Origin of the sequence: Acidipropionibacterium thoenii DSM 20276, assembly GCF_000423445.1 — a bacterium.
GTDB lineage: Bacteria > Actinomycetota > Actinomycetes > Propionibacteriales > Propionibacteriaceae > Acidipropionibacterium > Acidipropionibacterium thoenii.
On the sequence record NZ_KE384019.1, the window covers coordinates 318,586 to 374,532 of the forward strand.

A 55,947-nucleotide genomic window follows, 5' to 3' on the forward strand; every position below is an offset into this window, starting at 1 on the left:
GCCGCAGGCGGAGAGCACGCCAAGGGCTCCCAGCCCCAGTCCTGAGAGCAGCAGTGAGCGACGCGCGATGTCGGTCATGGGTAGTCAGTACCTTTCGCTGATGCGTTCGACGGCCATCGTCGAGCGCGTGGTGCGGAGGCTCCTCCACCACTGGATGTGGAAGCTCTTGCAACCGGGCCCAATTCTTGCAAAATCTTTCATGGTTGTCCACAGTGGCCTCACTTCGAGGGATGCCCGTCTCGAGGAAGGGTCGCCTTACTTGCATCGCGGCAACATTTGGAAACAATGGAGTTGTGAAAAATTCGAATGATCCCTCGCGTGAGCACGGCGAGGGCCGTCCCATGCCAGAAGATCGCTTCGAAGAGCCGGCCGATGGCACCACTCGCGACCGGGTGATGTCCTCGATCCTCCATCACGGACCCTCCACCGCTGCTCAGTTGGCCGACCGGCTGGGTCTCACCCCCGCTGCTGTGCGGCGCCACCTCTCAGCCCTGGGTGAAAGCGGACAGATCGCCAGCCGGGAGCAGCGGGTCTTCGGCAGCCGCGGCAGGGGACGGCCCTCGCGGGTGTTCTACCTCACCGACTCCGGTCGCGCCGACTACTACACCGCCTACGACGAGCTGGCCATCTCGGCCCTCACCCAGTTGGCGGCCGCCGCCGGCCCCGATGCGCTGGCCGCCGTGGCCCAGGCCAGGGTCGACGACATCGAGGCGAGGTACCGCCGACTGCGCGATGCCAAGCCCGACCAGGATCCGGCCGAGACGCTGGCCGAGTGTCTCTCGGCCGATGGCTACGTCGCCTCCCTGGAACCGGCGGTGGCAGGAGCTCAGATCTGTCAGCACAACTGCCCGGTGGCCGAGGTCGCCAAGGTCTTCCCGGAGCTGTGCGAGGTGGAGACCCGGCTGTTCGCGGAGCTGCTGGGCTCCAACGTCCAGCGACTGGCCACCATCGCCCACGGCGACGGGGTGTGCACCACCCACGTCCCGGTCGATGTGGAGATCACCCGAAAACGGATAGCCGGCGCGCCGGTGGCCGACTGATGGCTCATCCCGCGCGCACGGCGTCCGCCCCGGCCCGCACTCCTACCCGACAGCCCATCGGGGCTCTCAACTCCATTCAGGCTTCGACCAATCGAAAGGCCCAGATATGACTCAGGTCGACACAACCACCGCCCTGCCGGGCACCGGCGCGACCCAGGACGAGCACCTGGCCGCCCTCACCGGGTACAAGTACGGCTGGCATGACTCCGACGCCTACGCCGCCGCCTCCCAGCGCGGCCTCTCCGAGGAGGTCGTGCGCGGCATCTCGGCGATGAAGCACGAGCCCGAGTGGATGCTCAAGCTGCGTCTCAAGGCGCTGCGCCAGTTCCAGAAGAAGCCGATGCCGACCTGGGGTGTCAACCTCGACAGCATCGACTTCGACCAGATCAAGTACTTCGTGCGCGCCCAGGAGAAGCAGGCGAAGTCCTGGGAGGATCTGCCCGCCGACATCAAGAACACCTACGACCGGCTCGGTATCCCCGAGGCCGAGAAGGACCGCCTGGTGGCCGGTGTCGCCGCCCAGTACGAGTCCGAGGTGGTCTACCACAAGATCAACGAGGAGCTCGGCAAGCAGGGAGTGATCTTCCTCGACACCGACACCGCGCTGCGCGAGTGCCCCGAGCTGTTCAAGGAGTACTTCGCCTCCACCGTGCCGGTCGGCGACAACAAGTTCGCCGCCCTTAACACCGCGGTGTGGTCGGGTGGCTCCTTCATCTATGTGCCCAAGGGAGTCCACTGCACCATCCCGCTGCAGGCCTACTTCCGGATGAACACTGAGAACCTCGGCCAGTTCGAGCGGACCCTGATCATCGTCGACGAGGGTGCCTATGTGCACTACGTCGAGGGGTGCACCGCCCCGATCTACAAGTCCGACTCGCTGCATGCCGCGGTGGTGGAGATCATCGTCAAGAAGAACGCCCGCTGCCGTTACACGACCATCCAGAACTGGTCGAACAACGTCTACAACCTCGTCACCCAGCGCGCCTATGTGGAGGAGGGCGGGACGATGGAGTGGATCGATGGAAATATCGGCTCCAAGTCCAATATGAAGTACCCGGCCTGCTACCTGATGGGCGAGCACGCCAAGGGCGAGGCCCTGTCGGTGGCCTTCGCCGCCGAGGGTCAGCACCAGGACACCGGCGCCAAGATGGTCCACTACGCGCCCTACACCTCCTCGACGATCGTCTCGAAGTCGATCTCCCAGGGAGGCGGCCGGTCGGCCTACCGAGGCCTGGTCGAGGTGGGCAAGAACGCCCACCACTCGGCCTGCTCGGTGCGCTGCGATGCGCTGCTGGTCGACGACATCTCGCGTTCCGACACCTACCCCTACAACGACGTGCGCACCGACGAGGTGTCGATGGCCCACGAGGCCACCGTCTCCAAGGTGAGCGAGGACCAGCTCTTCTACCTCATGCAGCGAGGTCTCACCGAGGAGGAGGCGATGGGCATGATCGTTCGTGGATTCATCGAGCCGATCGCCAAGGAGCTCCCGATGGAGTACGCCCTGGAGCTCAACCGGCTCATCGAGATCCAGATGGAGGGTGCGGTCGGCTGATCGGCCGACCACCACATCACCGCCAATCCTCAAGAAAGAGAGCACACAGTTGACCGCACCGGTCCAGGCCCCCGTGAAGGGTCACAACGTCACGATCGAGGGGGACGTCGAGTCCCACCTGCACCCGCGCCCCTCCTGGCGGCTCGCCGACCATCCGATGCCCACCGGGCGTGAGGAGATCTGGCGGTTCACCCCGGTTCGGGAGTTCGCCCCGATCCTGGCCGAGAAGCCGACCCGGGCCAGCCTCGAGTGGGACATCCGGGCCCCCGAGGCGGTGGCGGTCCACGAGTTGACCCAGGCCGATCTGCGCGATCTGGCCGAGACCCCCCAGGACCGGATGTCGGCCGCTGCAGCGGCCAACTCCGCCAACCCGTCGGGGAGGATCACGATCCCGGCGAATGCGCAGCTCGACGACCCGATCGACATCGATCTCACCGGAACCGGTTCGGCGGAGCCGGTCTACCAGAATGTCGTCGTGGAGATCGGCTCCTGCGCCAAGGTCACCCTGGTGGTGCGGTACCGGGGTTCGGCGAATCTGGGGGAGAACTGGACCTTCCGGATCGCTGACGGCGCCGAGGCCACCATCGTCTTCGTCCACGAGTGGGACGACGACGCCGTGCACGGCGCCCAGATCGCCTTCGAGCTGGGACGCGACACCACGGTGCGCACCGCCCAGGCGAGTTTCGGGGGCAAGGCGCTGCGCATCTCGCAGACGGCCTCCTTCCAGGGGCCGGGAGCCGACCTGTCGCAGCTCGGCGTCTACTTCGCCGACGCCGACCAGCACATCGAGCACCGGCTGTTCGTCGATCACAACTCCCCGCGCACCAAGTCCCGGGTCGACTTCCGGGGTTGCCTGCAGGGAGCCGGTGCGCACACCGTGTGGGTCGGCGATGTGCTGATCCGCCCGGTCGCCGAGGGCATCGACACCTACGAGTCGAACAAGAACCTGGTCCTCACCGAGGGATGCCGGGCCGATGCGGTGCCGAACCTGGAGATCCAGACCGGAAACATCGTGGGAGCCGGGCACTCGGCCTCCACCGGCCGTTTCGACGCCGAGCAGTTGTTCTACCTGGAGTCCCGCGGCATCGACGAGGAGGAGGCGCGGCGCCTGGTGGTGCACGGATTCTTCACCGACATCGTCCGCCGGATCGGCGTCGAGGAGATCAGCACCGAGCTGATGAACCGCATCGAGAAGGAACTTCTCGAGACCCTCGGAGCCTCCACCCAGCCCGCCGTCGCCGACAAGCCCTCGGAGGGCTGAGATGGCGGCGGTGAAGGTGACGACCATCGACCAGCTGGAGGACGACACCCCGGCCGAGTTCGACGAGGTCGAGGGCACTGACATCGTCCTGGTGCGCACCCAGGGCCAGACCTTCGCGATCGGAGCCCTGTGCAGCCATGCCGAGGTGCCGATGGTCGAGGGCGAGGTCGAGGACTGCGCTCTGGAGTGCTACATGCACGGCTCGATGTTCGACCTGCGCACCGGCGCACCGCTCAGTCTGCCGGCCACCGAGCCGATCCCCGTTTATCCCGTGACCATCGACGGCGACGACGTCCTCGTCGACGTCGCCAATCCCATTCCCTACAAGGAGTCCTGAAACCCCATGGCAACTCTCAAGATCACCGACCTGCACGTCGATGTCCAGACCGAGACCGGCCCCAAGAACATCCTCAAGGGCGTCAACCTCACCATCAACTCCGGTGAGGTGCACGCCATCATGGGCCCCAACGGCTCGGGCAAGTCGACCCTGGCGTACACCCTGGCCGGACACCCCAAGTACACCGTCACCAGCGGTTCGGTCACCCTCGACGGTGAGGACCTGCTGGCGATGACCGTCGATCAGCGCGCCCGTGCCGGGCTCTTCCTGGCCATGCAGTACCCGGTGGAGATCCCCGGGGTCTCGGTGGCCAACTTCCTGCGCGCCGCCCGCACCGCCGTCGACGGTCAGGCCCCCAAGCTGCGCACCTGGATCAAGGAGGTCGACGCCGCCCTGGAGCGCCAGGACCTCGGCGACGACTTCGCCGACCGGTCGGTCAACGAGGGCTTCTCCGGTGGTGAGAAGAAGCGCCACGAGATGGCCCAGCTGGAGCTCCTGCACCCCAAGTTCGCGGTCCTCGACGAGACCGACTCCGGCCTGGACATCGACGCCCTCAAGGTGGTCTCCACCGGCGTCAACCACTACCTGGAGGACAGGTCGCGCGGTGTAATGCTCATCACCCACTACACCCGGATCCTGCGTTACATCCACGCCACCCAGGTGCACGTCTTCGTCGATGGCAGGGTGGCCGCCACCGGCGGCCCCGAGCTGGGCGAGCAGCTGGAGGCCGAGGGCTACGAGAAGTACGTCGAGGCAGCGAGGGCGAACGCCTGATGAGTGCGGCCACCGGTTACGACGTCGAGGCCATCCGGGCCGACTTCCCGATCCTGTCCACCAGGGTCGGGCAGTACCCGCTGGCATACCTCGACTCGGCCAACACCTCCCAGAAACCGCAGGTCGTCATCGACGCGGTGGCCGACCACTACGCCCATCACAATGCCAATGTGGCCCGGGCGATGCACAAGCTGGGGCTGGAGGCCACCCAGGCCTATGAGGGCGGGCGCGCTCGGATCGCCCGGTTCATCGGCGCGGCCCGGCCCGAGGAGGTCATCGCGCTGAGTAATGCCTCCGAGGGACTGAATCTGTGCGCCCACACCCTGGGTTCACGGCTGGGGCCCGGCGACGAAGTGGTCATCTCGGTGATGGAGCACCACTCCAACCTGGTGCCCTGGCAGCTGGCCTGCCAGCGCACCGGCGCCACCCTGAGGTGGTTCGACGTCACCGATGAGGGACGCCTGGACCTGGCCGGCGCCGAGCGCGAGGGGCTCATCAACGAGCACACCAAGGTGGTCTCGGTGACACTGGCCTCCAATGTGCTGGGCACTGTCAACCCGGTGGCCCGGATCGCTGCGATGGCCCATGCGGTCGGCGCTGTGATGGTGGTCGACGCCTCCCAGGCCGTTCCTCAGATGCCTGTCGACGTCTCGGCCCTGGGCGCTGATCTGGTGGCCTTCACCGGTCACAAGATGGTGGGTCCGACCGGGATCGGGATCCTGTGGGGCCGCTACGACCTGCTCGCCGAACTGCCACCATTCCTGGGTGGCGGGGAGATGATCGAGATCGTCAAGATGGACCACTCCACCTACGCGGAGCCGCCGCACCGCTTCGAGGCCGGCACCCCGCCGATCGCCCAGATGGTGGGACTGGCAGCTGCCGCCGACTACCTGGACGGGATCGGGATGGCGGCGATCGCGGCCCATGAGCGCGACATCGCCGACTACGCCCTGGAGGGGCTGTCGGGGCTGAAGGGGCTGCGCATCCTGGGGCCCACCGAGGCCGTCGACCGTACCGGGACGATCTCCTTCACCATTGACGGCGTCCACCCCCACGACGCGATGAGTCTGATGGACTCCCGCGGAGTGGCGGTGCGCGGTGGACATCACTGCGCCAGGCCGCTGCACGAGAGGTTCGGGATCCAGTCCTCGCTGCGTGCCTCGGCCTACCTCTACACCACCCGCGAGGAGATCGACGCCCTCATCGACGCGGTGGAGTACGCTCGGGACTTCTTCACCGGACGCACCATGACCGCTGGCGCCGGAGCGGGGAGGCATCACTGATGAACGTCGAGGACATGTACCAGCAGATCATCCTCGATCACTACCGTGAGAAGCATCACTCGGGACTGCGCGAGGACTACGACGCCGAGGTGACCCAGGTCAATCCGTCGTGCGGGGACGAGCTGATGCTGCGGCTGCACCTGGACGGCGATGTCATCACCGACGTCTCGTACGACGCGGTGGGATGCTCCATCTCGCAGGCCTCCACCTCGGTGATGACCGACCTGGTGATCGGCAAGACCGTCGAGCAGGCCCAGCAGTTGTACCGCGGTTTCCAGGAGATGATGCGCTCTCACGGCGAGGTCAAGCTCGACGAGGAGACCTATGACGACGCGGTGGCCTTCGAGGGAGTGGCCCAGCTGATGGCTCGCGTCAAGTGCGCGATGCTCGGCTGGTCGGCTCTGGAGGAGTCGATGATGGAGGCCGAACAGAACAGCGACACGCCTGTGTCGACGCAGAACAGCGAGACGCCGACAGCGCCGGCATCGGTCGGCGCAGCGGGGAAGGGAGACAAGGCATGAGCGAGGACACCACGCAGGAGGTGCGCCCCTCGGACCTGGTGCGCGACACCCTCCCCGATTCCGAGCAGGACGCGGTCACCCCCGAGACCGGCGCCGAGCAGGCTCCGGGAACCGAGGCCGCGGTGACCGAGTCGCTGCCGACCGTCGACGACGTCATCGAGGCGATGAAGGACGTCATCGATCCCGAGCTGATGGTCAACGTGGTCGATCTGGGCCTGGTCTACGGGGTTCAGATCGATGAGCACGCCGATGTCACCATCGACATGACGCTGACCAGCCCGACCTGCCCGCTCACCGACCGCCTGGAGTACGACACCCAGACGGTGCTGGAGGGCATCGTCAACTCCGTGGCGATCAACTGGGTGTGGTTGCCGCCGTGGGGTCTGGAGCGGATCACCGAGGATGGCAGGGCCCAGCTCCAGGCGATCGGATTCAACGTCTGATACTTGCCGGTACCTGACCAGCAGTCGAAGACGGCTCAGCCGTCCAGGTCGTCGGTGGAGAAGGTGTCGCACTGCTCCACGCCGGTGTGGAAACCGCGCTGGGTCCAGTAGACGCGCATCTTCGAGGAGCCGTGGGTCCAGGCGTCCTGGTCCACCTGGCCCTGTGCCTGCTGCTGGATGTGGTCGTCACCGACTGCCTTCGCGGCATCCACCACCTTGGCGATGTCATCGGCGGTGACGTTCTCGATGAGGTCGTCGGGATTGTCGGAGGCCCACTTGAGGTAGGCCCCGGCATAGCAGTCGGCCTGCAGCTCCAGGCGTACCGAGTTGGAGTGGGCCCCGGTCTGGTTGCCCGATGCATGGGCCTTCGCCAGGGTGCCGAGCAGGTCCTGTGCGTGGTGGCCGTACTCATGGGCGATGACATAGGCCTCGGCCGCAGTGCTGGACCGGGTGCCGAGCTCCTGGAACAGCTGGGACAGGAAGCTGGTGTCCAGATACACCAACTTGTCGGCCGAGCAGTAGAAGGGGCCCGTCTCGGAGCTGGCCGTCCCGCAACCAGTGCTGATCTGACCGCTGAAGGGCTTGATCCTCGCCTTGGTGTAGCCGTTGATCTGAGTTCCCCAGAACTGGTTGACGCTGGTGGCGTAGGCCGCCCACCGGCAGTTCGGATCCCGGTTGGCGTCGGCCCCGGTCTGGCAGCTGGAGCTGGCAGTCGAGGTGGCGGTCTGTTGGCTGCTCGTCCCGTCGTCAGTGCCCAGGATGTCGGCAGGATTGATGCCGAGGACCAGGGCCAGGATGATCACCACGACTCCGGCGCCACCGCCGAGAGCGATCCTGCCGCCGCCGCCCCGTCCGGGGCCGCCGCCACTGGAGTCGATCGAGTCGGAGTCGATTCGTGCGTCGTTCTTGAAGTCCATGACTCTCCTGGATGAGCCGACGAGGTCCTGAGCTCGTCGACGGGTGAAAAGCGCCAGTCGGAGGACTGCCCGGCGATCGCAGGATAGTCGAGCCGGTGCCCCCCGCGGCAAGGGTCAGACGGCGAACCAGAAGACGACCGACGCCACCGCGACCAGGCCAGGCAGTGCGATGGTGATGATGGTGCTCCATCGACGCGGCACCCAGGTCTGGCTGAGGATGCCGATGATCGCCCCGAGCGCAGCGGCGGCGACCGCTGACCCCCAGTAGGTGGCGGGTTCCCCGGGCCGGCAGCCTGCCAGCGAGGAGTCGCACAGGCTCCACCAGCCCAGGTAGCCGAAGATGGCGATGCCGATCACGGCGACGACCACCCCGATGGTGACCCAGATGGAGTACCGCCGCCATGCCCGTATGTCGGCGGCCAGCTCCTCGTCGTCCTCGGGTGCTGCTCGCCGTGGTGCTGCCATGGCCCCCATTCTGCCCACCAGCTGATCCACTGGCCAGTGGGGGCACGCCGGGGGATACTCCCTCCATGGCCCTCGTACAGCCCGAATCGACGCCGCAGGTCTTCTGCGAACCCCTCGACCGGATGGATCCGGAGGTGTTGTACCGGCTGCTGTGGTTGCGCAGCGAGGTCTTCAACGGCGAGCAGCACTGCACCGATGACGACCTGGACGGCAGGGAGCTGGAGCCGGCGTCCCGAATGGTGTGGGCCGAGGTCGACGGTCGACCGGTCTCGACCCTGCGGATTCTCGAGGACCCCGGGGTCGTCGTGCTCGGTCGACTGGCCACCGACGCCGGCCACCGCGGCCGGGGAATCGCCGCGGCCCTGGTCCTCCGGGCCCTCCAGGAGTGCGCCGGCCGATCGGTGGCGATCCACGCCCAGGCCCACCTCAAGGACTGGTACGCCGGCTTCGGCTTCGTCGTGGACGGGGAACCCTTCGAGGAGGCCGGGATCGCGCACGTGCCGATGAGACTCACGCGCTGAGCTGACAAGACGTGCACGCATTTGGCCGCTGGAGCGGCTGAGGGCAGGATGGTCCGGTGCTGCAGGTCAAGGATGTGGAGGTCCGTATCGGGGCCCGGTTGTTGCTCAACCCGGTGAGTTTCCAGGTCGCCCCGGGCGACAAGATCGGGCTGGTGGGCCGCAATGGCGCCGGAAAGACGACGCTGACCCGCATGCTGGCGGGCGAACACCTGCCCACCGCCGGCACCATCACCCGAACCGGGCAACTGGGATATCTTCCCCAGGACCCGCGTGATCCCGATCTGTCGCAGCTGGCCAGTGACCGCATCCTGTCGGCCCGCGGGCTGGCCCACATCCTCGAGAAGATGCAGAGCCTCGAGGAGCAGATGTCCTCGAGCGACGAGGCCCTCCGTGAGAAGGCGATGGACAACTACTCCAAGGCCGAGGCCCGCCTGATGGCCGCCGGCGGCTACGGGGCCGAGGCCGAGGCCGCCCGGATCTCGGCGAACCTGGCGCTGCCCGACCGGGTTCTCGGTCAGCCCCTGGGCAACCTGTCCGGTGGCCAGCGGCGTCGCGTCGAGCTGGCCCGGATCCTGTTCTCGGGGGCGGACACCCTGCTGCTCGACGAGCCGACCAACCACCTGGACGCCGACTCCATCAACTGGCTGCGCAGCTTCCTGCAGACCTACCAGGGTGGGGTCCTGATGATCTCCCACAACACCGAACTGGTCGGCGAGACTGTCAACAAGGTCTTCCACCTGGATGCCAACCGGGCCACTCTCGACATCTACTCGATGAACTGGAGGCGCTACCTCATCCAGCGTGCCGCCGATGAGAAGCGCCGCCACAAGGAGCGGCTCAACGCCGAACGGAAGGCCTCGGCGCTGATGGCCCAGGCCGACAAGCTGCACGCCAAGGCCACCAAGGCGGTCGCCGCCCAGAACATGGCCAAGCGGGCTCAACGGCTGCTGTCCGGGGTCGAGGGGGAGCGGGCTGACGACAAGGTCGCCGCGATCCGTTTCCCCAGCCCGGCCCCCTGCGGCAAGACCCCGTTGACCGCCCACAATCTCACCAAGACCTACGGATCCCTGGAGGTCTTCACCGGGGTGGACCTGGCCATCGACCGCGGCTCCCAGGTGGTGGTGCTGGGTCTCAACGGCGCCGGCAAGACCACCCTGCTGCGCATCCTGGCAGGGGTGGAGACTCCCGACACCGGTGAGGTGATCCCCGGCCATGGGCTGAAGATCGGTTACTTCGCCCAGGAGCACGATCTCATTGAGATGGACCGCACGGTACTGGACAACATGGCCCGCAGCGCCGGGGACATGACAGATACCGATATCCGCAAGATCCTCGGCTCCTTCCTGTTCACCGGTGATGACGTCGACAAGCCCGCCGGAGTGCTCTCGGGTGGCGAGAAGACCCGGTTGGCGCTGGCCATGCTGGTGGTCTCCTCGGCCAACGTGTTGCTGCTCGACGAGCCCACCAACAACCTGGACCCGGCCAGCCGCGAGCAGGTGCTGGATGCCATCGCCCACTTCGGTGGGGCGATCGTCCTGGTGACCCACGACGAGGGCGCGGTCCAGGCTCTGGAGCCCGACCGGGTGCTGGTGCTACCGGAGGGCACCGAGGACCTGTGGGGGCCCGACTACCAGGACCTCATCGAACTGGCCTGAGCGGGCTCTCCCATTCCATTGCTGGTCTGCCCTAGCATGATCGCGAGACCGGCCGGCCGGTCCCGCCGGCAGTCGATGAACGCAGTCCCGAGGCGAGTCAGTGGAGGTCCAGATGCCCGAACGCCAGGCCAGAGTTGTCGGAGACGAGCGTCAGGTGCTGGCCACTGAGCTGGCCCGGCGGTACACCGAGGGCGCGTCGATCCGGTCGCTGGCGCAGCAGTCCGGTAGGTCATACGGTCTGACCCGGCGTCTGCTGGCCGAGGCCGGGGTCGAGTTCAGGGCTCGTGGCGGCATCGATCCGAGTTCTCCCGAGACTGCGGCGGAGCGCCGGAGCAGCCGATCCGATGACGCGGCCGATCAGGATGCAGGGGCCGATCAGGATGCAGGGGCCGCGCAGGAGCTGGCCGACGCCGAGGCCAAGGCGCAGGCCATGTCCCGCAAGGCGGACAAGCGGCTCTCCAAGGCACTGCGCAAGCGTGCAGAACTCACCAAGGCCAACAGCTCCAGGAAACAGCGCAAGTCGGCCAAGAAGAAGGTCTCGAAGCGCCGGCGCAAGGCCGACCGTGCTGCCGAGCGGCTGCAGAGGATCCGCGAGCAGATGGCCGCCCGCGTCAGCAGCTGAGTCGCGGCTCTGCCGGGGTCGCCGGAGATGTCCGGTGCCTGCGCTGCTGGTGGCTTCAGCAGGGCTCCGGGGACCTCATCCGGGGGAGTGGTGGGACCGTCCTGTGTCAGCCCGGTTCCCTGCGGGTGAAGGTGGTGACCTCCACCGCGAAGGTGACCTCGATGGGTCCGGTGAGGTCGAGATGGGTGGTGTGATGAGCGCTGGGACCCATCTGGACGACATCGGCGGCCAGTTCGGGGCTCAGCGTCATGGTGTGCTGGACGGCCTCGACGGTACATGGGTCGAAGGAGCCGGCCAGGGACCTGACCATCTGCTCGCGCTTGTCGGGTTGGATGCCGATCATCCCGGTCGCCTCTCGCAGCGCGGCCAGATGGTGGGGCATCGGCGTGACGACCGAGAGCAGCCCGCCCGGGGCCAGCACGCGGTGGAACTCGCCACCATTGCGCGGAGCGAAGACGCACACCAGGGCGTCCACCGCGCCGCTGCGGACCGGCAGCCCCTGCCAGGTGTCGGCGACGATGGCGGCCATCCGGGGATGGGCCTTGGCGGCCCGCCGGATGGCGGCCACCGAGATGTCGGAGGCCAGGCCGTGGGCGTCCCCCACAGCGTCGAGAACCCGAGCCAGATGGTGTCCGGTTCCTGCTCCGGCCTCCAGGATCCGTCGGGAACCGGCCAGGCGGCGTGCGATCACCCGGTCGAGCGGATCGAAGATCCCGGCCTCCAGCGCCCTGGTCCGTGAGGCCACCATCTCGGGGGTGTCGGCATTGACGCCAGGAGGTGCCGGGATCATCGTCAGATGACCCTGTCTGGCGACGTCCAGGCTGTGACCCGAGGAGCAGCGAAGTGTCCGGCCCGTCAGCCTCAGCGGCTCCTCGCCGCCATGCTGGCGCCGGCAGACCGGGCAGATCAGCCAGTCGGCGACCTGGGCCAGGCCCCCGTTCACCGCTGAGCCCATCTCGGACGGTCCATCAGCGGGATCGCCCCTGGTCGCCGGAGGAACCGTGCTGTCCGGTGGCCGGGGAGCCCCCGGTCGCCGGGGAGGGTGAACTCCCGGCCTGGATCGGGACGCCGTTGCGGGTGGCCGGCTTGCCGATCGGTGCAGCCTTCCGGGCCCTGGCCCGTGCCGCCAGGGTGCCGCGCTTCCTGCGATCCCTGATGTCTCCGCGGACCAGGATGAACAGCCCTCCGACAGCGATCACTGTGAAGCAGAACCACTGGATGGCGTAGGACAGGTGAGGTCCCTCGTCGAGCTCGGGCAGCGGTACCGGGGTGATCCGGGCGGACTGGACCGGATCGGAGCCGGCCAGCATGATGTAGCCGTTGACGTAGGACCGGTCCTGGGACCTGCCGATCGCATCGGAGTTGATGAGCCGTGCCCGGCCCTCGACGGGGACCACCGCAGTGGCCTTGCCGTTCTCATTGCCGCGCACATAGCCGGTCACCGTCACCCGGCCCGAAGGGGGCGCCGGGATGTCGCTGACGTCGGGGTCGGTGCCGTTGTCATCGCGGGGGATGAAGCCCCGGTCGATCAGCACCGTGCGGCCGTCGTCGGTCAGCAGCGGGGTGACGATCTCGCTGCCCTGCTGGTCGCCGACCTTGCGGTAGCGGATCTGCAGCTGGTCCGAGGCCTGGTAGTGGCCGGTCACCCGGACCCTGGTCCATTGGTCATCCCCGTTGATGACCTTGCCTGCGGTGAACACCGTGGCCCAGTCGACGACCGGCTCGTTCTCGTGGGCGTGGATGATCGCATTGGCCTCGCGGCGCCCCGACAGCCGGTGCAGCTGCCACTCTCCCAGGCGCACCATCACTGCTGCCAGGATCGCGACGAACAGCGCCATCACGATCCATCGCAGCCACAACTTCCTCACGGGTGCGAGCCTAGTCGCTGGTCTGGTCGGTGCCCTGCCCGTCGGCGTCATCCCCCTCCTCGGCGAGCTGTCCGGGGATGGTCACCGCCGAACCGAGCTCCGGCACCGCCCCGGGCTGCCCGGCTCTGCCCACGGTGGCGGAGCGACGGTCGTCGACATTTCCCAGCAGCACCGCGATCGCCGGCAGGAAGGCCGCCCCGGGAACGAAGAACCAGCGCCACGGGCTGGGGGCCAGTACCAGCCCGATGAAGCATGCCGTCCGGATCGCCATCGAGATGAGGTAGCGCTTCTGGCGGGTCTCCAGATCCTGGGAGGCCGATGGCCGGGCCGCGGTGATGAGGTGGCCTGCGTGACGCCGTGACCGGCCACGCCCACCGGTGCGACCGGCGTCGCTGGGGTGTGGCGTCCTCGACGGAACGGAAGCGGGCACCATTTCAGGGTAGATCGCATTGCGGGCTGTGGGGACTGCACAGACAGCTGCGCCGGAGGTTGTGCTGCCAGCGCACCGGTCGCCGCAGGGCCGGGCGGCCGTGGCTGTGGAGTGCCGGTGGGCGATAGATTCGGTGTCATGACTGTTGAGGACCCAGGCCAGGGGCGCGTCGCGCTCGTCACCGGCGGCTCGCGCGGCATCGGCGCTGCGATTGCCCGGGCACTGGCGGCCGACGGCTACCGGGTGGCGGCCACCAGCCGCAGCGGAACCGCTCCCGAAGGCGTCCTGCCGGTGGTCTGCGACGTCACCGATGCCGCCTCGGTGGACGCGGCCTTCGCCACCGTGGAGGCCGAACTCGGCCCCGTCGAGGTGCTCATCGCCAATGCCGGGATCACCAAGGACACCCTGCTGGCCCGGATGAGCGAGGAGGACTTCACCTCCGTCCTGGACACCAACCTCACCGGGGCCTACCGGGTGATCCGGCGCGCGGCTCGAGCCATGACCCGGGCCCGGTTCGGCCGCATTGTCGTGATGTCGTCGGTGGTGGGGCTGCTGGGCTCACCGGGTCAGGTGAACTACGCCGCCTCCAAGGCCGGCCTGATCGGCATCGCCCGCAGCGTCTCCAGGGAGCTCGGCGCCCGCGGGATCACCTGCAATGTGGTCGCCCCCGGATTCATCGCCACCGACATGACGGCCTCGCTGCCCGACAAGACCGTCGAGGACTACACAATGCGGATCCCGGCCCGTCGGCTGGGGGAGGTCGACGACGTCGTCAACGCCGTACGCTTCCTGGCCAGCGATGCCACCTCCTACATCACCGGCGCCGTCATCCCGGTCGACGGCGGCCTGGGGATGGGGCACTGAGACCGGCCCACCCCAACCGCCACTCACGCAGTCGGACACCTTCACGGCTGCCCACTCAACAATTGAAGATCTACCGAAAGGCTTGAAGCAATGGGAATTCTCGAAGGAAAGACCATTCTGGTCACGGGTGTGACGATGCACACCTCGATCGCCTACAAGGTGACCGAGATCGCCCAGCACGAGGGCGCACGAGTCATCGTCTCCAACATTCCGCGGGCCATCCGGGTCACCCAGCGTGCGGTCCGCAGACTCGACGAGGTGCCTGAGGTCATCGAACTGGACGCCACCGACGACGAGCAGCTGGCCGCCCTGCCCGAGACGCTGCGTGAACTGGGCGTCGACCGGCTCGACGGAGTCGTCCACGCGATCGCCTACGCCAATCCGAAGACCGCCCTGGGAGGGGAGTTCCTTAACACCCCCTGGTCCGATGTCGACGTCGCCCTGCACACCTCCACCTACTCCTACGTCTCCCTGGCCAAGGCGGTCCAGCCGCTGTTCGGTGAGACCGCATCGGTAGTCGGCCTGACCTTCGATGCCACCGTCGCCTGGCCCTTCTACGACTGGATGGGAGTCGCCAAGGCGGGCCTCGAGTCGGCCAACCGCTACCTGGCCCGCTACCTGGGCAAGGACAAGGTGCGCTGCAACCTGGTCTCCGCCGGCCCGCTGGACACCATGGCCAAGACGGCGATCCCCGGAGCCGACGCCTTCAATGACCTGTGGTCCCAGCGCGCTCCGCTCGGCTGGGACACCAAGGACGCCACCGCGGCCGCCAGGGCCGTCGTCGCCCTGCTGTCGGACTGGTTCCCGGCCACCACCGGCGAGATGGTTCACGCCGACGGGGGACTTCACTCCTCCGGCGCCTGAGCGGGGCCCCGACGGAGTACCGTTGGGTCATGTCCGGCGAACCGTTGGGCGGTTACCAGGGAGCGCCCCGAAGGCTCGGGGGGACGGTGCATCGAGGCCCGATCCCCGATTTCTCGGTGCTCGTGCTCAAGGAACTGCGCCGCCGGGGATGGCGCAAGGCCCCGGTGGTGATCGCCAGCAATGCCGACAGCTGCGTCCTCAGTTACATCGACGGGATGGCGGCCACCACCAGGATGCTGCGCAACGAGGCGGTCCAGCTCGAGTGCCTCACCGAGGTCACCAGGATCGTGCGCGAGTTCCACGACCTGCTGGCCGGCGCCGACCTGGCAGGGGACCGCGAGGTGGTCTGCCACAACGACCTCCAGCCGCCGAACACGATCTATCGCAGGACCAGCGGCCGACTGCTGCCGGTCGCCCTCATTGACTGGGATCAGGCCGCGCCCGGGGACCGGCTCGACGATCTCGCCCAGCTCTGCTGGCGGTTCACCGGGCTGGGCCGCTCGGCCAGCTGTGAGACGGTGCGCGAGAGGATCGCGGTGATCCTGCGGACCTACGGCTGGCGGGCCGGGACGCAGCCGGTGACCAAGGCGATGCTGAGATGCCAGCAGAAGGCACGCGATCAGATCCAGGTCGGCGCCGGGGACGGAGACGACATGTTCCAGCGCCTGCGCGATGCCGGAGCACTCGAATCCATTCAGCGTGACCGGGACTGGACCAAGGCGTACCTGGTGGACTGAGGCCGGTTCCTGCTGAGGTGGCTCCCGGGCAGGCCGGGAGCTGATCGCCGGGGACCTGCCCGAAGGCAGGCAGTGCGCACCCGGGTCCGGGGCCTCTAGTCGAGTCCTGAGGTGGTGATCCCCTGCACCAGGTAGCGCTGCAGGAACAGGAAGACGATGACCACCGGAGCGATCGCGACGAGAGCCCCAGCGAACAGCTGGGCGTAGTCGATTCCCTGGCTGGTCATGAACCGGCTCAGCGCGAGCTGAATGGTCATGGTGTTGTCGCGGGCCACCAGCAGTGGCCACAGGAAGGCATTCCAGGCGCCGATGAAGGTGATCGTGGAGACCGCCGCGACGATCCCCATCGAGTTGGGCAGGGCAACCCGCCACATCACGGTCCACGGGTTGGCCCCATCCAGCTCGGCGGCCTCCTCCAGCTCCTTGGGGAAGCTGAGCAGGGACTGACGGAACAGGTAGGTGGCGAAGGCCGAGAACATCACCGGGATGATGAGCCCCCGATAGGAGTCGATCCAGCCGAACTGGCTGGTCATGATGAAGCTGGGCACGAAGGTCACCGCGGCAGGCACCATCAAGGTGAGCACGGTCAGCTTCAGGATGACCCCTGCGGCCCGGTTGGGGAACCGGGCCAGTCCGTAGCCGGCCATGAAACTCACCACCACGGTGAGCACCGTCTGGCCGACCGACTGCACCGCGGAGTGCAGCATCGAGCTGCCCAGGTCCAGGTCGGAGTCGGTGAACAGCCCGCTGATCACCGATGGCCTCAGATTGTCGGGCAGCCAACTCCAGTCCGGGGAGACGAAGGCCTGGTCGGAGGTGAAGGCGTTGCGGAAGATGACGTAGAAGGGCAGCAGGAAGAGCACCGCCAGCACCATCAGGATGATGATCTTGATGGCGTGCGAGACCCGTCCCGAGCGGCCGAGCACCATCCGACTCCCCGAGCTCGCAGAACTCATGGCTGCCTCCTGTCGGGGCGGGTGACCCACCAGTTCTGGGCGAGTCCGAAGACCACGATGATCACGGTGAGAATCACCGTGCCGGCGCCGCCGAGTCCCAGATCCTGCTGGGAGCCGCCGAGGCTGATGAGGTACAGGTGTACCAGCGGTGGCCGTGCGTAGGGCGGGTAGGAACCGGCCGTCGACAACATGTTGTAGAACTCGTCGAAGGCCTGGAAGGCACCGATGAGCAGCAGCATCAGCACCGCGGCAGTGGTGGCGCGCAGTTGCGGCATGGTGATGTAGCGCAACCTTCGCCAGCCGGCTGCGCCGTCGATGGCGGCCGCCTCGTAGGTATCGGTGGGGATCTGGTTGAGCCCGGCGATCAGCAGGATCATGTAGTAGCCGATCTGCAACCACAGTCGCAGGCTCACCAGGGCCACCCAGTAGAAGCTGTTGGAGCCGCCCAGCCAGTCGACGCCGTCATGGCCGAAATGGATCAGTATCGAGTTGATCAGTCCGAAGCGGGCGCCGTTGAAGAACGACAGCCGCCACACCATCGCTGCCACCACATAGGAGCAGGCGGTGGGGATGAAGAACACCGAGCGGAAGAAGGCCCGAAGCCTGCCGACATTGTCCAGCGCCAGCGCCAGGGCCAGCGAGCAGGCATAGGTCAGCGGCACGATGACCACCGCGAAGACGATGAAGGTGAGCATCGAGTTGCGGAACTGGCTGTCGGTCAGCAGGTACCTGTAGTTGGCCAGCCCCACGAAGTTCGTGGGGCGGATGGTGGCCCGGGCGTCGAAGAAGGACAGATAGGCGCTCCAGACGATCGGGACGTAGACGAAGACCAGCAGCCCCACCAGGAAGGGCGCCACGAACAGCGCGAACCACAGGTTGCGTCCCTGGCGCCCGCGGATCCGCGACCACAGCGAGCGCTGCGGTCCCGGATCGGCGCATGCGCCAGAACCCGCCGTGGGACCCGGGGCGGATCCGCCGCCCGGGTTCGCAGTGGGGACTGCCGGCGTCGTGGTCACTTCTTGATGCGCTTCAACTCGCTCTGCGCGGTCTTCTGGACGGCCGCGAACTCGGTCTGGGCATTGGCCTTCTTCTTGACCACATTGGTCAGTGCCGCATTGAAGGCATCGGAGATGGTGCTGGTCCACAGCAGGCCCGAGGCGTGACCCAGCTTGTCGACGAACTCGGCGGCCTCCTTGCCGGGCCCGCTGGAGATCTGCGAGGCCTGGCTGACCAGGGCCGGCTGGGAGGGGATGTGGGTGCCGTAGGAGTTGGCGAAGTCGACCTGCTTGTCAGTCTGATCGAGCCACAGCCACTTGATGAACTCCTTGGCGACGGCCAGGTTGTTGCTGCTGCCCTTGGCCGCTGCGCAGGAGCCGTAGGCGCCGAAGGGCACCGCCTGGCGTCCGGCCGAGCCGATCGCCGGGAAGGGGAGCACGCCGAAGTCGTCGCCCCACTTCTTCTTGATGTCACCCAGCGCCCACAGACCTGTCCACTGCATCGCCGTCTCGCCATTGATGAAGGGGGAACCGTCGAACCAGTCCTTGGAGGCGCTGGGCAGCAGCGCACCGGAGGCGTAGAAGTCGCGGTAGGCGTTGACCCCGTCGAGGAAGTTGGACTCCATGAAGCCCAGGTCGGTGTCATCGCTGTTGAGTTGGTCGTACCCCGCGCTCCAGATGAGCAGATTGGCCAGCACGCTCAGTCCGCCGTCATTGCCGGCGAAGAAGCCGCCCATCGCATTGGTCTTGACGGCCTTGGCCGCGGTGACAAGATCGGCGAAGGTCTTCGGGGGATCCACCTTGGCCTTCTCCAGCACCGACTTGCGGTAGTAGAGCATCTGCATGTCGACGACCTGGGGCAGCGCGTAGACCTTGCCCTGGTAGGTCATCCGGTCCAGCACCGGCTTGGAGAACTTGCTGGCGTCGTCTCCCAGGGTGTCGGTGAGGTCGGCGACCTGGCCCTTCTGGATCATGTCCAAGGTGGCGCCGTTCTCGGACTCGAAGACGTCGGGTACGCCATTGCCCGACAGCAGGGTGGTGGCCAGCAGGGTCATGTAGTCGGTGCCGAGGTTCCACTTGACGGTGACATCGGCGCCCTTGAAGGCCTTCGCGTATCGCTGGACGGCCTCCTTGGTACCCTGCTCGCCGTACTCGTGGTACCACTGGACGAGCTTGCCGGAGCCGCCGGCAGACGGTGATGCGCTGGAGCCGGTCTCGACACCACCGGAGTTGGATCCGCAGGCGGACAACACGGCGGCCGAGGCGAGACCTGTGACGGCTCCAATGAAATGACGGCGGGAGAAGTTCATGAGCGGAATCTTAGGACCAGCACGGTGACATTTCACCCACTGGACGAGCTGGACGGCCCCCTGGAGCCGCGCCGCTTCGGGGTCTACGTCCACGTCCCGTTCTGCGCCGCCCGCTGCGGCTACTGCGATTTCAACACATATGTACTGGCCAGTCAGGGGCCCGACGCCGTCTCCCGCTATCTGGCGGCCGCTCACCGCGAGATCGATGCGGCGGCCACCGGGATGGCCACCAGGGGAGTGGTGCCGCCGGCCGCCTCGACGGTGTTCTTCGGAGGCGGAACCCCGACGATGCTCACCCCGGTCCAACTCGGCGGACTGGTGGACCATCTGCAACGGGTCTGGGGGCTGGCTCCGGGTGCCGAGGTGACGACCGAGGCCAATCCGGAGACATTGTCCGAGCCGGTGCTCACCGGGCTTCTGGAGGCCGGCATCAACCGACTGTCGATGGGCATGCAGTCGGCCGACCGGGGGGTGCTGGCCCTGCTGGACCGGGTGCACACCCCGGGCCGAGCCGTGGAGATGGCCAGGCTGGCCCGCCAGTGCGGTTTCGAGGACATCTCGCTGGATCTCATCTTCGGCACGCCGGGAGAGAGTCTGGACTCCTGGCGGAGGAGTCTGGAGACGGCCCTGGGAGCCGATCCCGACCACATCTCGGCGTACTCGCTGATCGTCGAGGAGGGCACCCGGCTGGCCGCTCGGATCAGGCGTGGAGAGGTGCCGATGACCGACGAGGACGACCTGGCCGACAAGTACCTGGCCGCCGAGGAGATCCTCGGCCGCGCCGGGTTGGTCAACTACGAGGTCTCAAACTGGGCCCGGCCCTCGGCCGGTGATGACGGTGTGGTGGATCTGCACCGTGCCGAGCACAACATGGGCTACTGGCGCAACGACGACTGGTGGGGGATCGGTCCGGGGGCCCACTCCCACCTGGCCGAGCTGCGCTGGTGGAATGTCAAGGCCCCCCGCCACTACGAGGAGATGGCCGAGTCCGGGGTGCTGCCGGTCGATGACGGGGAACGGCTGGGGCCCGTGGAGCACCACGAGGAGGAGGTGCTGCTGAGGCTGCGGCTGGCCGACGGGCTGCCCCTGGACGAGCTGTCCGAGAAGGAGCAGGGCCGGGCCGCCAAGGTCGTGGCAGAGGGTCTGGGCCAGGCGACCGGCGGAGTGCTGAGGCTCAACCTCAGGGGCCGACTGCTGGCCGATCGGGTGATCACTGAGCTTCTGATGTGAGTTGAGTGTGAGTCGGGCCCCCTCGGCGTCGTCTCCTCGAATTGTCAGACCCACCTCCTAGAGTTGAAGTCATGGTTGACCGCTACACCAATGACGTCCTGACCCCCGGCTGGCAGCAGCAGGGCCGCACCCAGAGCGTCGACGTGCCCCTGCAGATGGATCTGGTCGTCGAGGACCCCTCCACCGGCTACGTCGGGGCCGTCACCGGGTGGGAGAACGGGATGGTGCTGCTGGAGGACAGGCGTGGAGCCCAGCGCGCCTTCCCGGCCGGCCCCGGCTTCTGGATCGATGGCAAGCCCGTCAATCTGTGCATCCCCTCGCGTCAGGGCACTGCCCGGCGCAGCCGCACCGCATCGGGATCCCTGGCCGGCCCCGAGCACGAGGCCGCCAAGGTGGCCCTGCCCAGTCGGATCTACGTCGAGGGACGCCATGACGCCGAACTGGTCGAGAAGATCTGGGGGGAGGATCTGCGTCACGTCGGCGTCGTCGTGGAGTACATGGGCGGGATGGACGACCTGGTCGGCATCGTCGCAGACTTCCGGCCCGGCCCCGGCCACCGACTGGGCGTCCTCATCGACCACCTGGTGGCCGGCACCAAGGAGTCGCGGGTGGCGGCCCAGGTCGCCAAGGGCGGCTACGGGGACCACGTGATGATCACCGGCCACCGGTTCATCGACGTCTGGCAGGCCATCAAGCCCGAGCGGATCGGCCGAAAGGCCTGGCCGGAGGTCCCGATGGACGAGGACTTCAAGCTCGGCACCCTCAAGCGCCTGGGACTTCCCCACGAGTCGCAGACCGATGTCGGCAAGGCCTGGCAGGCGATGCTGGCCCGGGTCCGCGACTGGCACGACCTGGACCCGCGGTTCAACACCGAGGTGGAGAAACTCATCGACTTCGTCACCGCCGATCACATGGAGCAGGTGGGATGAGCGCCGCCGGCCGGACCGGGCCAGTGGGCGCCCTCGTCGAGGTGCCCACCGAGGAGGTCTCCGAGCTCATCCGCGAAGTGGCGCGCACCGTCATCGAGCCCCGGTTCAAGGCCCTGACCAAGGAGCAGATCCACCAGAAGTCCCACCCCGGGGATCTGGTGACCGACGCCGACCGCCAGGCCGAGCGAGTGCTGACCGAGGCACTGCGCGCCCGGACCGGGGCAGTGGTGGTCGGCGAGGAGTCCGCCTTCTCCGACCCCTCCATCCTGGACGCCGTGCCGAGCGCCGACCGGGCCTGGGTGATCGACCCCATCGACGGCACCGCGAACTTCGTCAAGGGCTCCGACGACCACGCCGTGATGCTGGCCGAGGTGAGATCGGGCCAGGCCGTGAGGGGCTGGATCTGGCAGCCCCGGATCGGCCACATGTTCATCGCCGAGCGCGGCGCCGGGGTGTGGCGCGACGGGCGGCGGGTCACCCGCGGTCCCTCGGGCGACCCGGTGATCGCCGTCACCACCCATCCTGCCTTCCAGCAGACGATCGCGCCGGCCGGCGGGCCGCGCCTGGAGTGGGGATGGTCGCGCTGGTGCTGCGGGGTGGACTACCCCCGGGTGTGCACAGGGGAGGTGGACGCCACCGTCTACACGCACTCCCACCCGTGGGACCATCTGGCCGGGGCGCTCATGCTGCGCGAGCTCGGTGGGGTGGTGCGAGCTTTGTCGGGGGAGGATTTCGGGGTCTGTGAGATTCCCGGCCAGCCGCTGATCGTTGCCGTCGACGAGCCGGCGTATGGGGCGGTTGCGGGTGCCCTGAAGGGGATGGACGTCACAATTGGGTCACGGTGAGTGGGACGCTCTTCCTGATTCCGGCGGCGGAATCTACTGTTCTGCCAACTCAGTTCTCAAGGAGGAGAGCCGTGAGGTTTCAGAAGCATACGACATTGCCCCTAGTCATCTTCGGAATGATCGCCGCAGGCCTGAGTATGGGCACAGGGAGTCCGGCGGCGAACGCCTCTCCGACGCCGTCGGATCAGACATGCATAGTCCGGGGCTCGGACGGGCAGGTGTCGTGGTTCGGAGATCCGGACGCTGAGATGAGCAAGCTGGGCGAAGATCTGGCGGCAGTGGTCGCCGACTACCCCGACAATGCCACTGGTACAGCTTTCTGCTCCCACTATGAGGGGCTGGCCGTATATCTGTCGAGCCCCACTCCGGCGCTGACGACGGCCATAAGGAAGCTTGAGGATGCACACCCCGGCGCCGTGATCGAGATGCATGCAGTGGCGCATTCCCTCAATGAATTGATGAATACAGGCAGGAATCTGAGTGTCTCCCTTGGGCTAGGGGATAATATGGTTGGGTGGGGGCCAGTGATATACGACGGATCGCTCGAAGTTGACGTCAAGGAGTCGGCTTTGACGCAAAAAGTTCGTGCGAAGAGTTCAGTCCCGTCAACCGCAAAGGGGATGGCGAGTCCTGTGTCTGTCTCCTATCGTCCAAGTGCCGAGGGGGAGGATGCTGCCACACGACTTGCCGATTCGCCGCCGTGGTATATGGGTGGACGACTGAACTATTCATACGGTGGGAGTGGGTACTACTGCTCATCCGGGATTCCGATCACGGTGAATGGCGTACATACACTCATGACGGCGGGGCACTGCAGGGGCAGCAGCTTCACCAACAACGGTTCAGTGGTCGGGGCGCAGTACACGACGGCCTGTCCCGGGAACGCAGACATCTACGGAGACTGGAAGCTCATCAAGGGATCGAGCTACGCCAAGCGAGTCTTCAGCGGCGGGCTCTCGAGTGGTGACAGTCACCCCATCACGACGTCGCGTTGGAAAACTCTCCCCCTCGGAAACGGGATGTGCACCTCGGGAAGCACAAGCGGGCAGATATGCAGGTACAAGGTTAACAGCACTGGGCGGAGCCTTACGGTTGATGGTGTCACGAGTAATCAATCTTATTGAGCTATACCATGGATCACGAGATGAGGGGGGATTTCGTGGTGGCGATTCCGGTGGAACATGCTATTACGCAAATTCAAGTGGTATGACGGCGGCGGGTATCGTCAAGGGTACTAAGCCTTGGTTGCTTGGAATGAGCTACTACTGCACTGATCTCATGGGAATGCAGGCCTGGAACTCGTCAGTGAAGCTGGGCTGACGAGGATGCGGTTCGTTTGGCCGATTATGGTTGGTGATTGGGTGGGGTTGTCTGTGTTGTTGAGTGCGTGTGGGGGTTCGGGCCAGGGGGCCGTGCCGGGGCCAGCCTCCACGACTGCAGAGTCGTCGTCGCCCGTCTCCCCATCGGGCTCGCCTCTGGCGTGTTCAGCTGAGGCTGTCAAGGACGCACCGAAGCTGACGTTCGGTAGGGCGAGGACCCTGATCGGTACTCGTCCGTGGTACTGCGATATCGACACCGAGACGGGGCGGATCGAGGTCGCCCAGGCTCCTGATGCGTCCACGAGTACCGAGGAGTGGATGCGTGCCTTGAGTACCGACGTCGCGTTGCCGAAAGGGTTTGACGAGGACGCCAGAGGCGCCGGCTACGTCGATATCGGCGGTCGCTGGTACCGCCTCCGCCAGGCGGGGATCGGCCATGATGCGTCCGCGCAGGTTTCCTCGTCCGGATGGCGCCCACGCGGTGGTCTTCGTGTTCCCATCAATGGACCCCTGGGGCGAGTGAATGCGTGAGAGGTGATGACAATGCGTCTTGTCCGGCTGATGGTTGTTGCGGGTTGGGTGGGGTTGTCGGTGTTGTTGAGTGCGTGTGGGGGTTCGGGCCAGGGGGCCGTGCCGGGGCCAGCCTCCACGACTGCAGAGTCGTCGTCGGCCATCTCCCCGTCGGGGTCGTCTCTGGCGTGTTCAGCTGAGGCGGTCAAGGATGCACCGGGGCTGACGTTCGAGAGGGCGAGGACCCTGATCGGTACTCGTCCGTGGTACTGCGATATCGACACCGTGACGGGGCGGTTCGAGGTGTTTCAGCCCCCGGACACGTCTACGAGTACCGAGGAGTGGATGCGCGCCATCAGTACCGACGTCGCATTGCCGAAGGGGTTCGATGAGGAGACGTCGGTGAAGGCGTACGTGGCGATTGACGGGCATTGGTACCGGGTTCGGTACGCCGGTGGAGAGGCTCATGACGCTCCCGCACAGGTCTCTCCTGGGGCGAGCAGCACCTGAGGACGTGGATCTCAGCGCTTCGTCAGCGGCAGCAGGTTCCTGCGGGTGATGCCGCGGGCGGCGAGCTGGTCGACGATGCGGGGCACCCAGTCGGCGATCGTCTCCTCTCGGAACGGCCAGTCGTGGCCCTCCTGGATCCGATCGGCCGGTACTCCGGACTCCATCGCGGTGCGCACCTGATCGACGGCCCGGCCGATCTCACCCGCCTGGGTCATGACGCTCAGGGCCTCGGCCGGGTCACCATGGCCCGGCACGAACAGTCCCTCGCCGTTGGCGGCGCTGACCGCCGAGGAGATCGCCGAGGGCCAGTTCCAGAAGTCGGTGGACTCATCGGCCTGCGGATCCCCCGAGGTCTCCACCAGATCCCCCAGGAAGGTCACCTGCTCATCGGGCACCCGTACCACCAGATCACCGTCGGTGTGGCCGGCCCCAGGGTGGACGACCTCGGCCGACAGCCCGCCGAGGTCCAGGTAGGCCAGCATCGACATCGGATGTTCGACCGATCCCCGGAGGTCGGGCGCCATTCGCGCGACTGCTGCCCGGTGCATCCACACCTCGATCCCTTCGGGCCCGGCAGCCCGCCGCACGGCACCCAGCCCGCCGCAGTGATCACCGTGGTGGTGGGTCACCACCACCCGGTCCACCGGACGCCCCATCGCACGGGCAGCGGCCATCGACAACGCAGCACCCTGCGAGGGCGTCGACCCGGTGTCGACGAGCAGAAGATGGTCCACTCCGATCACCAGGCCACAGGTCACCCCGTACGGGTCCAGCCGGGTGGTCCAGACGCTGGCGGTCAGCGGGGTCCACACGACGTCGTCGCGGTGGTGGCTGGATGTCGACTCCATGCCAGCAAGAATGGCACGCAACCGGCAACGATGACACGGTCCGACCCGGGGGCGGCGTCCCGCGATAGACTGGCACTCGTTGTCTGGGAGTGCCAGGATCGGCGCATCCGGGAGGTGAGGAGGGACCGTGCTCGACGACCGCAAGCTCGACGTGCTCAAGGCCATCGTCACCGACTACGTCTCCAGCAAGGAGCCGGTGGGCTCCAAGGCGCTGGTGGAGCGTCATGGGCTGCGGGTCTCGCCGGCGACCGTGCGCAATGACATGGCAGTGCTGGAGGAGGAGGGGTACATCACCCACCTTCACACCAGCGCCGGCCGAATTCCCACGGACAAGGGGTATCGCCTCTTCGTCGACCGGATCGCCACGGTCAAGCCGCTGTCCGGCCCGGAACGCCGGGCCATCATGAGTTTCATGAACGGTGCCGTCGACATCGACGACATCGTCACCCGCACGGTCCGGCTGCTGGCCCAGATCACTCATCAGGTCGCGATCATGCAGTACCCGATGGTGTCCTCCTCGACGATCCGCCACCTCGAGCTGGTCGGGCTGTCGACCGATCGGGTGCTCATCGTCCTGATCACCTCCAGCGGCGCCGTCGAGCAGCGCACCCTGGAGCTTCCCGGCCACACCGACGAGCTGCTGACCCGGCTTCGCAACCGGCTCAACCAGATTCTCATCGGCCGGACCCCGGCGGAGGCCGTCGACCTGCTGGCCGGCCTGATCGACGAGTTCGGCCCCACCGATCGGCCCAGGGCCGCCTCTGTGACGGCCGGCGTCCTGGAGATCCTGGCCACCGACCCGTCGGCCCGGGTGATGGTGGCGGGGGTGCCCAACCTCACCCGCTACGTCCCGGACCTGCAGACCTCCATCCAGCCGGTGCTGGAGGCCCTGGAGGAGCAGGTGGTGCTGTTGAGGCTGCTCGGTGACGCCACCGCCGAGGGGCCCGGTGACCTCACCGTGCGGATCGGTTCGGAGAATGCCGACGAGAACTTCCAGTCGACCTCACTGGTCGTCAGCGCCTATCGTGACGACGGTGGGCGCTCGGGACTGGGGGTCGTCGGCCCCACCCTGATGGACTACCCCTCTACGATGGCCGCGGTCCGGGCGATCGCCCGGTACGTCGGCAGATTCCTGGCAGAAGGATGACCGCTTTCCATGAGCACTGATTACTACGAGGTCCTCGGCGTCTCCCGCGACGCCAGCGCCGACGAGATCAAGCGGGCCTATCGCAAGAAGGCCATGAAACTTCATCCCGACGTCGCCGGACCCGGCTCCGAGGAGGCCTTCAAGGAGGTCCAGGAGGCCTACGAGGTGCTCCAGGACCCCCAGAAGAGGGCCATCTTCGACCGCGGTGGCGATCCGGCCCACCCCAACGCCGGCGGAGGCTTCGGGGATGCCGGATTCGGCGGCGGCGGATTCGATTTCACGAACCTGGTCGACGCCATGTTCGGCGGCGGTTCCCCGTTCGGTGGCGGCGGTTCGGGACGCGGCCCCCGTTCCCGGGTGCGGCGCGGCCAGGACGCCCTGGTCCGGATGCGCCTGACCTTGGCCGAGGCGGCCTTCGGGGTCACCAAACCACTGGACGTCGACACCGCGGTGGTCTGTCCCAAGTGCCACGGCAAGGGCTCAGACGGGGGCTCCGAACCAGTCACCTGCACCACCTGCGAGGGTGCCGGTGAGGTCATCACCGTCCAGCGCTCCTTCCTCGGCGACATCCGTACCACCCAGCCCTGCCCCACCTGCCGGGGTTACGGCAGCGTCATCGCCCACCCCTGCTCGGAGTGCTCCGGGGAGGGTCGGGTGCGCACCTCGCGCACCATCAACGTCAAGATCCCGGCCGGGGTCGACGACGGCAACCGCATCCACCTGGACTCCCAGGGCGAGGTCGGACCTGGCGGTGGGCCTGCCGGTGACCTCTATGTCGAGCTGTCGGTGGCCCCTCACGAGGTCTTCCGGCGCGACGGCAGCAATCTCGAGATGGCCATCGAGGTGCCGATGACCGCTGCGGCACTGGGTACCACCGTCTCGGTGCGCACCCTGGAGGCCGACCGGGAGGACGTCGACGCCGAGCAGGGCAGCGTCACCGTGGAGATCCCGGCTGGAACCCAGTCGGGCTCCCGGATCGTCGTGGAGGGTCGCGGTATCCCGCGGCTGCGCGGCGGTGGCCGGGGCGATCTCGGCGTCTCCCTGCTCATCAAGACCCCGACCAAGCTGGACGGCCATCAGAAGGATCTGCTGCGCCAGCTGGCCGATGCCCGTGGTGAGACCGAGGTCAACCCTGCGGTGCGCGCCTCCGGTTCGAAGGGGGTCTTCTCCCGGCTCAAGGAGGCCTTCGGGGCATGAGTGACGCCTGCTTCATCGCAGAACTGGGTGACGCCGGTCCCGGCGATCTGGTGGAGATCACCGGCCCCGAGGGTCACCACGCCGCGGCGGTGCGGCGCATCGAGGTGGGTGAGTCGGTGCTGGTCAGCGACGGTCGCGGATCGGCGGTGCGCGGGCCCGCGGTCGAGGTCGGCAGGGATCTGCTGCGGATCCGGGTCGCCGAACGGCTCCTCGAGCCCCGGAAACGGTTCCGCTGGGTGGCCGTCCAGGCCCTCATCAAGGGTCCGCGCGCCGATCTGGTGGTGGAGACCCTCACCGAGCTGGGCGTCGACGAGATCATCGCCTGGCAGGCCTCCCGTTCCATCGTCCGCTGGGGAGCCGACAAGCGGGCGAAGGCGCTGGGCCGCTGGCGCACCACAGCCAGGCAGGCATCCAAGCAGGCTCGACGGTTCACGGTGCCGACCGTCTCCTTCGCCACCACGGCCGAGCTGGTGTCGCGGATCGGCGCGGCACAGCGCACCGTCGTGCTCCACGAGAGTGCCAGCGCACCGATCCGACCCCAGGACCTTCCTGACAGCGGCGATGTCCTGATGGTGGTCGGGCCCGAGGGCGGCATCAGTCCTGCCGAGCTCGAGGCGCTGACCGCAGCAGGGGGTAGGCCGGTACTGGTGGCCGATGCCGTGTTGCGCGCCTCCACCGCTCCGGTGGTCGGGCTGGCCCAGTTGCAGGCCCTGGCCGGGCTCACCTCGCCGCAGTCAGACAGCGATCCGGCCCGCAGCTGAGCCACCATCGGTGGGCTCGGCCGCGGGCCGGATCGTCGGTGTCGGCCCGGGGCTCACTTCTTGGTGGCGGAGACCAGCAGCAGACCGCCGGTGAGGCTGACATTCTTGAGGAAGTGGATCCAGTTGCCCTGACGCTCGGCACCGTCCTTCTTCCAGAAGGGGTGACCGGCAACCGTGACCGGGACCATCTGGGCGGCCAGCACGGCGGCCGACAGCCGCGGCAGAATGCCCAGCGCCAGGGTCGAGGCGGCAGCGGCCATGGTGGCCCCGTTGAGCTTGACTAGGGTCTCGGAGTCCACCGTCCCGAGCGGTCCGCTGACGGCATCGGGCAGCTGCTCCTTGAGCGCGTCGACCATGCCGGTCATCTTCTCGGCATTGCGGAACTCGTTGACCCCTCCGACGACGAACATGCTGGACAGGAGCGACCGGCCGATGAACTTGCTGAAAGACATGCTTCCTCCTGGACTTGAATACTCTCGAACTGAGTTGCCTCACTTCGAACGCTACTCACTGCTGCGGCATTCCGCCCCACGCGTGGTCGTTGCGAGCTCAAAGTCATTCCGGGTGGGTCCCACGGCGCTCAGCTGCCCAGGGCCAGGGCCAACGGCAGGACCTCGCCCGAACCGGCCCGGCGCAGCATCCGTGCCGCGACGGTGACCGTCCAGCGGCTGATGATGACATCGTCGACCAGCAGCACCGGCGCACCTGACAGCTCGCGCAGCCCAGCGGTCAGCTGGTCGCCGACCCGGAACCGTCCCGCCACGTCGCGAAGCCTGAAGGCCGAGTTGACGTGGCTGTCCAACGGCCCCGCATCCGGTGCCAGATCCAGCGAGCCGAGGTCGGTCAACCGGCCGGCTCGGGCGATCCCCCGGGCCAGCGAGTCCACCAGGACCGGCCGGCTCACAGAGGGGATCGAGACCACCGCGGCCGGACGACGTTGCCAACCCCACTCGGCCAGCACCCGCAGACAGGCACCGGCCAGACCGGCGGGAACCTCGGCGTCGATCGGATCGCCCTGGCTGTCGGTGCCCAGCAGCTCTCGCAGCGGGCCTCCCCAGCCCAGATCCGAGAGCCGGGCGATCACCCGGCCCTCGGCAGCCTGCTCGCCGGCAGGGATCCGGCCCCTCAGGTCGACCCCGAGCCGGTCCAGCCCGGTGGGCCAACTACGCCGGGGATCGACCGGTACCCCCACCCGGTCCAGGGCCCGGCGGGCCCGGTCCTGCTGATCCGGGTCGACAGACGTGGGGTACCACGGCCCGGCGCACACGTCACAGCGCCCGCACGGCGTCTGGTCGGGGTCGTCCAACTGGCCGGTGAGGAAGGCCATCCGGCAGGAGTCCAGGTGCTCGTAGCGTTCCATGGCCTCCTGCTCGGCGGCCCGGGCGGCAGCGATCCGGGCATACCGCTGGGCGTCATAGACCCAGCCCTGCCCGGTCGAGCGCCAGCCGCCGGCCACCCGCTCGACAGCACCGTCGACGGCCAGCACCTTGAGCAGCAGCTCCAGCGGGCTGCGGCGGATGTCCACTCTGGCCTCCAGGGCGGCGGTCGACAGTGTCAAGTCGGTGGGCAGGCTCGCCAGCACGGCGTCGGCTCGCTCGGCAGTGGGCATCGCGCTGGTGGCGAAGTAGTGCCAGATGTCGCGGTCCTCGGGGCCGGGCAGTAGCAGGACGTCGGCCGAATCAGTGGCGCGACCGGCACGTCCGACCTGCTGGTAGTAGGCCACCGGGGAGCTGGGGGCGCCCAGGTGGATGACGAAGCCCAGGTCCGGTTTGTCGAATCCCATCCCCAGGGCGCTGGTGGCCACCAGCGCCTTGACCCGGTTGTCCTTGAGCTGTTCCTCCAGATCGGCCCGCTCCTCGGTGTCGGTGCGCCCGGTGTAGGCCAGCACGTGGTGGCCGGCCTCGGTCAGTGCGCGGGCGGTGTCCTCGGCGGCCGAGATGGTGAGGCAGTAGATGATCCCCGAACCCCTGAACTCGCCCAGATGGGAGCACAGCCAGGCCAGCCGGAGCTCGGGACGCGGCAGGTCCAGGACTCCCAGCCGCAGCGAGTCCCGGGCCAGAGGGCCGCGCACCACGAAGACCTGCTGGCCCTGGGCCTGCTGTCGTGGGTCGGCGGCGATCTGCTCGGCGATGTCGGTGACGACCCGGGAGTTGGCCGTGGCGGTGGTGGCCAGGACGGGCACCCCGGCCGGCAGGGCGGCCACCAGATCGCGGATCCGGCGGTAGTCGGGACGGAAGTCGTGGCCCCAGTCGGAGATGCAGTGGGCCTCGTCGATGACCAGCATCCCCATCCGCGCTGTGAGCTCGGGCAGTTGCTCGGCGGCGAATCTCGGGTTCACCAGCCTCTCGGGGGAGACCAGCAGGACATCGAGGCTGTTGTCGGCCAGTTGGGTGCGGATCTGGTCCCACTCGGTGACGTTGGCGCTGGAGATCGAGGCGGCCCTCACCCCGGCCCGTTCGGCGGCGGCCACCTGGTCGCGCATCAGGGCCAGCAGCGGGGAGACGATGAGCGCGGGCCCGCGGCCTGCGCGGCGCTGCAGCAGAGCGGCCACGAAGTAGACCGCCGATTTGCCCCAGCCGGTGCGCTCCACCACCAAGGCTCGTCGGTGGTCGGCCACCAGGGCCTCGATGGCCTCCCACTGGTCCGGATGGAAGTCGGCGGCAGGATCACCGGTGAGCCTGCGCAGGATCGCCAGACCCTGGTCTCTCAGATCGGTCATGCAGCCCACTGTGCCAGCCGGGGCCGACACTTTCCCGATCCCTCCGCACAGGCAGCAGCATCACCGGAGGACTCGAGATCTCCGGGACACCGGAGGTCCCCGCGGCGTGAGTAGGCTCGCACCATGACGTACACCGGGCAGGTCAGGGTGGGCGGACCGGCCGACACCCGCGATGCGGGCGGCCTGGTCATCACGAAGATCGCCGTCGGCCCGATGTCGAACAATTCCTACCTGTTGCGCTGCGCTGCCACCGGCGAGCAGGCCCTCATCGATGCCGCCGACGATGCCCCCCGGCTGCTGGAGCTGATCGCTGCCGGTGCTCGAGGTGACGGCACCGCCGGTGACGGTGCTGCCGAGAACGGGGAGCTGGCCAGAGTCATCACCACCCACCGCCACCATGACCATGTCCAGGCTCTCGCCCAGATCGTCGAGGCGACCGGGGCGCAGACCGTGGCGGGGGAGGATGACGCCGACGACCTTCCGGTCCCGGTCGATGTCCGGGTGCGCACCGGCGACCGTGTCCCGGTGGGTTCATCCGAGCTGGAGGTGATCGGGGTCGTCGGCCACACCCCTGGCTCAATAGTGCTGGCCTACCACGAGCCCGGCGGGATCAGCCATCTGTTCACCGGGGACTCGCTGTTTCCCGGCGGGGTCGGGCACACCTCGACCCCCGAGGACTTCACCGCTCTCATCAATGATGTCGAGTCCAGGATCTTCGCCCGGTTCGGCGACGACACCTGGTTCTATCCTGGCCACGGCGACGACTCCACCCTGGGCGCCGAGCGCGCCAGCCTGCCGCAGTGGCGCGCCCGCGGCTGGTGACCCGAGCACACCGGGCCACCTGTCACTCGTTCCGCGCTGTGAATCCGGCCCCTCATGGCGCTGCTGTGTCGCCCGACAGCCCTGCACGACAGGTCGAGCTCAGAACCTCAGCTCCAGGGCAGGCACCAGCTCGGCGACGTTCTGCTGCTGGGTCTCCACGATCCCGCCCAGCCACTCGCTGACGCCGATCCGTTGTTCGGAGCTCAGCCCACCGATGACATCGAGGTACTGGCGGCCGTTGCCGGCAGCCGCCCCGCACAGCCGGACCAGTTCGGCCGGTGCCGGACCATCGACGACACCGAGGGCCTCGATGAGGTGGTCGAGGCGTTCGATGAGCTGGGTGCGTCCCTCGTCACTGGGTTCCAGCCGCCCGACAAGGGTGCGAAGCCGCTTGATCCGCTCGGCCCGGATGTCGGTGAGGTTGACCAGGGCCCCGGCCAGGATCAGTGGCCCGGCCTCCCGTTGGGCGAAGAACAGCCGGCGGATCTGGCGGTACCAGGACTCCAGGGCCGACAGGTTCGCCAGGTAGGTGACGTTCTTCGAGATGATCCTCGACAGCCGGCGGTAGGACGCCGGGGCGACCGGCCGGTAGACCTCCTGGGGGGATGCCGGCAGAACCAGCTGGCCGTCCTCGGCGACATCGTCGCGCAGTACCGATCCGGCACCGATCACCGTCCCGAAGCCGGTGGCCACCGGGCCGACAGTGCCACCCTGACCACCCAGGAAGATCGGCGGCTGGTCGAGCAGCACCCCGCGCGGCACATCGCCGAACAGCGAGGCGGTGGTCTTGTCCCCGTCCGGGGTGAAGTTGAAATGAATGTAGGAGGACCCCACCTCCGAGTGATCCTGGCGGGAGGTGCCGCCGGCCATCAGCAGATCGCAGAAGTTGATGAGGCTGCCGAGGGTGACGAAGGGGAAAAGGATGGTCTGCTTGAGCCCGACGGTGTGGGCCCCGTTGGCCTGCTCCTCCAGGATGGTGCCGGGCCGGATGTGGGCCCCGGAGCCCATCGAGGCGCCGTCCAGGAAGACCGCTCCCTCGGCATATCCGCCGGCGAGCCGGACCCCGGCCCCCAGTTGGCAGTTCTGCACTGTCATCGGCGTCTCGGCCCCCAGCACACAGCCGGAGGAGATCACGGTCCGCGACCCCCGGATCCGGCAGCCGGGATGGATGACGACGTTGGAGCCGCTGATCCGCTCCACATCGACGTCCTCGTCGATGTCGACGGTCCACGGATTGGGGATGCGCACCCCCTTGGTGATGAGGGCCTCCACCTGGTCGAGCCCCCGCGGTGTAAGTTCCACAGCGAATCCCTCCTTGGGTCTGCCGGTCCTGCGGCGCCAGATCCTCAGACCTGTGCCGACGGACGCCAGCCTACTGGCCCCCGGTGGCGCGCGCAGGAGTTCGCCCGCCGGTGACGACCAGGATCGAGGCGATGATGACGCAGGCCATCCCCAGGATCTGCAGCGCGTGCAGGGCCTGACCGAGCACCACCAGGCCGGCCAGCGCGGCGACCACCGGATCACCCCCGGACAGGATCCCGTAGGCCTTCGTCGAGAGCTTGCGCAGGGCGTACATCTCCAGGCTGTAGGGCAGCGCCGAGCTCATCAGGGCCACGGCGGCCCCGACCGCCAGGTGAGAGGGCTGGACCAGCTGTGCCCCGGCGGTGAGGATGCCGAAGGGCAGGGTCACCACCGAGCACATCAGCATCGCCCAGGTGAGTCCGCGCAACTTCTCCCAGCGGGCCCCGACCAGTTGGGAGGACTTGGCGTACAGCGCCCAGAAGGCTCCCGCCAGCAGTGCGAAGCCGATGCCGGGAAGGCTGATGTGGGACCAATCGGCGTTCAGCGCCCCGGTCACTGCGATCACCCCGAAGAAGGCCAGCAGCACCGCCAGCCAGTCGCGCCGGGTGCGGGATCCCAGCGCGGCCATCGTCATCGGCCCGATGAACTCCACTGTCACCGCCACTCCGATGGGCAGGTACCTCAGGCTGAAGTAGAAGGCGGTGTTCATCCCTCCCAGGGCCGCCGCCAGAGCCACCACCCGCAGCCAGTCACCACCGGTGTGGGGTCTTCCGGTGCGGTGGTCGTAGATGCTGGGCCGGGCGATCGGCAGCAGGATCAGGGTGGCGACCGTCAACCGCAGCGCCACCGTGGCCACCGGGCCGATCTGGGGGATCAGGGTGGCGGCGAAGGCGCCGCCGAACTGCACCGACACGATCGCAGCGAGCATGTAGACGGCACCGGGCACGGTGCGACAATATGCCCCATGCCCTTCGGTTTCGACATCGCCCGCCGCCTCGACAACGGACTGGGGAGGACCGGAACCATCCACACCCCCCATGGCGACATCGCCACACCGGCCTTCGTGGTGGTGGGCACCAAGGCCAGCGTCAAGGCGGTGCTGCCCGAGCAGGTCGCCGATCTGGGTGCCCAGGCGGTGCTGGCCAACGGCTACCACCTGTTCCTCCAACCCGGTCCCGAGCTGGTCGATGAGGCCGGCGGACTGGGCCGGTTCATGAACTGGCCGGGCCCCACCTTCACCGACTCCGGAGGCTTCCAGGTGCTCAGCCTGGGGGCCGGGTTCAAGAAGACCCTGGCGATGGACGTCGCCGACCTGAGCCAGGCCGACGTGATTGCCGCGGACGCCGATCGCAGGGCGATGGTCGATGACGACGGGGTCACCTTCAGAAGCCCCCTCAACGGGGACCTGCACCGTTTCACCCCCGAGGTGTCGATGGGCATCCAGCACCATCTGGGCGCCGACATCATCTTCGCCTTCGACGAGCTCACCACCTTGATGAACACCCGCGGCTACCAGGAGGAGGCCTTGGAGCGCACCCGCAGATGGGCCCAGCGCTGCCTTGCCGAGCACCGGCGTCTCACCATCGAACGCGCCGACAAGCCGTACCAGGCGCTCTTCGGCGTCATCCAGGGGGCCCAATACGAGGACCTGCGACGCAAGGCCTGCCGGGACCTGTCGGCGATGGACAGTGACGGGCAGCACTTCGACGGGTTCGGGATCGGCGGGGCCATCGAGAAGAAGAATCTGGGAAGGATCGTCGGCTGGTGCGCCGCCGGACTGCCCGAGGACAGGCCACGGCATCTGCTGGGGATCTCCGAACCCGACGACCTGTTCGCGGCCTGCCGGGCCGGGGCCGACACCTTCGACTGCGTGAATCCCTCCCGGGTGGCGCGCAATGCCGCGATCTACACCGCCGATGGCCGCTACAACGTCAACACCGCGAGGTTCCGACGCGACTTCGGCCCGCTGGAGCCCGGCTGCGACTGCTACACCTGCAGGCACTACTCGCGGGCCTACCTGCACCACCTGTTCAAGGCCAAGGAGCTGCTGGCCAACACGCTGGCCACCATCCACAACGAACGATGGACGGTCCGCCTGGTCGACTCGATCCGCGCGGCGATGGCCTGCGGCGAGCTGGACTCCCTCCAGACCGAGTTCATGGGGCGCTGGAACGCCCACCACGGACGCCTGCCGGCACCCGCGCCGGTCGAGCTCCAGGCCTAGGGATCCTGGTCCGCCGGCCTCCGCCCGGTAGCCTCGGGCCATGCCTGCCGCGATCTCCGAGTTCATGGCTCTGGATGACCTGTGGGAGCGGCCTGCGCCGGTCTCGCGCAGGATCTCGGTGCCGGTGATCGGCTGGTTGTCGACAGTCGACCTGGTGGTGGCCGGTGTCGCGATCCTGGCGGTCGGGTTCGGCGCCTGGTTGCAGGCCTCGATCGCCGGAGCGGGCCCGGGCCCGTGGTGGCACCAGGCCATCTCGATCCTGACGCTGGGTGCCATCCTGTGCGTGCGGCGCCGCTTCCCGCTGACCCAGGGGGCGCTGGCCTCGGTCCATCTGCTGGTCGGCTCCTACCTGTCGCCCTGGGTGAGCAGCAACTTCCTCGCCCAGGTCTTCTACTTCGTCTCGATCCATGCCGCGGTGGCCTGGGGTCGCAGCAGACGGGCGGCCTGGGGTGTCATCGCAGCCATCGAGATGATGCTGATGGGGTGGGTCGCGGTGATCTTCTCGCGGACGAATTCCGCCCAGCAGATCATGCAGGCGGTGGCCCCGCACGACGGTGACACCCGTGCGATGGTGCTGGTCGTGGTGCTCTACGCCCTCATCAACAGTGCCTTTGTGCTGGGCGCCGCCGCCCTGGGGCAGGTGTCCTGGCGGGAGGCCAGGGCACTGTCGCGGGCGACCTCGCAGGCCGCCACCATCGCCGCCCAGGACTCCCGGCTGGCCGATCAGGCGGTGATCGCGGAGAGGCTGCGGATCGCCCGGGAGATTCATGACTCGGTGAGCCACCACGTCTCGGTGATCGGCATCCAGGCAGCCGGTGCCAGACGGGTGATGCAGACCGCTCCCGACCGGGCCCGGGAGGCGCTGGTGGCCGTCGAGGAGGAGTCGCGGATGGCGGTCGCCGAGATGCGCTCGCTGCTGGGTTCGCTGCGCCAGGACCCGGTCGCCGATCCCGGCCTGGGCGATCTGGCGGCGCTGTGCCAGGAGCCCCATCGTGCCCGGGTGAGCCTGGATGTGGTGGGAGATGCCGATCGGGTCGCACCGTCCCTGGGCCTGACGGTCTACCGGATCGTCCAGGAGGCCCTCACCAATGTCGAGAAGCACTCCGGGGCGGCGCACGCCCATGTCGCGGTGCGGGTGGGTGCCGCGACTGCGCAGGTCGAGGTGACCGACGACGGCCGCGGCGCCTCGGCCCGCGCCTCCAGCAGCCCAGGGGTGGGTCTGATCGGGATGTCCGAGCGGGTGGTGGCTCATCGGGGCATCCTGGAGACCGGGCCGAGGACGACCGGCGGATGGCGGGTGCTGGCTCACCTGCCGCTGATGCTGGCGGAGGAGCTCCGGCCGATGGTTCGAGAGAAGATGGTCCGACAGGAGGGGGAGACGCCGTGAAGGTGCTGCTGGTCGACGACCAGGAGCTGGTGCGTACCGGCTTCCGGCTCATCCTGTCGGTGGAGCCCGACATCGAGGTGGTGGGGGAGGCCGCCGACGGCCGCCGGGCCGTCGAGGCGGTGGCCGAGCTCGCCCCGGATCTGGTGCTGATGGATGTTCAGATGCCGGTGCTCGACGGGATCGCTGCGACCCGGCGGATCACCGCCTCCAGCAGTGCGAAGGTCGTGGTGCTCACCACCTTCGACCGGGATGACTACCTGTTCGACGCACTGGCCGTCGGGGCCAGCGGATTCATGCTGAAGAACACCGATCCGGAGTCCTTGGTGGCCGGGCTGCGTCAGGTCCACGAGGGCTATGCGCTGCTCGCCCCCGAGGTCACCCGCCGGGTCATCGAGTCCCGGATGGCCGGTTCCGGTGACCCCGCCGAGTTGCCGGCCGACCCGAGACTGGAGAGCCTCACCGCCCGGGAGCGCCAGGTCGTCCTGGAGCTGGCAGATGGCCTGTCCAATGCCGAGATCGCCGAGGAACTGGTCGTCTCCGAGGCCACCGTCAAGACCCATGTGTCCAACACCCTGGCCAAGTTGAATCTGCGGGATCGCGTTCAGCTGGTCGCCTTCGCCTACCAGTCGGGACTCATCCGGCCCAGCACTCCCTCGCAGGACTGAGGCCCGATCTCACTCCTACGGCCGATGTGCCGGGCCCGGCCATCGGCTGGAATGGAGTCATGAGCGAACATCCACCATTCAGCACAGGAGCAGGGATCGAGGTGAACCACCTCACCCGGCGCTACGGCGACCTGCTGGCTGTCGACCAGGTGAGTTTCACCGTCCCGCCAGGAACCATGACCGGTTTCGTCGGGGCCAACGGCGCCGGCAAGACCACCACGATGCGGATGATCGTCGGCGTACTGGCGATCACCGACGGCGAGGTGAGCTTCAACGGGCGCCCGATCACCGCCGCCGACCGCCGCCGGATCGGCTACATGCCCGAGGAACGCGGCCTCTACCCCAAGCAGCCGGTGATCGACCAGTTGGTCTACCTGGGCCGGATCCGCGGGGTCGGGGCCCAGAACGCCCACGACCAGGCGATGGACTACCTGGACCGGTTCGGGCTGGCCGGACGTGCCAAGGACAAGGTGGAGGCGCTGTCGCTGGGCAACCAGCAACGGGTCCAGGTGACCGCCGCGCTGCTCGGCGACCCGGTGGCCCTGATCCTCGACGAGCCCTTCTCGGGGCTGGACCCGGTGGCCGTCGAGGCGATGGCCGAGGTGCTGCGCGAGCGGAGCGCGGCAGGCGTGCCGGTGCTGTTCAGCTCCCACCAGCTCGACCTGGTCGAACGGCTCTGCGACCGGCTGGTGATCCTCGACGGCGGGCGGGTGGTGGCCGCCGGCTCCACCGATGAGCTGCGTTCGGGTGGGCCGCGGCGCCACCGGATCTCGGCCAGCACCGACCTGGGCTGGCTGCGCACCAGCCAGGGGGTCGATGTCGTCGATCTGGACGGCACCACCGCCGTCGTGCACTTCACCGAACCGGGGGCCGACCAGGCCGTCCTCGCCGAGGCGATGAGCCGCGGCGAGATCACCGAGTTCTCCCGAATCATCCCCAGCCTGTCCGAGATCTACCGAGAGGCGGCATCATGAGCAACCCCACCACCCGCACCGAGGCCGGCCCCCCAGAAGTCCTCGCGGATCGCAGCACCCGCACCCTCTGGCAGGTCGTGATGGGCCGCGAGATCTCCGCGAAGCTCCACGACAAGGCCTTCATCACCTCGACCGTGAGCACCCTGCTGCTGGTGATCGTGGGCTTCGCGGTCTCCATCCTGCTGGCCGGACGCTCCCAGACCACCACGGTCGCGGTGGTGGACGACCAGGGCGCCCGGATCGTGGCCGCTGCTCAGCAGCTCAACGCCGCATCGGGCTCCGATGACACCATCACGGCGGTGCGCGCCGACTCGACCGCCAGGGCCGAGCAGCAGATGCGCGATGACGATGCCGACCTGGTCCTGGACCGGCAGGGCGACCAGTGGCGCCTCTCGGCCCTCAACGAGCCGCCGGCGCTGGGATCCGGGGCGACCAGGGCGCTGTCCCAGGCGGTCGCCGATTCCGCCCTGGCCGCCAACGCCCGATCCCTGGGCGTCTCACCGGAGCGGCTGGTGGCCGGGACCTCGCTCAGACTGGCAAGCCTGGGCAGCGATCAGGACGCCGAGAAGCAGGCCGCCGCCAGAGTCCTCGGGGTGGCCTTCGCCGTGCTGTTCTACCTGTCGATGATCATCTTCGGTTATGCCATCGCGAACTCGGTGGTCGAGGAGAAGCAGTCGCGGATCGCCGAGATCCTGCTCACCGCGGTGCCCTCCCGTCAGCTGCTGCTCGGGAAGATCCTCGGCAACACCGTGCTGGCGATGGGGCAGATGGTGCTCATCGTCGGGGTGGCGCTGGCCGGACTGTCCTTCTCGCCGTGGAAGGAGTACCTCAGCCTGGTGACCGCTCCGGCCCTGTGGTTCCTGGTCTACTTCGTGGTCGGGTTCATGGCGCTGGCCTGCCTGTGGGCGGCGGCCGGGGCACTGGCAGGGCGCGTCGAGGACGTCTCCTCGACGTCGATGCCGCTGCTGATGGTGGTGATGGCGGTCTACTTCTACGGTCTGCTGTCCTCGGGCTCCTCCCAGGTGATCGCCTCCTACATCCCGGTCGCCTCGGCGATCGCGATGCCCACCCGCCTGGTGAGCGGATCGGCGGCCTGGTGGGAGCCGATCGCCTCGATCCTGGTGTCGTTGATCTTCTCGGCCCTGACGATCTGGGTGGGGGAGCGGATCTACCGCCGCGCGATCCTCCAGACCGGCGGCAGGATGGGTGTCAAGGCCGCCTGGCGCAACACCGACGTGGTCCGCTGATCAGGCCTCCCCGGCTGCGGCGAGCTGCTCCTGGTAGCTCGGCTCGCGCTTCTTGACCCAGCCGATCACCCGGGTGGTCACCGGGATCAGGGCGTACTCGACCAGGGTCTTCCACAGGAAGCCGAAGAAGGCGTAGTTGGCCCACTGGCCGAAGGAGGTGATCCCGACCACCGGGGCCGCGATGGTGCAGAAGATCACGGTGTCGACGGCCTCGCCGACCCCGGTGGAGCCCATCAGCCGGCCCACCAGGCCGCGCTCCCGATAGCGGGCCTTGAGCCTGACCATGATGAGGGAGTTGGTCATCTGGCCGGCCACGAAGGCACACAGGCTGGCCAGCACGATCTGCCACACCGGGCCCAGGGCACCGGCGATGGCAGCATCGTGCTGGGTCGAGTAGGCGTCCGAGAAGCCCGGCAGGGCGATGATCAGCCAGAAGCACAGCACCGCGAAGACGGCCATCGCGAATCCCATGAAGATGCCACGCCGGGCCGCCCTCAGCCCGTAGATCTCGGTGGTGATGTCGCCGAGCACATAGGCCAACGGGAACAGGAAGAACCCGCCGTCGGTGGTGATCGGGCCGAGCTGGACGCCCTTGGACCCGCCGATATTGGAGATGATGACCACCACGCACATCAGGGTGAGCACGATGTCGTAGTGGCTGGAGCCACGGTCGGCGTAGACGGGTTCTGGGTGCGGTGCCGGTTGATCTGTCACGAGGCGACATCGTAACCGGTCGGCAGATGCCCAGCGGTGGGTGCCTGGGCTCCTACACTTCCCCCATGACAGTGGCGACAGCGGAGTTCCAGATCGGCCCCGAGCGGCGTCTGTATCCCGAGATCGAGCCCTACGACACCCGGATGCTCGACGTCGGTGAGGGTCAGTCGATCTACCTCGAGCAGTGCGGCAACCCCGATGGCAAGCCCACGGTCTTCCTGCACGGCGGCCCGGGTGGGGGAGGCGGCACTGAGCGGCGTCGGTTCTTCAACCCGCAGGCCTACCGGATCGTGGTGATCGATCAGCGTGGTTGCGGGGAGTCGATCCCGCATGTCTCCCAGGCCCGCACCCCGGCCGAGATGGCCTCCAACACCACCTGGAAGCTGATCTCCGATCTGGAGAAGGTGCGCACCGAGCTGGGCATCCGGCGGTGGCAGGTCTTCGGCGGGTCCTGGGGCTCCTGCCTGGCGCTGGCCTACGCCCAGACCCATCCCGAGCGGGTCAGCGAGTTGGTGCTGCGCGGGATCTTCACGCTGCGCCGGTCAGAACTGGACTGGTTCTACAACGGCGGCGCCTCGGCCATCTACCCCGACCTGTGGGAGAGGTTCTGCCAGCCGCTGCGCGAGGCCGGCCACGACTTCTCACGAGACAACATCGCGGCATACTTCGATCTGCTGTGGGATCCCGATCCGGCGGTCCACGGGCCGGCCGCGCTGGCCTGGGCCGACTGGGAGGATGCCACCACCAAACTCTGCTACCAGGCCCCCGACGTGCCCGAGGGCGGGGACCCGCAGTTCGATCTGGCCTTCGCAAGGATCGAGAACCACTACTTCATCCATCACGGCTTCATGGCCGAGGGACAACTGATCCGTGACGCCGGGAAACTGGCCGGCATCCCGACCGCCATCGTCCAGGGCCGCTACGACATGTGCTGCCCACCGACCACCGCGTGGGATCTCAAGAAGGCGCTGCCGAGCGCCGACCTACGGATCGTGATGGGCGGTCACTCCGCCTTCGAGCCGCTGCTGTGCTCCGAGCTGGTCAAGGTCTGCGACGAGTTCGACGGCATCACCGCGACCCGGTAGTCGAAGATCTCGAGGCCCTCGTCGTGGTGGGCGCGGTGCTCCTGGGAGGTGAGGTCGGCCTGCTGGAAGAGCTCACCGACGGCCCGGACCAGCTCCCGGGCCTCCTCGGTGGTGAGCACCATCCGGCTGGTCATGTTGAGTCCGGGCAACCCGGCCGCCTCGGCGGCGGCTGCCCGGAAGATGGAGAAGACGCCGGCGGTCTCCGCCGACTCGATCTGGTCCAGTGCCGTCAGAACGACGTCCCCACCGGGCAGGGCGCTGATCTGCGAGGGCTTGATGCTCAACCCGTGCCAGTCGTCGATCACCCACCAGGTCTCCCGGCTGTCATGACTGCCGGCGGGTTCGGTGGTGTGGGCCACGCCGATCCTGGCCAGCTGGCGCAGGTGGTATGACACCGAGTTGGCCGGTTCCCCGATCGCGGCGGCGATGTCGGAGACCCGCATCGCGTCGCTGACCATCAAGGTCCGCACGATCTTCCTGCGTACCGGCTGGGCGAGGGACTTGAGCACCTCGAGGGCGCGCTCGGCGCTGGGGCGCTCGGGTCCGTGGTCGGGCTGCCGCTGCTGGTCGCTCACGGCTCCACGGTAGCGGTCTGCCAGCGGTCGGGAGCCGGCAGCTCCCGCAGCTGCCGGTGAGTCAGCATCAGCACTGCTGCCATCGGGAACAGCACCGCGGTGCAGGCCAGTGTGGAGGCTGCACCCAGATACTGCAGACCCACTCCGGTGGCTGCCGGCACCAGCGCCGGCACCGACTGCTGGACCAGGGCCAGGGCGGCCAGGGTCCTGCCCTGGAGCTCGTCGGGGATGATCGACTGGAAGTACCCGCCCATCGCTCCGTTGATGGCCGGGATGAGCAGCCCCACCAGGCCGAAGGATGCGACCACGACCGGAACCGACTGGTTCAGGGAGACCGGTATCAGCAGAGCCGAGCAGAGGATGAAGGCCGTCACGACCAGTCGACCGGTGGGCACGGCACGGATCAGTCGCTGGGCGAACGGGGCTCCGACCAGCATCCCGGCTGCCATCACCGAGTCGATGAGACCGATCCGCCAGGTCGGCACGCCGCGGTGCTGCAGGGTGAGGGTGATGCCGACGTACAGCGCCGACAGGCCGGCGTTGACGCAGATCAGCGCCGGGATGATCCGCCGCAGCAATGGATTGCGCACCACCAGGGTGAACCCCGCAAGGGCCTGCGGCAGCCAGCCGGTCGGGTCCCCGGGCCGATCGGCCCGGGGCTGACGGTTCGGCCTCAGGTCGGCGCGGATGAGACAGGTGCACAGGATCTGCAGCAGCGACCCGAGGGCGGCGGTCAGGAAGGGCAGCGCGTAGGACAGGCCCATCAGCAGGCCGGACAGCGGCGGTGCGGCGAGGCTGATGGCCCCGTCGCGACCCTGGTTCGAGGCGACCGCCCGTGGCAGCTCCTCGGAGCTGACGACAGATTTGAGGGCGGCATCTGCCGCAGCTGCGAACAACCCGCTGACGGTCCCCGAGGCGACGCCTATCAGGTAGAGCACCGCAACACTGAGGGCACCGGTCCACCACGCGACGGCGGCCCCGGCGTATACCACCAGCCGGAGCACCCCCGAGACCATGAGGGAGGTCCGGCGGTCCCAGCGGTCGACCAGCACGCCGCCGGGCACCATCGCCACCATCGAGACCACCGTGGAGACCGTCGCGACCAGCCCCGCCTGGCTGAAGGAGCCGGTCACCGCATAGGCGATGAGAGTCATGGCGAATCCGCGGATCGCGCTGCCGAACTGCCAACTGGTGTCGGCTGCGAGCCAGGCGAGGTAGTCCCGATTGCTGCGCAGGGCTGTGGAGGCGGCGGCGCCTGTGACGGTGGTCATGGGTCCACGATAGATTCACAAGAATCATTGCGCAAGAACTATTGCGTAACCTTCGGGGGCGACAGGTCGCGGTAGCCTGTTGGGCCATGACGGATGCAACACTGCGGTCAATCCGGGTTAGGTTCGATGCCGGGGCGGACAGCTACGACTCGTCGGCGATGCACCGGGCGCTGGCGCACGAGGTGGCCTCTTTCGTGGATCCGGGCCGGGGAAGTGCAGTACTTGATGTTGCGACCGGTACCGGTCTGGTGCTGAGGGCACTGGCCCAACTCTGTCCGGATGGAGGACTGCAGATGGCCGGCATCGACATCTCACCCCGGATGCTCGAGGTGGCGCGCAGACACCTTCCCCATGCCGCCCTCGCCGTGGGTGATGCTGCTGCTCTGCCGTTCGCTACCGATTCCTTCGATCTGGTCACCTGCGTGGCCGCGCTGCATCTCATCCCCGACGTCCCGGCGATGACCGACGAGTGCGCCCGGGTGCTGAGATCAGGTGGCCGTGTGGTGACGGCGACCTTCGTCGCCTCCGACCCCGTCGGGCACGGTCGCCCGAATCCGGCTCGGGAGCGTTTCGACAGCCTCGACAAGACCGCGGCGGCCCTCGGGCCATCCGGTTTCGAAGCGGTCCGGCACCGCATCTTCCGGCACGGGAAGGACGCCGTTCTCATCGCAGAGTGGAGCTGCTCCCGATGAACCGCAGAGGAGTGTGACCTCAGCCGTCGAGGTCGACACCGGCCTGCCTGGCCTGGCCGACCAGCTCGAGGAGGGCCGACGGGTCGGAGAGGTAGCCGTCCAGCCAGGGCGCCAGGGTCTCCAGGATGGAGCGGTCGCCTCTGGCCGAGAACATCGTCGGGGTCGCGACGAGCTCGAGCTCGGATGCCTGGGGGAATGCGTACTCCACCAGGCTCGCCCAGAACTGACCAGTGGGTCGATGGCCGTCCTGGGCGATCGTCTCGGCGACCTGGTGCCGGGCGACATCGATGTTCACCGAGGAACCACCGTCGTAGTCGGTCACTGTGATGGGATCAGTCTCACTCATGACTCCATCGATACCAGCCCGGGGGTCGCGCAGCAGTGAGGTCTCACCGGGACTGCCGGCCGCCAGTGGCTGCGGTACGCAGCTTCAGCCGGGCTGGAAACAGGGATAGCCGGGCAGCGCCTGGTCCCATCCCCATGCCGAGACGGCCGTCTCGGCGGCCTGCTCGCACAGTCCGGCGAGCACCGGGGTGGCCGCCGCGGACTGGTCGGCGGCCGACCGCCACAGGCTCACCAACCGGGCGCGCCCACCAGAGAACCTGCCCGGGTCCTCGCGCCGCAGCAGCGGTTCCAGGGTGAGCTCGGTCATCTGAAGGGCGACGCTCATCGCGGCCAGCCCGGTCATCCGGTCCAGGTCGGGATCGTCCAGCAGATCGGCCAGCCCGTCGTGGGCTCCGGCGAACCCTGCGATCACCGCCTGCTGGAACTCCCCGGGAGTCGCCGCGAGCAGCCCGCTGGCCGGCCATGGCGTCATCAGATTGAGCAGATCCACCGCGATGTGGTGGTAGGAGGCCGCCTCGTAGTCGATCGCGCGAACCCTCCCGTCGGCGCCGATCATGAGATTGTCCGGGGCCGGATCGGCCTGGCTGCAGACCCGTCGGCCCTCGACGCCGGCCAGCTCGGCCAGTGTCTGGACCTCCTGGCCGGACGCCGCCACGCCGGCTGCAGGGATCCTCAGCGCCTCGCACAGCCTGGCCTGCCCCCGTTCCGGCAGCCGGGGGGAGGCCGGCCCGCCGGCGCTGCGAGACCCCGGGTCGGCCTGGCGCACCAGTTCGGTGAACCGCCCCACGGCGGTCCGGGAGGCCGCCAGCGCCCGGGCCGAGTCCCGACCCCAGGCCCAGGCGGCCGCCAGGGCGGCGCTGGCGTCGGAACCCGCCAGCAGATCTGCCAGCGAGGGTCCGGATCCCAGATCCTCCATCACCACCACACCGGCATCCAGATCGGCGGCCAGCAGACCCGGCGCCCCGGGGATCGCGGCCAGCCCGGCCCATTCCCGAACGGCCCCGAATCCTCCGGAGTTGTGCGCCATCGCCCGCGACCGGAAGCACTTGGCGACCACCGTGCGGTCACCACCGGTGGCGGTGGTCGGCCCGTCCACCCAGCAGCGGGCCACCGTCGTCCTGATTCCCTCGCGCAGCACCCGGTTCACCGACAACTCGGTGCCCAGCGCGAACGCGGCGTCATCGACCCAGCCAACACCCATGGGTGATATTTCATCACGACTCGAGTTGGCCCATCACCGCTAGAATCGGGCTGTCAGATCGTTTCCCGTCCAGGCCAGCTTTTTTCAGGAGAGAACCCTGAGTACCTCAACCCGCCAGCACGACGTCAACCAGCCGGATCAGCCAGACTCATCGTCGTCGAGTCTGTCGGCCAACCTCGGGACCCGCACGTTCACCGTGCCGGCCTCGGTGCCGATGGTCTCCCTGGTCGGCCCCGGGGACGAGTACCTCCGGCGCCTGGAGGACTCCCTGGAGGCCGAGATTTTGGTGCGCGGAAACCAGGTCGGCCTGTCGGGTACCGCTGCTCAGATCAGCGACGCCACCGAGGTGCTCACCGAACTGGTCACCATCATCCGCACCGGGCACGGGCTGTCCGAGGATGATGTCGACCGGGTGGTCTCGATGGCTCGCCAGGGCCAGGGCCCGGCCGAGATCATGACCGCCGACATCCTCACCAACCGCGGCCGGACGATCCGCCCCAAGACGCTGAACCAGAAGCGCTACGTGGACGCCATCGACTCCCACACGGTGGTCTTCGGGATCGGACCGGCCGGCACCGGAAAGACCTACCTGGCGATGGCCAAGGCCGTGCAGGCCCTGCAGAACAAGGCCGTCAGCCGGATCATCCTCACCCGCCCCGCGGTGGAGGCCGGCGAGCGGATCGGTTTCCTGCCCGGCACCCTCTCGGAGAAGATCGATCCGTACCTGCGCCCCCTCTACGACGCCCTGCGCGACATGGTCGACCGCGACACCGTGCCCCGGCTGCTCGCCGCCGGCACCGTCGAGGTGGCGCCACTGGCCTACATGAGGGGCCGCACCCTCAACGACGCCTTCATCATCCTCGACGAGGCCCAGAACACCTCCCCCGAGCAGATGAAGATGTTCCTCACCCGGCTGGGCTTCGGATCCAAGGTGGTGGTGACCGGCGACGTCACCCAGGTCGACCTGCCCGGCGGGGTGACCAGCGGGCTGAGACTGGTCCAGGGAATCCTGGACGGCATCGACGACATCGCATTCTGCAATCTCACCAGCCACGATGTGGTCCGCCACCGGCTGGTCGGCAGGATCGTGGCCGCCTACGACCAGTACGACGCCGTGCGGGAACGCGAGCTGAAGCACCACGAGGCCGGTGACCGGCGTCCCCGCAGGAATGGTGGCAACCGGCCCGGGAGGACGCGATGATCGACATCAACAACGAGTCGGGGCGCGAGGCCGACGAGAAGGGGCTGGTGGCGCTGGCCGCCTTCGCGATGAATCGGCTGCGGATCCACCCCGACGCCGAGCTGTCGATCCTGCTGGTCGACGAGGCCACCATGGAGAGCTATCACCAGAAGTTCATGGGGCTGCCGGGACCGACCGATGTGCTCAGCTTCCCGATGGACGAGCTGCGCGCTCCCGGCGATGACGAGAGCGAGCCGAACGGCGTGCTGGGAGACATCGTGCTGTGCCCTGAGGTGACCGCGGGCCAGGCCGCCGAGAACGGCCGCACCCCCGACGGGGAGGCCGAGTACCTGCTCATCCACGGACTGCTGCACCTGCTGGGCCACGACCACGCGGAGCCCGAGGAGAAGCGAGTGATGTTCGGGCTCAATGACGAGATCATCAGCTCCTGGGAGATGGCCCGTCACTCGGACAGCACCCGATGAGCGAAGCCCAGTGGGTGGAGTTGGCGGTCGCGCTGATTCTGGCGGTGGTCGCCTTCCTGGTGGCGGCCTGCGAGGCCGCCCTCCAGCACATGTCGGTCAGCCGGGCCGAGGAGTCGGCCTCTGACGGTAGACGCAGCTCCGCCCGGGTGCTGACGATGGCCCAGGACCCGGCTCGTTTCGTCAACTCCGCGATGGTGGTGCGGATCAGCTGCGAGGTCACCACCATCGTCCTGGTCGCCCACTGCCTGTTCCCGCACTTCGGCTCGGCCTGGGAACGGGTCGTGGTGGTCTCGGCGATCATGCTGGTGGTCAGCTACATCCTGTGGGGGGTCGCCCCGCGCACCCTCGGCAAACAGCACGACGCCACCGTGTGCCGGCTCTTCGGGCGGATCTGGCTGGTCACCGCGACGGTGCTGCGGCCGCTGGTGGCAGCCTTCATCGCAGTCGGCAATGCCGTGACGCCGGGGCGCGGATTCGCCGAGGGTCCGTTCACCACCGAGGCCGAGTTGCGCGACATGGTCGACTACGCCGAGGCCTCCGATCTCATCGAGGCCGACGAGCGCCAGATGATCCACTCGGTCTTCGAGCTGGGAGACACCTACCTGCGCGAGGTGATGGTGCCGCGTACCGACGTCGTCTTCATCGAGCAGGACAAGACCCTGCGCCAGGCGATCTCGCTGGCACTGCGGTCGGGATTCTCCCGGCTGCCGGTGGTGGGGCAGAGCCTCGATGACATCCAGGGCATCATCTATCTCAAGGATCTGGCCCGCCGGGTCCAGGACAATCCGGACGGACAGCGCGTCGAGAAGGTCTCCCTGGTGATGCGCGAGGCGGTCTACGTCCCCGACTCCAAGCCGATCGACGACGTGCTGCGCGAGATGCAACGGGACCGCAACCACATCGTCATCGTGGTCGACGAGTTCGGCGGCACGGCCGGGCTGGCGACCATCGAGGACATCGTCGAGGAGATCGTCGGCGAGATCGTCGACGAGTACGACCCCGAGCCGGCCGAGACCGAGGAGATCGAGCCCGGACTGTTCCGGGTCTCCTCGCGGATGCCGGTCGGGGATCTGGCCGAGCTGTTCGACATCAAGGCCGATGACGAGGACGTCGACACCGTCGGCGGGCTGATGGCCAAGGAGCTCTCGGTGGTCCCGGTCCCCGGTGCCTCGGTGGTCTGGGAGGGCGTCGAGATCACCGCCGAGAAGGCGACCGGACGGCGTCACCAGGTCGACACCTACCTGGTACGCCAGGTGCCCGCGGCCGACGAGGAGGAGAATGACGAGGATGATGATGACTGAGACCCCCGATGAACCCGCCGAGGATCTGCCGACGCCGTCGTTGGCCGATCTGATGGCCGGCGAGGAGGACGACCTCTCCGACGCCGACTACGTGGCCTCGCGGGTCGCCGAGGCCACCCGGCCCGGATTCCACTCCGGCTTCGTGTGCTTCGTGGGACGGCCCAATGCCGGCAAGTCCACCCTCACCAATGCCCTGGTCGGTGCCCGGATCGCGATCGCCACCGACAAGCCGGAGACCACCCGGCATGTCATCCGCGGGGTGGTGAGTACCGAGGACGCCCAACTGGTGGTCATCGACACCCCCGGACTGCACAAGCCCCGCACCCTGCTGGGCGAGAGACTCAACGACCTGGTGCGCGGCACCTGGTCGGAGGTCGATGTGATCGGCGTCTGTCTGCCCTGCAATCAGCGGATCGGGCCCGGCGACACCTTCCTGGTGCGCCAGATCGCTGAGCTGGGGCACCGCCCGGCGCTGGTGGCGGTGGCCACCAAGTCCGATCTGGTCTCCGACTCGCGTCTGATGGAGCACCTGGCCTCGATCACCGCACTGGAGGATGAGCTGGGGGTGCACTTCGAGCACATCGTGCCCTGCTCGGCGGTGGCCGGGGAGCAGGTCGATGAGCTGCGCGAGACCCTCATCTCGCTGCTGCCCGAGGGACCCGCCTACTACCCCGAGGGGGAGATCACCGAGGAGCCGACCGAGACCCTGGTCGCCGAGCTGATCCGCGAGGCCGCGCTGGACGGGGTCCGGGAGGAACTGCCGCACTCCATCGCGGTGGAGATCGTCGAGATGGGCGAGCGCCCGGATCGTCCTGCCGACCGCCCGCTGCTGGACGTGGTCGCCTCCCTGATCGTCGAGCGGGAGTCCCAGAAGGGGATCATGATCGGCCACAAGGGGGCTCACATCAAGCAGGTCGGGACCGATGCCAGGGCCCAGATCACGGCACTGCTGGGGACCCCGGTGCACCTGGATCTCCAGGTGAAGGTCCTCAAGGACTGGCAGTCCGACCCCAAGTACCTCAACCGGCTGGGGTTCTGATCCTCACAGGCCCGATCCTCACAGCCCAAGTCCTCACAGCCCAAGTCCTCACAGCATGGAGTGGCTGATCAGACCTCCGGCGATGGTGAGGGTGGCGAGGGTCGAACCCAGCTCCTGGCCATGGGTGGTGAAGGGGTCGACATCGAGGGCCACCAGATCCGCGCGGCCGCCCGGACGGACGGCGCTGACGCCGCCGGTGGAGGCCAGCAGCGCCTCGCTGAGAGTGATCGCCTGGTCCAGGTGCCAGCCGGGACGCCGGTCGGCGGTGCGCTCCACCGCCACCCGGATCGCCAGCCAGGGATCGACCGGGGAGACCGGGGCGTCAGAACCCATCAGCAGCCGGGCGCCGGCGTCCAGCAGGTCCCGATAACGGAAGCTGAGGTGCGGCTGGTCGGCCCACACGACGTCGGTGGTGTCCCGGTCGTCGACCAGGTGGGCCGGCTGGATGCTGGCGGCCACCCCCAGCTCGGCGAACCTCGGCAGGTCGGCGTCGTCGACCAGCTGGGCGTGCTCCAGGGTGCCGGTGGCTCCGGTGCGGGCGAAGGCGTCCAGCACGGTGTGCACCGCCAGGTTCCCGATGGCGTGCACGGCGGGTCGCAGTCCGGCAACCCGGGCCCGGGTCATCAACGACTCCAGTTCCCCGGGAGGTATCGAGTCCACCCCGTTGCCCTGCGGGCCGACCGCACCCTGGTAGGGCGCCCGGCACCACGCCGAGCGACTGGAGATCGATCCGTCGACGATGATCTTGAGCGGCCCCATCTCCACCATCGAACCGGCAGCCGCCGACTGTCCGGTGGCCAGATGCCGCCCGGAGGCCTCCTGGAGTCTGGGCGGGTAGACGGCTACCTGCACCCACATCGGGCAGCGTCCGGCGGCCTGCCTGGCCAGCCACAGGTCGGTACTGCTGGAGAACTCCATGTCGCGGATCCCGACCACGCCACGGGCGGCCGCGGCGCGGCAGCACTCGTCCAACCAGCGGTCCAGGGTCCGGGGGGAGACCTGCGCCAGCCGGATCTGGGCGGTGAAGGAATCGGCCTCGGTGAGGAAGCCGGGCCGGTCGGACATTCCCAGACGCTCCAGCGCGGCCGTGTTGCACCAGGTGGAGTGCAGATCCGCCGAGACGATGGCGACCGGCCGGGAGCCCGTCACGGCGTCCAGATCCGCGGCGCTGGGATTGGCCGGCCAGCGGGAGGCACGCAGACCGAATCCCTGGATGATGCCGTCCCCGTCCGACTCGGCGATGGCATCCAGCTGTGTGGCGATCTCGGCCAGGATCTCCTCGGGTCGGGCGGTCTGGGAGACCTTCAGACGCCGTGAGGCCAGCGCCCACTGACCGGCATGGACGTGCTGGTCCCACAGTCCTGGAATCACCGGCCTGCCCGCCAGGTCGATGACCTCGACATCGGGCCCGCCGAGGGGCTTCCCACCGGCGGGATGCACGGACTCGACCCGGTCGCCGCGGATCATGATGTCGCAGGGGGAGCCGGGGACCCCGGTGTGAAGATCGAGCAGTCGCGCCCGATGGAGGAGCATCGCCACGGGGTAGATATTGCCACTGACGAGCGGGCCCCGGAGCCGGCCAGAACTCGGCCCCCCGGTCGACGGCACGCCGGGTGATACCATGTCGCCCGTGGCGCGTGTTCTCCTGCTTAGCCGCCGCAGCGGGGCCCGTTGACGGGTAGCCCCCTCGCTGCGGGTATTCCGGCTGCCCATTCGAAGCTCAGCAGCTTCCCCGTCCAGCCCATTCAGGAGTTCCCGATGACCCGTCCACAGCCTGCACCCTGCCAGCTGACCTCACCGATGCCGGTCGGCCGTTACAAGCCTTTCGTGCCCCAGCCGCTGCCCGACCGCCGCTGGCCCGACAAGACCCTCGACAAGGCCCCCAGGTGGCTGTCGACCGACCTGCGCGACGGGAATCAGGCGCTCATCGACCCGATGACCGTCTCCCGCAAGATCCGGATGTTCAACCTGCTGATCGCGATGGGTTACAAGGAGATCGAGGTCGGATTCCCGTCGGCATCCCAGACCGAGTACGACTTCGTGCGCAAGCTGATCGAGGAGGACCTGGTCCCCGAGGACGTCACCATCTCGGTGCTGACCCAGGCCCGTGAGGATCTCATCCGGCGCACCGCCCAGAGCCTGGTCGGCGCCCACCGCGCCACCATCCACATGTACAACGCGACCGCCGAGCTGTTCCGCCGGGTGGTCTTCCACGTCAACGAGCAGCAGTGCATCGATCTGGCCCACCGCGGCACCGAGTGGGTCGTCCAGTACGCCGAGAAGTACCTCGGCGATGTCGAGTTCGGCTACGAGTACTCCCCGGAGATCTTCACCCAGACCCCCACCGACTTCGCCCTGGAGGTGTGCCACTCGGTGATGGACGTCTGGCAGCCCAGTGAGGACCGCGAGATCATCCTCAACCTGCCGGCCACCGTGGAGATGAGCACTCCCAACACCTACGGCGACCAGATCGAGTACTTCTGCCGCCACATCCGCGACCGTCAGCACGTCTGCGTCTCGGTGCACCCCCACAATGACCGCGGCACCGGTGTGGCGGCCGCCGAGTTCGCCCAGATGGCCGGCGCCGACCGGGTCGAGGGATGCCTGTTCGGACACGGCGAGCGGACCGGCAATGTCGACCTGGTCACGCTGGGCATGAATCTGTTCAGCCAGGGGGTGGATCCGAGGATCGACTTCTCCGACATGCCACGGATCCGCCGCACCGTGGAGTACTGCACCGGGCTGCCGGTGCCGGCCCGCCAGCCCTACTCCGGGGACCTGGTCTTCACGGCCTTCTCCGGTTCCCACCAGGACGCGATCAAGAAGGGCCTGGAGGATCTGCAGCGTGTCGCTGCCGAGCAGGGCGTCGACGAGCGCGAGGTGACCTGGCAGGCCCCCTACCTGGCCGTCGACCCCCACGACATCGGTCGCACCTACGAGGCGGTCATCCGGGTCAACAGCCAGTCCGGCAAGGGTGGAATGGCCTATCTCATGAAGACCGAGCACCAGGTCGACCTGCCCCGACGTCTCCAGATCGAGTTCTCGAAGTCGGTCCAGCTGCTCACCGACGAGGAGGCCCGCGAGATCAGCCACGACGAGATCTGGCAGCTGTTCTCCCGGGAGTACCTGCACACCAGCGGCATCGAGTTGGCCTCCCGCGATTTCGCCACCCGGTCGGGTCTCCACGAGCTCACCGCGAGGATCAGCGTCAATGGCGAGCAGTGCACCGTCACCGGTGAGGGAAATGGTGCGGTCTCGGCCTTCGTCGACGCCCTGGAGTCCCTGGGTGTGGTGGTCCAGGTGCTGGACTACTCGGAGCACGCGATGACCTCCGGGGGCACGGCGAAGGCGGTGGCCTACGTCGAGTGCGAGATCGGCGACGGTGAGTCCAGCCAGATCCTGTGGGGGGTCGGTATCGACTCCGACATCACCGAGGCCTCTCTCAAGGCCATCATCAGTGCGGTGAACCGCTCTGAGGCCAGGATCCGTCCCGAGCAGAAGGTGGGATCCTCCCGCAGCTGAGGGTCGGATCTCCCGGCGGAACCGAGGGTTGGCTCCCCCCAGAGCTGAATGCAGGGCATTGTCCGCGCGAGCCGCATGTCGTGTACTTGCAACGCGGGTGCCCTATTCTCTGAAGTCAGATTCATCACAGCACAATGAAAAGAGCCGCACATGAGGGTTCCACTGGGGACAAATGCACCGATCAGCCGTCGTCGTCTGCTGGGCCTGGGCCTTGCGACCGGGGCCACTACCTTCCTGGCGGCATGTTCCTCCGACAGCTCGACCCCCTCCTTGCCGGGCGGCAGCGCCTCGAGCGGCGGCGGCGCTCAGAGCTTCGCGGACATCATCAAGGCAGGGCCGACGGCTGCGGCCTCCGACGTCTCGGGTAACTCATGGGCCAATCAGGTCAGGAGTTCCGGGGCGTTGCGCTGGGGAGGCACGACCACCTCCTCGCTGTTCAGCCTCAAGGATCCCTCGACGGGCGCGATCACCGGTTTCGATGCCGGCATCGTCCAGCTGCTGTCGCGCTACATCTTCGGCGGCGACGATCCGATGTCGACGGTCAAGCTGACCGAGGTCACCGTCGACACCCGCGAGACGCTGCTCGAGAACAAGTCGGTGGACATCGTGGTGGCCACCTACTCGATCACCGATGAGCGCAAGACGAAGATCTCCTATGCCGGCCCGTACTACACCTCCGGGGTGGGGATCGCGGTGAAGAGCGGTGTCACCGACATCAAGTCGGTCGACGATCTCACCGGCAAGGTGCTCGTCACCCAGTCCAACTCGACCGGCCTGGCGGCCATCAAGGAGCACGTCAAGAACCCCAAGCAGGTGCTCACCTTCTCCGGTAACGCCGAGTGCCAGGCCGCGGTGGTCCAGGGCCGCGCCGATGCCTACGTCAACGACCAGTCCCTGTTGTTCGCCGCATCCAAGCAGAAGGGCCAGATCGAGGTCGTCGGCGAGCCCTTCACCACCGATCCCTACGGCATCGGCGTCACCAAGGGTGAGACCGATGCGGTGAGCTTCATCAACGGCTTCCTCAAGAAGATCGAGGACGACGGGTCCTGGAAGAAGCTGTGGAGCTATTCCTTCGCTGCTCTGCAACAGGGTGGTGCGCCGACTCCTCCTGCGATCGGGGCTTGATGAATTTCGCGATCATCGGCCAGTACGGCGGCCTGATCGTCCACGGGATACTGCTCACCATCGCGCTGGGGGTGCTGGGGTTCCTCGGCGCGATGGTGGTGGGCACCCTGATGGCCGTCTGCCGGATCTCACCCATCCCTCCGCTGCGGGGCCTCGGTGCGGTCTATGTCGAGATCTTCCGCAACATTCCGTTGCTCAGTCTTCTCATCCTGATGGTCTTCGGGCTGCCGGATGCCGGGCTGGAGATGTCGCTGTTCTGGTGTGCGGTGGTCGCGATCGTGTTGTCCAGTGGGGCATTCGTGTGTGAGACGGTCCGCTCCGGGGTCAACTCCGTCGGGATCGGCCAGATCGAGGCCAGCCGGGCGATCGGGATGTCCTTCGGACAGGTGCTGCGCTTGGTCGTGCTTCCCCAGGCGCTGTCGAGGATGATCCAGCCCCTCACCAATATCTTCATCGGCACCATGCTGGGCTCCTCCCTGGCGGCTGCGATCGGCTTGGACGAGCTCACCAACGTCACCCAGCAGATCAACGTCCTCACCGCGGAGGCGGTGCTGACCTTCCTCATCGCGGGCCTGGTCTACCTGGTGCTCTGCCTGCTGATCGGAGCGGCCGGCGGCTGGTTGGACCGGCGACTGAGGGCCTCGGTGGGAGCGGGTGGACGACGATGAGCGCTGCCGTGAAGGACTCCGATCTCTTCTTCGACGTCCCCGGGCCGCGGGGCCGGCGGCGGATTCAGATCTGGTCGGTGGTGACCTCGCTGGCACTGGCCGCACTGGTCGTCGGCGCGCTGGTGCAGTTCGCCGGCCACGGGCAGCTCGAGGCCCAGAAGTGGCGCCCCTTCCTCACTCCCGGGTACCTCAACTTCCTGTGGATCGGCCTGAAGGGGACCCTGGCGGCGACCGGCATCGCGATGCTGGTGGCATTTCCGCTGGCCCTGGTGCTGGCCCTGCTGCGGATCTCCCGCAACCGGGTCGTCTCGGCCCTGGCCACCGGATGGATCGAGTTCTTCCGCGCCATTCCGATGCTGCTCATCGTCTACGCCTTCCTGCTCTTCCTGCCGCGTCAGCCGATCGGACTGGATCTTCCGCTGTTCTGGAAGCTCGTGGTCCCGATGATCATCACATCCTCGGCCACTACCGCCGAGATCTTCCGTTCGGGGATCCTGGCCGTGGACCACGGGCAGACCGAGGCGGCGTTGTCGATCGGGTTCACCGACGCGGCGACTATGCGGGTGGTGATCCTGCCCCAGGCCATCCGACTGGTGGTGCCCTCCCTCATCAACGCCCTCATCAGCCTGCTGAAGGACTCCACCCTCGGGTACGTGGTCTCCTATCCGGAGCTCACCCAGCAGGGCAAGG

55 protein-coding genes and 1 pseudogene (1 of these 56 only partly in view) are annotated in these 55,947 nt (G+C 67.9%); 37 read left to right on the plus strand and 19 right to left on the minus strand.

Translation table 11 applies throughout. The features are described from left to right. Positions 1-341 precede the first annotated feature (341 nt). The 8 genes from G554_RS0113295 to G554_RS0113330 all read left to right on the plus strand — a co-directional run bounded on the left by G554_RS0113295 (position 342) and on the right by G554_RS0113330 (position 7,214). Entirely contained in the window at positions 342-1,040 is a 699-nt protein-coding gene (locus G554_RS0113295; protein WP_154654289.1) for a helix-turn-helix transcriptional regulator, read from the plus strand. 106 nt (positions 1,041-1,146) lie between these two features. Continuing rightward, positions 1,147-2,595, plus strand: coding sequence for a Fe-S cluster assembly protein SufB (gene sufB / locus G554_RS0113300; protein WP_027588284.1), 1,449 nt, complete (start codon positions 1,147-1,149; stop codon positions 2,593-2,595). A gap of 157 nt (positions 2,596-2,752) precedes the next feature. Next, entirely contained in the window at positions 2,753-3,856 is a 1,104-nt protein-coding gene (gene sufD, locus G554_RS0113305) for a Fe-S cluster assembly protein SufD (RefSeq protein WP_027588285.1), read from the plus strand. A gap of 1 nt (position 3,857) precedes the next feature. Continuing rightward, positions 3,858-4,193 (plus strand): non-heme iron oxygenase ferredoxin subunit, encoded by a 336-nt coding sequence (locus G554_RS0113310; protein WP_027588286.1) that lies wholly within the window; start codon positions 3,858-3,860, stop codon positions 4,191-4,193. Positions 4,194-4,199: 6 nt separating this feature from the next. After that, complete coding sequence (gene sufC / locus G554_RS0113315; RefSeq protein WP_027588287.1) at positions 4,200-4,967, plus strand: Fe-S cluster assembly ATPase SufC; 768 nt, start codon at positions 4,200-4,202, stop codon at positions 4,965-4,967. After that, positions 4,967-6,250 carry an aminotransferase class V-fold PLP-dependent enzyme gene (locus G554_RS0113320; RefSeq protein ID WP_027588288.1) on the plus strand — a complete coding sequence of 428 codons (1,284 nt, stop codon included), beginning with the start codon at positions 4,967-4,969 and terminating at the stop codon, positions 6,248-6,250. The genes sufC and G554_RS0113320 overlap by 1 nt, the downstream gene beginning before the upstream one ends. Further along, entirely contained in the window at positions 6,250-6,771 is a 522-nt protein-coding gene (gene sufU / locus G554_RS16430; RefSeq protein WP_051233137.1) for a Fe-S cluster assembly sulfur transfer protein SufU, read from the plus strand. Before G554_RS0113320 ends, sufU begins: the two co-directional genes overlap by 1 nt. Continuing rightward, positions 6,768-7,214, plus strand: a complete 447-nt coding sequence (locus tag G554_RS0113330) for a metal-sulfur cluster assembly factor (protein ID WP_027588289.1) — start codon at positions 6,768-6,770, stop codon at positions 7,212-7,214. Before sufU ends, G554_RS0113330 begins: the two co-directional genes overlap by 4 nt. A gap of 35 nt (positions 7,215-7,249) precedes the next feature. On the opposite strand, the gene ypfJ is transcribed toward G554_RS0113330, so the two are convergent. Together ypfJ and G554_RS0113340 are read right to left on the minus strand one after the other, a co-directional pair. Beyond that, complete coding sequence (gene ypfJ / locus G554_RS0113335; RefSeq protein WP_027588290.1) at positions 7,250-8,131, minus strand: KPN_02809 family neutral zinc metallopeptidase; 882 nt, start codon at positions 8,129-8,131, stop codon at positions 7,250-7,252. A 114-nt stretch (positions 8,132-8,245) separates the two neighbouring features. Then, positions 8,246-8,605 (minus strand): hypothetical protein, encoded by a 360-nt coding sequence (locus tag G554_RS0113340; RefSeq protein WP_027588291.1) that lies wholly within the window; start codon positions 8,603-8,605, stop codon positions 8,246-8,248. Positions 8,606-8,661: 56 nt separating this feature from the next. Here G554_RS0113340 and G554_RS0113345 point away from each other — a divergent pair, with 56 nt between their 5' ends. From G554_RS0113345 to G554_RS17015, 3 genes are all read left to right on the plus strand, one after another. Next, complete coding sequence (locus G554_RS0113345) at positions 8,662-9,117, plus strand: GNAT family N-acetyltransferase (RefSeq protein ID WP_051233139.1); 456 nt, start codon at positions 8,662-8,664, stop codon at positions 9,115-9,117. 56 nt (positions 9,118-9,173) lie between these two features. After that, the gene (locus G554_RS0113350) at positions 9,174-10,772 is read left to right on the plus strand and encodes an ABC-F family ATP-binding cassette domain-containing protein (RefSeq protein WP_027588293.1); all 1,599 of its coding nucleotides are present in this window, start codon (positions 9,174-9,176) and stop codon (positions 10,770-10,772) included. Positions 10,773-10,884: 112 nt separating this feature from the next. Further along, positions 10,885-11,394, plus strand: coding sequence for a helix-turn-helix domain-containing protein (locus tag G554_RS17015; protein ID WP_027588294.1), 510 nt, complete (start codon positions 10,885-10,887; stop codon positions 11,392-11,394). A 106-nt stretch (positions 11,395-11,500) separates the two neighbouring features. On the opposite strand, the gene G554_RS0113360 is transcribed toward G554_RS17015, so the two are convergent. The 3 genes from G554_RS0113360 to G554_RS17440 are packed head-to-tail and all read right to left on the minus strand — an operon-like array spanning position 11,501 to position 13,692. Next, positions 11,501-12,337 (minus strand): methyltransferase domain-containing protein, encoded by an 837-nt coding sequence (locus tag G554_RS0113360; RefSeq protein ID WP_425393362.1) that lies wholly within the window; start codon positions 12,335-12,337, stop codon positions 11,501-11,503. A 25-nt stretch (positions 12,338-12,362) separates the two neighbouring features. Next, positions 12,363-13,262: an SURF1 family cytochrome oxidase biogenesis protein gene (locus G554_RS16435; protein ID WP_154654290.1), complete on the minus strand. Its 900-nt coding sequence runs from the start codon at positions 13,260-13,262 to the stop codon at positions 12,363-12,365. Positions 13,263-13,272: 10 nt separating this feature from the next. Beyond that, the gene (locus G554_RS17440) at positions 13,273-13,692 is read right to left on the minus strand and encodes a DUF3099 domain-containing protein (RefSeq protein ID WP_245570063.1); all 420 of its coding nucleotides are present in this window, start codon (positions 13,690-13,692) and stop codon (positions 13,273-13,275) included. Positions 13,693-13,830: 138 nt separating this feature from the next. On the opposite strand from G554_RS17440, the gene fabG reads away from it, so the two are divergent. The 3 genes from fabG to G554_RS16445 all read left to right on the plus strand — a co-directional run bounded on the left by fabG (position 13,831) and on the right by G554_RS16445 (position 16,157). After that, the gene (gene fabG / locus G554_RS0113375) at positions 13,831-14,556 is read left to right on the plus strand and encodes a 3-oxoacyl-ACP reductase FabG (protein WP_027588296.1); all 726 of its coding nucleotides are present in this window, start codon (positions 13,831-13,833) and stop codon (positions 14,554-14,556) included. A 90-nt stretch (positions 14,557-14,646) separates the two neighbouring features. Further along, on the plus strand, positions 14,647-15,420 hold the full coding sequence (gene fabI, locus G554_RS0113380; protein ID WP_027588297.1) for an enoyl-ACP reductase FabI: 774 nt from the start codon (positions 14,647-14,649) through the stop codon (positions 15,418-15,420). A gap of 29 nt (positions 15,421-15,449) precedes the next feature. Further along, on the plus strand, positions 15,450-16,157 hold the full coding sequence (locus G554_RS16445; RefSeq protein WP_071162206.1) for a phosphotransferase: 708 nt from the start codon (positions 15,450-15,452) through the stop codon (positions 16,155-16,157). A 95-nt stretch (positions 16,158-16,252) separates the two neighbouring features. On the opposite strand, the gene G554_RS0113390 is transcribed toward G554_RS16445, so the two are convergent. The 3 genes from G554_RS0113390 to G554_RS0113400 form a co-directional block, all read right to left on the minus strand. Further along, positions 16,253-17,113, minus strand: coding sequence for a carbohydrate ABC transporter permease (locus G554_RS0113390; RefSeq protein ID WP_084648556.1), 861 nt, complete (start codon positions 17,111-17,113; stop codon positions 16,253-16,255). Then, positions 17,110-18,024, minus strand: a complete 915-nt coding sequence (locus tag G554_RS0113395; protein ID WP_027588299.1) for a carbohydrate ABC transporter permease — start codon at positions 18,022-18,024, stop codon at positions 17,110-17,112. The genes G554_RS0113390 and G554_RS0113395 overlap by 4 nt, the downstream gene beginning before the upstream one ends. Before the next feature lie 101 nt (positions 18,025-18,125). Beyond that, positions 18,126-19,418, minus strand: coding sequence for an ABC transporter substrate-binding protein (locus tag G554_RS0113400; RefSeq protein WP_027588300.1), 1,293 nt, complete (start codon positions 19,416-19,418; stop codon positions 18,126-18,128). On the opposite strand from G554_RS0113400, the gene hemW reads away from it, so the two are divergent. From hemW to G554_RS17770, 4 genes are all read left to right on the plus strand, one after another. Then, a complete protein-coding gene (gene hemW / locus G554_RS0113405; RefSeq protein WP_084648558.1) occupies positions 19,398-20,648 on the plus strand; it encodes a radical SAM family heme chaperone HemW in 1,251 nt (416 codons plus the stop codon). The genes G554_RS0113400 and hemW overlap by 21 nt on opposite strands. A gap of 71 nt (positions 20,649-20,719) precedes the next feature. Continuing rightward, a complete protein-coding gene (locus tag G554_RS0113410; RefSeq protein ID WP_027588302.1) occupies positions 20,720-21,577 on the plus strand; it encodes a DUF3097 domain-containing protein in 858 nt (285 codons plus the stop codon). Then, the gene (locus G554_RS0113415; protein WP_051233147.1) at positions 21,574-22,422 is read left to right on the plus strand and encodes an inositol monophosphatase family protein; all 849 of its coding nucleotides are present in this window, start codon (positions 21,574-21,576) and stop codon (positions 22,420-22,422) included. The genes G554_RS0113410 and G554_RS0113415 overlap by 4 nt, the downstream gene beginning before the upstream one ends. Positions 22,423-22,493: 71 nt before the next feature. Then, a complete protein-coding gene (locus G554_RS17770) occupies positions 22,494-23,546 on the plus strand; it encodes a chymotrypsin family serine protease (protein ID WP_154654291.1) in 1,053 nt (350 codons plus the stop codon). Positions 23,547-24,943: 1,397 nt separating this feature from the next. On the opposite strand, the pseudogene G554_RS16450 reads toward G554_RS17770, so the two are convergent. Beyond that, positions 24,944-25,609: pseudogene (locus G554_RS16450) on the minus strand (MBL fold metallo-hydrolase); the annotation flags it as partial. Between the two features lie 127 nt (positions 25,610-25,736). Here G554_RS16450 and hrcA point away from each other — a divergent pair. The 3 genes from hrcA to G554_RS0113445 are packed head-to-tail and all read left to right on the plus strand — an operon-like array spanning position 25,737 to position 28,714. Next, entirely contained in the window at positions 25,737-26,756 is a 1,020-nt protein-coding gene (gene hrcA / locus G554_RS0113435) for a heat-inducible transcriptional repressor HrcA (RefSeq protein ID WP_027588305.1), read from the plus strand. 9 nt (positions 26,757-26,765) lie between these two features. After that, positions 26,766-27,953, plus strand: a complete 1,188-nt coding sequence (gene dnaJ, locus G554_RS0113440) for a molecular chaperone DnaJ (RefSeq protein ID WP_027588306.1) — start codon at positions 26,766-26,768, stop codon at positions 27,951-27,953. Then, a complete protein-coding gene (locus tag G554_RS0113445; RefSeq protein WP_027588307.1) occupies positions 27,950-28,714 on the plus strand; it encodes a 16S rRNA (uracil(1498)-N(3))-methyltransferase in 765 nt (254 codons plus the stop codon). The genes dnaJ and G554_RS0113445 overlap by 4 nt, the downstream gene beginning before the upstream one ends. A gap of 53 nt (positions 28,715-28,767) precedes the next feature. Here G554_RS0113445 and G554_RS0113450 read toward each other — a convergent pair whose 3' ends face one another. Both G554_RS0113450 and G554_RS0113455 read right to left on the minus strand, forming a co-directional pair. After that, positions 28,768-29,166 (minus strand): DoxX family protein, encoded by a 399-nt coding sequence (locus G554_RS0113450; protein WP_027588308.1) that lies wholly within the window; start codon positions 29,164-29,166, stop codon positions 28,768-28,770. A 128-nt stretch (positions 29,167-29,294) separates the two neighbouring features. Then, positions 29,295-31,433 (minus strand): RecQ family ATP-dependent DNA helicase, encoded by a 2,139-nt coding sequence (locus G554_RS0113455; RefSeq protein ID WP_036925797.1) that lies wholly within the window; start codon positions 31,431-31,433, stop codon positions 29,295-29,297. Between the two features lie 123 nt (positions 31,434-31,556). On the opposite strand from G554_RS0113455, the gene G554_RS0113460 reads away from it, so the two are divergent. Next, on the plus strand, positions 31,557-32,255 hold the full coding sequence (locus tag G554_RS0113460; RefSeq protein ID WP_027588310.1) for an MBL fold metallo-hydrolase: 699 nt from the start codon (positions 31,557-31,559) through the stop codon (positions 32,253-32,255). Positions 32,256-32,354: 99 nt separating this feature from the next. Here the strand turns inward: G554_RS0113460 and G554_RS0113465 are convergent, their stop codons facing one another. Together G554_RS0113465 and G554_RS0113470 are read right to left on the minus strand one after the other, a co-directional pair. Beyond that, the gene (locus G554_RS0113465; protein WP_027588311.1) at positions 32,355-33,557 is read right to left on the minus strand and encodes a UDP-N-acetylglucosamine pyrophosphorylase; all 1,203 of its coding nucleotides are present in this window, start codon (positions 33,555-33,557) and stop codon (positions 32,355-32,357) included. Positions 33,558-33,627: 70 nt separating this feature from the next. Continuing rightward, on the minus strand, positions 33,628-34,485 hold the full coding sequence (locus tag G554_RS0113470; RefSeq protein WP_036926008.1) for an EamA family transporter: 858 nt from the start codon (positions 34,483-34,485) through the stop codon (positions 33,628-33,630). A gap of 36 nt (positions 34,486-34,521) precedes the next feature. Between G554_RS0113470 and tgt the strand changes: the two genes are divergently transcribed. From tgt to G554_RS0113495, 5 genes are read left to right on the plus strand one after another with little or no spacing between them, the layout of a single operon-like run. Next, positions 34,522-35,781, plus strand: a complete 1,260-nt coding sequence (tgt, locus tag G554_RS0113475; protein ID WP_027588313.1) for a tRNA guanosine(34) transglycosylase Tgt — start codon at positions 34,522-34,524, stop codon at positions 35,779-35,781. 40 nt (positions 35,782-35,821) lie between these two features. Beyond that, the gene (locus G554_RS0113480) at positions 35,822-37,168 is read left to right on the plus strand and encodes a sensor histidine kinase (RefSeq protein ID WP_027588314.1); all 1,347 of its coding nucleotides are present in this window, start codon (positions 35,822-35,824) and stop codon (positions 37,166-37,168) included. After that, positions 37,165-37,833 carry a response regulator gene (locus G554_RS0113485; RefSeq protein WP_027588315.1) on the plus strand — a complete coding sequence of 223 codons (669 nt, stop codon included), beginning with the start codon at positions 37,165-37,167 and terminating at the stop codon, positions 37,831-37,833. Before G554_RS0113480 ends, G554_RS0113485 begins: the two co-directional genes overlap by 4 nt. 59 nt (positions 37,834-37,892) lie before the next feature. Next, a complete protein-coding gene (locus tag G554_RS0113490) occupies positions 37,893-38,807 on the plus strand; it encodes an ABC transporter ATP-binding protein (protein WP_027588316.1) in 915 nt (304 codons plus the stop codon). Next, positions 38,804-40,054 (plus strand): ABC transporter permease, encoded by a 1,251-nt coding sequence (locus tag G554_RS0113495; RefSeq protein ID WP_036925800.1) that lies wholly within the window; start codon positions 38,804-38,806, stop codon positions 40,052-40,054. Before G554_RS0113490 ends, G554_RS0113495 begins: the two co-directional genes overlap by 4 nt. Here the strand turns inward: G554_RS0113495 and G554_RS0113500 are convergent, their stop codons facing one another. Then, the gene (locus G554_RS0113500; RefSeq protein ID WP_027588318.1) at positions 40,055-40,768 is read right to left on the minus strand and encodes a queuosine precursor transporter; all 714 of its coding nucleotides are present in this window, start codon (positions 40,766-40,768) and stop codon (positions 40,055-40,057) included. A 65-nt stretch (positions 40,769-40,833) separates the two neighbouring features. Here G554_RS0113500 and pip point away from each other — a divergent pair, with 65 nt between their 5' ends. After that, positions 40,834-41,853: a prolyl aminopeptidase gene (gene pip / locus G554_RS0113505; protein ID WP_027588319.1), complete on the plus strand. Its 1,020-nt coding sequence runs from the start codon at positions 40,834-40,836 to the stop codon at positions 41,851-41,853. On the opposite strand, the gene G554_RS16895 is transcribed toward pip, so the two are convergent. Further along, positions 41,772-42,428, minus strand: a complete 657-nt coding sequence (locus tag G554_RS16895) for an ArsR/SmtB family transcription factor (protein WP_027588320.1) — start codon at positions 42,426-42,428, stop codon at positions 41,772-41,774. The genes pip and G554_RS16895 overlap by 82 nt on opposite strands. Continuing rightward, on the minus strand, positions 42,425-43,699 hold the full coding sequence (locus tag G554_RS0113515) for an MFS transporter (protein ID WP_036925802.1): 1,275 nt from the start codon (positions 43,697-43,699) through the stop codon (positions 42,425-42,427). Before G554_RS0113515 ends, G554_RS16895 begins: the two co-directional genes overlap by 4 nt. 86 nt (positions 43,700-43,785) lie before the next feature. Here G554_RS0113515 and G554_RS16900 point away from each other — a divergent pair, with 86 nt between their 5' ends. Then, entirely contained in the window at positions 43,786-44,391 is a 606-nt protein-coding gene (locus G554_RS16900) for a class I SAM-dependent methyltransferase (protein WP_027588322.1), read from the plus strand. Positions 44,392-44,410: 19 nt separating this feature from the next. On the opposite strand, the gene G554_RS16465 is transcribed toward G554_RS16900, so the two are convergent. Together G554_RS16465 and G554_RS0113530 are read right to left on the minus strand one after the other, a co-directional pair. After that, on the minus strand, positions 44,411-44,737 hold the full coding sequence (locus tag G554_RS16465; protein ID WP_036925805.1) for a hypothetical protein: 327 nt from the start codon (positions 44,735-44,737) through the stop codon (positions 44,411-44,413). Positions 44,738-44,821: 84 nt separating this feature from the next. Then, on the minus strand, positions 44,822-45,937 hold the full coding sequence (locus G554_RS0113530) for a hypothetical protein (protein ID WP_027588323.1): 1,116 nt from the start codon (positions 45,935-45,937) through the stop codon (positions 44,822-44,824). A gap of 214 nt (positions 45,938-46,151) precedes the next feature. On the opposite strand from G554_RS0113530, the gene G554_RS16470 reads away from it, so the two are divergent. The 4 genes from G554_RS16470 to era are packed head-to-tail and all read left to right on the plus strand — an operon-like array spanning position 46,152 to position 49,942. Continuing rightward, positions 46,152-47,138 (plus strand): PhoH family protein, encoded by a 987-nt coding sequence (locus G554_RS16470; protein WP_051233178.1) that lies wholly within the window; start codon positions 46,152-46,154, stop codon positions 47,136-47,138. Further along, positions 47,135-47,602, plus strand: coding sequence for an rRNA maturation RNase YbeY (gene ybeY / locus G554_RS0113540; RefSeq protein WP_027588324.1), 468 nt, complete (start codon positions 47,135-47,137; stop codon positions 47,600-47,602). The genes G554_RS16470 and ybeY overlap by 4 nt, the downstream gene beginning before the upstream one ends. Continuing rightward, a complete protein-coding gene (locus G554_RS0113545; RefSeq protein ID WP_027588325.1) occupies positions 47,599-48,903 on the plus strand; it encodes a hemolysin family protein in 1,305 nt (434 codons plus the stop codon). Before ybeY ends, G554_RS0113545 begins: the two co-directional genes overlap by 4 nt. Next, the gene (era, locus tag G554_RS0113550) at positions 48,896-49,942 is read left to right on the plus strand and encodes a GTPase Era (RefSeq protein ID WP_027588326.1); all 1,047 of its coding nucleotides are present in this window, start codon (positions 48,896-48,898) and stop codon (positions 49,940-49,942) included. The genes G554_RS0113545 and era overlap by 8 nt, the downstream gene beginning before the upstream one ends. A gap of 48 nt (positions 49,943-49,990) precedes the next feature. On the opposite strand, the gene G554_RS0113555 is transcribed toward era, so the two are convergent. After that, positions 49,991-51,475 (minus strand): amidohydrolase, encoded by a 1,485-nt coding sequence (locus G554_RS0113555; RefSeq protein ID WP_036926021.1) that lies wholly within the window; start codon positions 51,473-51,475, stop codon positions 49,991-49,993. A gap of 225 nt (positions 51,476-51,700) precedes the next feature. Between G554_RS0113555 and leuA the strand changes: the two genes are divergently transcribed. The 4 genes from leuA to G554_RS16475 form a co-directional block, all read left to right on the plus strand. Next, positions 51,701-53,464 carry a 2-isopropylmalate synthase gene (gene leuA / locus G554_RS0113560; protein ID WP_027588328.1) on the plus strand — a complete coding sequence of 588 codons (1,764 nt, stop codon included), beginning with the start codon at positions 51,701-51,703 and terminating at the stop codon, positions 53,462-53,464. A gap of 150 nt (positions 53,465-53,614) precedes the next feature. Beyond that, positions 53,615-54,589, plus strand: coding sequence for a glutamate ABC transporter substrate-binding protein (locus G554_RS0113565; protein WP_027588329.1), 975 nt, complete (start codon positions 53,615-53,617; stop codon positions 54,587-54,589). Beyond that, positions 54,589-55,257: an amino acid ABC transporter permease gene (locus tag G554_RS0113570; protein WP_036925810.1), complete on the plus strand. Its 669-nt coding sequence runs from the start codon at positions 54,589-54,591 to the stop codon at positions 55,255-55,257. Before G554_RS0113565 ends, G554_RS0113570 begins: the two co-directional genes overlap by 1 nt. Further along, a protein-coding gene (locus tag G554_RS16475) for an amino acid ABC transporter permease (protein ID WP_036925813.1) crosses the window boundary here: on the plus strand, positions 55,254-55,947 show its 5' portion. Its footprint extends 212 nt past the window's final position; the window shows 694 of its 906 coding nt (coding positions 1-694); its start codon is at positions 55,254-55,256; its stop codon lies off the right edge, out of view. The genes G554_RS0113570 and G554_RS16475 overlap by 4 nt, the downstream gene beginning before the upstream one ends.

Coding starts and splice junctions, on each gene's coding strand:
- G554_RS0113295 (WP_154654289.1), top strand. CDS start 342: ATGCCAGAAGATCGCTTCGAAGAGCCGGCCGATGGCACCACTCGCGAC.
- sufB (WP_027588284.1), top strand. CDS start 1,147: ATGACTCAGGTCGACACAACCACCGCCCTGCCGGGCACCGGCGCGACC.
- sufD (WP_027588285.1), top strand. CDS start 2,753: ATGCCCACCGGGCGTGAGGAGATCTGGCGGTTCACCCCGGTTCGGGAG.
- G554_RS0113310 (WP_027588286.1), top strand. CDS start 3,858: ATGGCGGCGGTGAAGGTGACGACCATCGACCAGCTGGAGGACGACACC.
- sufC (WP_027588287.1), top strand. CDS start 4,200: ATGGCAACTCTCAAGATCACCGACCTGCACGTCGATGTCCAGACCGAG.
- G554_RS0113320 (WP_027588288.1), top strand. CDS start 4,967: ATGAGTGCGGCCACCGGTTACGACGTCGAGGCCATCCGGGCCGACTTC.
- sufU (WP_051233137.1), top strand. CDS start 6,250: ATGAACGTCGAGGACATGTACCAGCAGATCATCCTCGATCACTACCGT.
- G554_RS0113330 (WP_027588289.1), top strand. CDS start 6,768: ATGAGCGAGGACACCACGCAGGAGGTGCGCCCCTCGGACCTGGTGCGC.
- ypfJ (WP_027588290.1), bottom strand. CDS start 8,131: ATGGACTTCAAGAACGACGCACGAATCGACTCCGACTCGATCGACTCC.
- G554_RS0113340 (WP_027588291.1), bottom strand. CDS start 8,605: ATGGGGGCCATGGCAGCACCACGGCGAGCAGCACCCGAGGACGACGAG.
- G554_RS0113345 (WP_051233139.1), top strand. CDS start 8,662: ATGGCCCTCGTACAGCCCGAATCGACGCCGCAGGTCTTCTGCGAACCC.
- G554_RS17015 (WP_027588294.1), top strand. CDS start 10,885: ATGCCCGAACGCCAGGCCAGAGTTGTCGGAGACGAGCGTCAGGTGCTG.
- fabG (WP_027588296.1), top strand. CDS start 13,831: ATGACTGTTGAGGACCCAGGCCAGGGGCGCGTCGCGCTCGTCACCGGC.
- fabI (WP_027588297.1), top strand. CDS start 14,647: ATGGGAATTCTCGAAGGAAAGACCATTCTGGTCACGGGTGTGACGATG.
- G554_RS16445 (WP_071162206.1), top strand. CDS start 15,450: ATGTCCGGCGAACCGTTGGGCGGTTACCAGGGAGCGCCCCGAAGGCTC.
- G554_RS0113390 (WP_084648556.1), bottom strand. CDS start 17,113: ATGAGTTCTGCGAGCTCGGGGAGTCGGATGGTGCTCGGCCGCTCGGGA.
- hemW (WP_084648558.1), top strand. CDS start 19,398: ATGACGGCGGGAGAAGTTCATGAGCGGAATCTTAGGACCAGCACGGTG.
- G554_RS0113400 (WP_027588300.1), bottom strand. CDS start 19,418: ATGAACTTCTCCCGCCGTCATTTCATTGGAGCCGTCACAGGTCTCGCC.
- G554_RS0113410 (WP_027588302.1), top strand. CDS start 20,720: ATGGTTGACCGCTACACCAATGACGTCCTGACCCCCGGCTGGCAGCAG.
- G554_RS0113415 (WP_051233147.1), top strand. CDS start 21,574: ATGAGCGCCGCCGGCCGGACCGGGCCAGTGGGCGCCCTCGTCGAGGTG.
- dnaJ (WP_027588306.1), top strand. CDS start 26,766: ATGAGCACTGATTACTACGAGGTCCTCGGCGTCTCCCGCGACGCCAGC.
- G554_RS0113445 (WP_027588307.1), top strand. CDS start 27,950: ATGAGTGACGCCTGCTTCATCGCAGAACTGGGTGACGCCGGTCCCGGC.
- G554_RS0113450 (WP_027588308.1), bottom strand. CDS start 29,166: ATGTCTTTCAGCAAGTTCATCGGCCGGTCGCTCCTGTCCAGCATGTTC.
- G554_RS0113455 (WP_036925797.1), bottom strand. CDS start 31,433: ATGACCGATCTGAGAGACCAGGGTCTGGCGATCCTGCGCAGGCTCACC.
- G554_RS0113460 (WP_027588310.1), top strand. CDS start 31,557: ATGACGTACACCGGGCAGGTCAGGGTGGGCGGACCGGCCGACACCCGC.
- G554_RS0113470 (WP_036926008.1), bottom strand. CDS start 34,485: ATGCTCGCTGCGATCGTGTCGGTGCAGTTCGGCGGCGCCTTCGCCGCC.
- tgt (WP_027588313.1), top strand. CDS start 34,522: ATGCCCTTCGGTTTCGACATCGCCCGCCGCCTCGACAACGGACTGGGG.
- G554_RS0113480 (WP_027588314.1), top strand. CDS start 35,822: ATGCCTGCCGCGATCTCCGAGTTCATGGCTCTGGATGACCTGTGGGAG.
- G554_RS0113490 (WP_027588316.1), top strand. CDS start 37,893: ATGAGCGAACATCCACCATTCAGCACAGGAGCAGGGATCGAGGTGAAC.
- G554_RS0113495 (WP_036925800.1), top strand. CDS start 38,804: ATGAGCAACCCCACCACCCGCACCGAGGCCGGCCCCCCAGAAGTCCTC.
- pip (WP_027588319.1), top strand. CDS start 40,834: ATGACAGTGGCGACAGCGGAGTTCCAGATCGGCCCCGAGCGGCGTCTG.
- G554_RS0113515 (WP_036925802.1), bottom strand. CDS start 43,699: ATGACCACCGTCACAGGCGCCGCCGCCTCCACAGCCCTGCGCAGCAAT.
- G554_RS16900 (WP_027588322.1), top strand. CDS start 43,786: ATGACGGATGCAACACTGCGGTCAATCCGGGTTAGGTTCGATGCCGGG.
- G554_RS16465 (WP_036925805.1), bottom strand. CDS start 44,737: ATGAGTGAGACTGATCCCATCACAGTGACCGACTACGACGGTGGTTCC.
- G554_RS0113530 (WP_027588323.1), bottom strand. CDS start 45,937: ATGGGTGTTGGCTGGGTCGATGACGCCGCGTTCGCGCTGGGCACCGAG.
- G554_RS16470 (WP_051233178.1), top strand. CDS start 46,152: ATGGTCTCCCTGGTCGGCCCCGGGGACGAGTACCTCCGGCGCCTGGAG.
- ybeY (WP_027588324.1), top strand. CDS start 47,135: ATGATCGACATCAACAACGAGTCGGGGCGCGAGGCCGACGAGAAGGGG.
- G554_RS0113545 (WP_027588325.1), top strand. CDS start 47,599: ATGAGCGAAGCCCAGTGGGTGGAGTTGGCGGTCGCGCTGATTCTGGCG.
- era (WP_027588326.1), top strand. CDS start 48,896: ATGACTGAGACCCCCGATGAACCCGCCGAGGATCTGCCGACGCCGTCG.
- G554_RS0113555 (WP_036926021.1), bottom strand. CDS start 51,475: ATGCTCCTCCATCGGGCGCGACTGCTCGATCTTCACACCGGGGTCCCC.
- leuA (WP_027588328.1), top strand. CDS start 51,701: ATGACCCGTCCACAGCCTGCACCCTGCCAGCTGACCTCACCGATGCCG.
- G554_RS0113565 (WP_027588329.1), top strand. CDS start 53,615: ATGAGGGTTCCACTGGGGACAAATGCACCGATCAGCCGTCGTCGTCTG.
- G554_RS0113570 (WP_036925810.1), top strand. CDS start 54,589: ATGAATTTCGCGATCATCGGCCAGTACGGCGGCCTGATCGTCCACGGG.